Raw genomic sequence first — 57,671 nt, forward strand, 5'->3', positions numbered from 1 at the left:
GTACGCTTGCCTTTTTTCGCTGTCAGTTTTTCCATATAAGGTTGATGTTGGTGTCAACCTATTTCAGGACAGGACAAGTGCTCATATCAAAGCCAGCCGGTAACCCCGGCTGGCTTTTTTTGTTTGTCTTTACTTAAGATAAAGCACATTAGCACAAAGTCATTAAGTATGGATTGTAGCGTGTGCCTTATTAAAGCAACATAAATAAGAATGAATCATCAGAAACAGTACATAATAAGTCTCATATCCGGTTATGAGTAACCTCAGATCATGATCTGAGCAGATTTGAAGGTTTGGAGAGCGTAAAATTGTGACAAGTAAGCTGCAGCAACAACAGTATAGTGGCAGCTTCAAAGGCCAAAATTCACAAACACTTTAAACAGCTAATCATGGAAAAGAGCTATTATTTGAACAACACATTTAACAATGTAGTTTTCAAGAACCGGAACCAGGGATACGGCGCTTACCAATTGCGCCGTGTATATAATCACAACATTAAGTTTGCGGTAATATGTGCCACACTTTTATTTACCGCCGCCTTATTCGCACCACTTATCAGTACAAAGTTTTTTCCTGCCGCCATCAAACCAGATACCCCCCTTGTGAAAGACCATGGTACTGTTACTGTAATAGAAGTTATACCTGAAAAAGAAAAACCTAAACAGGAAGAGCAAGTTGCAGTAGCCCCTAAGGAAAAAGTAAAAACAGAAGTATACGCTGAAACCAAAGTAGTACCTGATAACGCAGCAGTAGAAGATAAAACAATCGCTAACCAAGAAGACCTACAAGGAGCAGCTTTTGGAACAGAGAAGGTGGAAGGAGAACCTCTACGAACTCCAGACGCGCAGTTGATTGATGAAGCGCCTATAGGCTTGGATACAGGTAATACAGCAGATGAAAATAATGGTGTATTTATTTATGTTGAAGAAATGCCGGAATTCAATGGGGGTGAAAAAGCCATGTTACAGTATATAGGTAAAAAGGTAAATTACCCAAGAGCGGCACAACGCGAAAACATTCAGGGGCTTGTTGTCGTTACTTTTGTTGTTGCGCCAACTGGTGAAATTCGTGATGCAGAAGTTGTAAAAGGGTTAGGGTACGGCACAGACGAAGAAGCGCTACGCGTAGTAAGAGGAATGCCTAAGTGGAAACCAGGAAAGCAAAATGGCAGGCCCGTAGCAGTAAGATACACGTTGCCAATCAGATTTAGCATAAGATAAAACTCAGTTATACCAGAAAGCAGGAGCATATATACTGAATTGTATACTTCTGCTTTCATTTTAAATCCACAACTGTTATTTTTAAGGGTTAAACAACAATCCGTTAGCTACAAATAATAATGCTAAGACCTCGACCAAAAAGACCATCTAATAATATGGCGCAGAAATTTGTGCGCATATTTGGCCTGCTGATGACATTACTGTATGTTGGCTTAGGTATATTTCTGATAGCTATTGATAAGGATCAGTTAAACCTGAATATCTCTGACGAAGTAAGATTAGTATTGGGTGGTATACTTATACTTTATGGTGCAGCTCGATTTATACGTGTTTATCAATTAAGCAAGAAGTCTAGAAATAACAGGGATGAAGAGTAGAATAATAAGTGCTTTTAGTGGATTAGCTTTAGTGGCAACTCTTTTTTCCTGTGGCGGTAACGACCCCAAAAAAGAACTTGACACCCCGACAACCGGCAGCATAAAAATTAGCGTTGACGAGTCTTTCCAGCCTATCATCGAAACACAGATCAGCACCTTTGAGGGAATATACAAGTATGCGAGCATAAGTGCATCGTATAAATCTGAAGGGCAGGTAGTACAAGATTTACTAAATGACAGCACAAGGGTAGCAGTACTATCCAGAGAATTAACCGAAGAAGAGAAAGCTGTATTTGAGAAGCGAAAATTAGTACCACGCTATACCAGAGTAGCCATTGATGCTGTAGCATTAATCGTTAACAGAAACAATAAAGACACTCTATTAACTGTTAATGAGTTGAGGAATATCTTTTCTGGCAAAACAAAGACCTGGAAAGAACTGGATGAAGAATCGAAATTAGGTGATATAACCATCGTATTCGATAACAATAACTCAAGCACGGCACGATACGTTAGAGATTCTCTGATAGCTGGCAATCCTTTGCCGCCAAACACGTTTGCATCGAACTCACATAAAGCTCTTATAGATTATGTGAACCAGAATGAAAACGCAATTGGTGTAATAGGTGTGAACTGGATAAGCGACTTCGATGACTCTGCTGTGGTAGGTTTTATGAACCAGATAAAAGTAGTAGGTATAAGCCGTGATCCGGCTCCGTTTACTACTGACAGTTATTTCCAACCATATCAGGCATACATTGCACAGGCCGAATACCCACTACGCCGTTATCTGTATATCATTAGTACTGAGGGACGTACAGGTCTTGGCACAGGATTTGCATCATATGTTGCAGGAGATAAAGGACAGCGCATTATACTTAAGTCAGGTCTTGTGCCTGCTACAATGCCGGTACGTGTTGTTGGATTAAGGAACTAAACGCTTGTCAACCTCTACAAACAAACATTTACAGAAACAACTAAACCTAAATTACAATGACTAAGAATTGGAAGTATATCGCTTTGATGGCGGCAGCCTTTCCTGCAACAGCAGCGTTCGCACAATCTGGAGATGCAGGACAGAAAGCCGTTGACCTAGAGCGCTATGAAGAAGCTAAAGCTTTCTATAAGTCTCAGCTAGGGTCAAAAAATGCTGATAAAGCATACTTTGCTATGGGAGACATTTATCTTAAAACTGAAAAAGCAGACTCAGCAGCCTATTATTTTAATCAGGCTCTTGCCAAAAACTCTAAATCATCTATAGCACATGTAGGTTTAGGTAAACTTGCTTTAGAGCAAGGAAATAAGGCAGGCGCAGAGGAGCACTTTAAAAACGCCCTTAAGCGAGGCAAAAAAGATTCTTATGTGCTAACTGAGATTGGTGAGGCCTACGTAAAAGCGCCTAACGCTACAGAGGCCGATATCAATAAAGGAGTTGAGTACCTGAAGCAGGCTTTGGAGCGCGATAGAAACAACGCGGAAGCTAACGTTATACTTGGTGATGCTTACCTGGCGCTTAAAAACGGTGGCGAGGCCATGACTAACTATGATAGAGCGATCCAACTTGATGACCGTAATGCGAAGGCTTATTTAAAGAGAGGCCAGCTTTACACCAGCTCACGTAACTACAACGAAGCAGAAGAAGCTTTCAAAAGAGCAATTGAGATCGACCCTAACTATGCACCGGCTTATCGTGACTTAGGCGAGTTATACTACTTTGCCGGACAGTACGATAGAGCATTGTCAACGTTCCAGAAGTACGTAGACATGGCAGAGAATACGCCAGAAACTCGTGCTAAATACGCTTCTTTCCTGTTCCTGACTAAAAACTACGACCAAACACTTAAGGAAGTAGAGCAGGTACTACAGAAAGATCCTACTAATACTGTAATGAACCGCTTAAGAGCTTACTCATACTTAGAGCTAGGCCAACCGGAGAAAGCATTAGAAGCCATGAACACCTACCTGCAGAAGGTAGACAAGTCTAAGCTAATTGCTAGTGACTATGAGTACTATGGTAAGATTCTGAGCAAAAACAACCAAAATAAGGAAGCTATTGATAACCTGAACAAGGCAATCGAAATGGATCCTTCTAAAGTTGATTTATACTATGAGCTTGCTACTTTATACAGTAAGGATAAGCAGTTTAACAAGGCTATCGAAACGTATGCAGTAAAGCAGGAAAAACACGGTGTATCTAATACCGACTATTTCCATATCGGTAATGCGTACATGATGGCTGAAGACTATAAGAAAGCTGATGAAGCGTACTCAAAAATCATTGAGAGCAACCCAACGTATGCTTATGCCTATATCTGGAAAGCCCGTGCTTTATACAACCAGGATCCTGAAACGGAGCAAGGTTTAGCTAAGCCAGCTTATGAAGAGTTCATCAAACTAGCAGGCGCTGATACTGAGAAGTATAAAAAAGAGCTAATAGAGGCTAATACTTACCTTGGGTACTACTATTACCTGAAAGGCGAGCGTGACAATGCTGTGAAACACTATTCTGTAGTGAAACAGCTAGATCCAACTAATACACAAGCTGAAACTGCTCTGAACGAGATCAACAAAACTGCTAAGAAAAAATAAGCAGCAGAACACATAGCAACAAAAAAGCCCGCTCTAATGAGCGGGCTTTTTTGTTGCTATCCTATTTTTACTTCACTACACAAAAGAAGTGTAAAGGCTACTCGGCATAAAGCTCCCACTTATCCAGCACGTGCTTAAAATCAGCAGGCAGTTCAGTATCAAATTGAATGAATTCTTTTGTAACAGGATGTATAAACCCTAAGGATTTGGCATGTAGTGCCTGCCTTGGCATCAATTTAAAAGCATTCTCCACAAAAGCCTTGAATGTACCGTTTGGCACACCAGCTAAAATCTTATCTCCTCCGTATGTTGCGTCAGAAAACAGCGGGTGCCCAATATACTTCATGTGCGCACGTATCTGGTGCGTGCGTCCGGTTTCCAGATTGCATTGCACTAGCGTAACATATTTAAACCTGCGCAGCACCTTATAATGCGTTACAGCATGTTTCCCATACTCGCCATCCGGATACACAGTCATCACTTTACGGTCTTTTGCGCTACGGCCTACGTGCCCTGTAATCGTACCACTATCTTCTTTAGGAGATCCCCATACTAAAGCATAGTATGTTCTTTCGATAGAGTGGTCATAAAACTGTTTGGCAAGGTAGGCCATACTATAATCTGTTTTGGCAATTACCAGTAGCCCTGAAGTATCCTTATCAATGCGGTGCACTAAACCGGGTCTCCCCTCCCCATTCTGCGTTGTAGGCAAGTTTTGCAGGTGGTAAACCAAGGCATTTACCAACGTACCGTTCCAGTTGTTGTATGCAGGGTGCACTACCATGCCAGCCGGCTTGTTTACCAGTAGCAATTCGCTGTCTTCGTATGGTATATCCAGCGGGATGTTCTCTGGGGAAATGTCTGTATCACGAGGAGGCTCCGCCAGCGTTACGGTAATTACATCACTTGGCTTTACCTTATAACTTACTTTTACAGGTTTCTGGTTAACCTGTACGGCCTCCGATTTAATGGCTCCCTGCAATTTATTACGTGTAACGTTGGGCAGGCGGTCCATTAAAAACTTATCAATACGCAGCAGGTTCTGCTTCTTGTCTACTACTATCCGATGATGCTCGTAAAGCTCATCGGAATCTTCTGCTGCTTCTTCCTGATCTAAATAATCAACCACGGATACTATTTGCTTAGGGCTGTAACAAAAAAGAAAGCCGAAGTATAAACAACGGCTTTCCTGAACTATAGAAGTAGGTATCTGCTAATTAGTTTTTCTTCTTTGCAGGAGATTTAGCAGGAGTTTTTGCTGGTGTAGTAGCTGGCTTAGCTGCAGCAGGCTCTGGCGTTTGCTGTGCCTTAGCTGGGTCAACACCTAATTTTCTTAATACAAGCGGAGAGATATCGCCATCTTCAGGGCCAGCAAGCAATGCCTGGTTGCTGATAACGTAAGTATAGCCATTCTCTTTCGCTACATCTTTAATAGCTTTGTCAATTTTAGCGATAACTGGATCAACTAAAGACTTTTCTTTTTGCTGTAAAGACATCTGCGCATTACGCTGAAACTCCTGGATAGAGTTGTTCAGGTTCATCAGCTCTTTCTCTTTGTCTTCGCGGATTGTCTTATCCATTGTAGAAGCACCTTTCTCATAAGCCTGAAGTTTACCTTCATACTCTGCGTACTTGCCTTTTAACTGGTTTTCCAGCTGCGTGCTGTGCGTCTTAAGATCAGATTCGATTTGCTTGCTTTCAGGCAACTGTAGCAGGATATATTCTACGTTTGTATAACCAATCTTAAGGGGCTGGTCGTTGCTTTGTGCGAAAGACGCAAAGCTGATCAGTAAGAACGCTACTACTAAGGTTTTGATTTTGTTCATCATTGGTTGGTTAATTAAAATAATATTCAGTTTTAGTTTTTAGACTTCTTCGTTGGTTTTGGTTTTGCATTGCTATTGTTCTGCGGCTCACTTTGCTGCTCTTCTGTTTCCGGCAAATTTCCCGGGTCATCAGCAGTATTTGCGGCAGGGCGACTACCTGGCGTGTTTTGTCTGTCTGATGCCAAACCTAGCTCCTCTAGTACATACTCCGTATAATCATGCACCGGATTCGTATAAATCATAACCAGATCGCCAGATTTATCAAACATGATCTGCAACCCTCTAGCCTTTGACACTTTCTCTACAGCTGTAAATACTTCATCCTGTATAGGCCGCATTAACTCCTGGCGGCGCTTAAACATCATGCCTTCGTAGCCAAACACTTTTCGCTGGTACTCCCGTGCTTCTGTTTCCTTTTTAGCAATCTCTGCCTGGCGCTTCTTCTTCATTTCTTCCGTCAGAAGCACTTCTTCGGCCTTGTAATCTTGTTTTAGTTTATCAACCTGCTGTTGTAAAACTTCTATTTCTTTCTGCCAGGCCTCAGCATATTTGTCCATCTCCTGCTGCACTTTGTTATAAGCAGGCATCTTACTCAAAATAAAATTTGAGTCAATATAGCCAAACTTCTGTGCTTGCGAAACATGTGCCAGCAAAAAGCCTGTTAAAAAGATGAACAAAAACTTTTTCATACTAATTCCTTGTCTAGCGTATCTGCTGACCGATTATGAAGTGGAACATACCACGTTTATCATTCTCTCCTCCTGGCAATGTATCTAGTCTCCAACCATAGTCAAAGCCCAGCATACCAAAAGCGGCCATAAATATTCTGGCACCAACACCAGTAGAGCGGTATAACTTAAACGGACTGAACCTTTCGTAAGAGCCAAAGTTATTACCTGCTTCCAGGAAGGCTAAGCCGTAGATTGTTGCTGCCGGGTTCGGAGAAATCAAGTATCGTGCCTCCAATACAAATTTATCGAAAGCAACACCGCCTGCATTTCGCAACGTTAAGTCATCATTGTTTACAACACGCTCATCATCATATCCACGCAAGCCAATATATTCTGTACCCACAAAGATATTACCGCCACCTAAACCTGAACCGCCAAGCTTAAAGCGCTCAAATGGCCCGATTTCTTCGTTAGAGCTATAAGTGCCCAGGAAGCCAAAGTGAGCTCTTGTGTTTAATACCAAATTCCCTGCCAAGTTTATAAAGTATGAGGCATCAAACATGAATTTGTTAAACTCGATAAACTCATACTGGTCTTTTCTGTCTGACAGCAGCGAGTATGGCGGTGTTAAGTTTACACTTAAAGAGATAGAAGAACCACGGCGCGGATAGGTAGGGTTATCTACACTACTACGCCCTATGGTGTTCACAAACGAGATACTGTTTGAGATACCATTATCAAAACCCTGGAACAGCGCATAGTTATTTAAGCTGTAGCGGTTATAAGATAGTGAGTGGTTCATGTAGAAGTAGTCATCAGGCCAGTTCAGGCGTCTGCCTAAGCTAATAGCACCACCATCTACATTCAGGCGCTGGTCTGCATCTCCTGGTATTCTTCTTACTGTTTTAAACAAGCTAACTGAGAATGAATTACGCTTACGGCCACCTAACCATGGCTCTGTGAATGAAAGCGCGTAAGACTGATAGTATTTACCGTTTGCCTGCACATTTAAAGACAGGCGCTGGCCATCTCCGCTAGGTATTGGTCTCCACTCCGACAGGTTAAACATTTTTCGGGTAGAGAAGTTGTTTAGTGTAAGTCCTACTGTACCAACAGCACCTATAGGGCCACCCCATCCACCAGATAAACTGATCTGGTCATTTGGCCTCTCCACTACACTATAGTTGATGTCCACGGTACCGTCTGCCTGGTTTGGAATAGGCACCATGCCTATCTGCTCAGGGTCAAAGTAACCAAGTCCTGCTAATTCGTTACGCGATCTGATCAAATCGTCGCGGCTATACTTTTGTCCCGGTATAGTGCGCAACTCTCGCAGAATTACATGGTCACTTGTTTTATCGTTACCTGTAACTGTAACCTTGTTTATAGTAGCCTGCGGTCCTTCAAAAACGCGCATCTCCAAATCAATTGAGTCACCTACAATAGCCACCTCTACCGGGTCTATGCTAGAGAATAAGTAACCGTCATTCTGGTAAAGCCCTGACACATCTATACCACCAGTTGGGTTATAGTTGATTCGCTTCTCCAGTTCCTGCTGGTTATATACATCTCCTTTTTCGATGCCAAGCACACGTGTTAGGTATGCATCATCGTAAAGGTAGTTGCCCTTCCAGGTAATATTACGGTAGTAATAGCGGTTGCCTTCGTCTACTGTAATGCGTATGCCTAGCCTGTCGTCGCTTATCCTGTAAACCGAATCAGAAACAATGGTAGCATCACGGTATCCCTCTGTACTGTAAAAATCCAGTAGAAGCTCTTTATCAGCTTCGTATTCTGACTTCTGATACTTAGATGAGGTAAATATTTTATAGAATTTCTTCTCTTTGGTCTTTTTAAGCTGCCGCTTTAGCTTTCGGTCAGTAAATGCTTCGTTTCCAACAATGTCTATTTCACCGATCTTTACTTTCTGGCCTTTATCTACCGTTATATCTAAAACCACGCTATTAGGAAGGGTAGTAGATGGACGTTGCACAATGTTAACCTGCGCGTTTAAGTAGCTTTTCTCGTTATAGTACTTGCGAATAGCATTACGGGTGCTGTTAAGTACAGCGTCTGTCACAATTTTACCCTTTTGCAGGGTTACTTTGCCTTTTAGCGCATCAGCCTGTGTTTTATTTATACCGATAAAAGTAAAGTCTGCTAAACGAGGGCGTTCTGTAAGGCTAAAGTTAAGCCAGATGCGGTCGCCTTCTGTTTTAGTTATAAAAACCTCTACGTCACCAAGTATACCCTGGTCCCATAGTTTTTGTATGGCACGGCTTATGTCCTCGCCGGGAACAGTAATTTCGTCGCCTACCTTAAGGCCTGTAATCGAAACCAGCGCAGAGGGTACCAGAAAGTTAGCACCAGTTACCGAAATATCAGCTATGATATATTGGCGAGGTTGGGTGTAATCAACAGGATTAGTTTGCGAAGGGTTGTTTAGAACTTGGGACGAAGCTGTGCCTGTTATTAACAGAAACACAAGTGCCCAGATGCATCTTGCCATTAATATTCTCACTTGGTTAGTTGTTCACTGGTTTTTCCGAACCTGCGCTCACGGCGCTGGTAAGAAATAATTGCTTCATATAAGTGCTCTTTCCTGAAATCAGGCCAAAGCAGCTCTGTAATATATAATTCGGTGTAAGCCATCTGCCAAAGCAGGAAGTTACTAATGCGCTGTTCGCCACTTGTTCTGATAAGTAGCTCCGGATCCGGCATACCTGCAGTAGATAAATGTGCTGCAACGGCAGACTCATCAATTTCTCCAGGCTTTATACTTCCCTGATCCACTTTTACTGACAGGCGTTGCATTGCCTGGGTTATGTCCCAGCGGCCACTATAACTTAACGCCAGCACCAACGTCATTCTGGTGTTTTGCTTCGTTAAATCTATAGCCTCCATCAGTTCTCTCTGACAAGAAGCTGGTAAGCTAGCAGTATTGCCTATCGTTTGTAAGCGGATGTTATTCTTGTTAAGTGTAGCAGTTTCCTTTCTGATAGTAGAAACCAGCAGTTGCATCAGCGCAGTTACTTCGGTGGCAGGCCTTTTCCAGTTTTCTGTAGAAAAAGCATAAAGCGTTAAATACTCAACTCCCAGTTCCGCTGCGCTTTCCACAGTTTCACGCACAGCCGTTATAGCACTCTGGTGGCCGAATATGCGCAACCCACCCCTCTGTTTTGCCCAGCGTCCATTTCCGTCCATTATAACGGCAATGTGCCTGGGTAAATTGTTCAAGTCAACTTTCTCTTTAAGATTCATTAAAGCACAATTTCCTTGCAAGTTACAAAATGCAAGGCAAATTTGTGAAAGATTAACTTTCTAATCTAATATTCCTGTCTTGTTTTTATACGGAGGAGGGCAATTAACGCGATAAATGGTATAAGAAAGGCTTATTCCGTTATAAAAATACCAGTCGTGGTCGTATGGGTTGGCCACACGTTTCCCGTCAATCTCCATAACGTTATCAAGGCGGTCCATAATTAGCTTACGTGCACCAAACTCAAGGCCAAGGTTCCAATGCTTGCTTAGCGCATACTTTACTCCCACACCAAATGGTATAGAAACAGCAACGTTTGTTTCAAAAGGCTTATTCAGAGTCTCCTCCAGATCTGGGTTTTCGGTACTTACCTTAATGTTATAGATAAGCCCAGCCACTCCCGCAAAAAAGTATGGCGATACTCTAGGCTTTTGGCGCAAATCGTAGTAATCAAGAAAGTTATACTCCCCTATCAGAGAAAGCTCTGCAAAGCTTATCCGTGCTTCTGCCTGGCGCCAGTTGTGGAGCGGTAAATCGTATGCTTCGTCGCTAAAGGTGTTGTCGTCTATGATGCGATGGCTTAACATCAGGCCGCCACGCGCGGTGATAGGACTCGAAATATCCCTGCGGTAGAAAAGTGAGATGGCGGGTTGATTATTAAGAAAGCGGTAATTAGGGGAAAGTTCTCCTTTGTAGTTTGCGCCTCCTATGCCAAACCCTATTTCGCTGGTTGTAACCGGCGTTTGCCCAAAAGCTGACTGACTAAAAAAAAGACTCCCTATTTGCAGCGTGGCGCAAATAAGGAGTGCTTGTTTGAATATCTTTAATATCATGAAAATCTATTACGGAGTTTAGAGAAGAACGATAATATGTTCTATCTATTATCTAAACTTCGGACTTCTAATACGAGGAGCAAGTATATAGTTAAGCGTAAGGTTTGTGTTAATGTACCAATCATCGTCAGCATCGTTACCTCTCCTGTTGTTGCTTATGTTACCGTAGCTAGGTCTGGTGCTGTTTGAGTTTAGGGTAGCGCTTCCGTAAGGAGTGCCACTAATATCCGGAACAACTTTAAACCCGCTTGCTGCGCTTCTATCAGAAAGTAATGCGGCTGCTTTAGGGTTGCTGCCTCCACCTGCTAAGATGTCTGCTTTGTTTGCGTAGCCGCCACTAGAGTCATCCAGGTAATCCGTAAATGTTTTTCTCCAGCCAACTTCCAGGCTCAGGTCCCAGTTTCTGTCTACTTTGTAACGCACACCTAAACCGAAAGGTATGGCAATACCAACACGCTTGTATGGGTCTGGATAATCTCCATTTGCATATTGGCCGGCTGTTCCAAGTGGCTGCAATTCATACCACCCTGTCGGAATATCATCTGCCGGATTTAATGTGCCTTGTCCAGGAGCATAGTATGTACCTCTTTCGTAATAAGCCTTAGGATTATGATGGAATACAGCTAGACCTACGAAACCATAAGGCACGAAGTCCGGACGACGACGGTAAGTCTGACGGTTTTCGAAAAGGTCAACTATAACTACGCCGCTAAGTTCTTTAATATCGTTTCTGAACGAAAGGTTACGGCCAAAGCGTCCGCTGTTCTCACCTTCTGTTTGTGAAGCACTCAGCATATCATCGCCTACGATGCGACCCCAGTTAAAAGCCCCTCTAAACGATATTCTTGGAAAATACCTATAGGTATAGCTTATACCAACACTTGGTCTTGTTGATTTAAAGCGTAAGCTTGTAAAATCCGGCTCAGGCACAATATCGCCGAAGTAATTTGTAGCACCAACGCTAAACCCAACTGACCCATACTTCTTTCTCTGCGTAAATCGCTGTGCATCAGCCTCTGTAGCCACCAAAGTTACCATAAAGATAAGCAGCAGTACAAGGGTACAAAATTTTCTCATAACAAAAGTATTTCTTACGGATGGAGATTCTTCGGACTAAACAATTACCCCAACTTATTATAGCAGAGACAAAAATAACGAATTAACCTTACTAAAGAAATGATATTTAAAATATTTAATATAATTTACTTTAGGAGTATATTACGTTTATCTAGTCCCCAGTTTAGTTTACTTCTAAGGGTAGATAAAAAATTAACATGGTTTAACTTAACCAAACGAGCAACAAAGTTCTCCCTTCTTACTGCCAGCTGCACCGCCATATCTACTGGAGTGGACCTTGAGTCAAGCGAGGCCAGGTAGCTGCTGCTTCTGCCTTCTACTTCAAAGGAAATTACGCTCCGATCAGAAACAATCATGGGGCGTACGTTAAGATTATGGGGGCATACGGGCGAAATAACAAAATTGTTGGTTTGCGGAAGCACTAAGGGCCCACCACAACTTAACGAGTAACCGGTTGATCCTGTCGGAGTGGCAACAACGAGTCCATCAGCCCAGTAAGAATTCAGATATTCACCATCTATATACGTATGTACCACTATCATAGACGAAGAATCGCGCTTTAATACACTAAACTCATTCAGGCCAAAATTGATGCCGTCAAAAACCTCCTGATCAGAGTCTACACGGATAAGGGCGCGATCGTCTAGCGTATAGTGCCCTTTGTATAAAGCATCTAAAGCAATGTTTATACTATCGTAAGGTATAGTTGCCAAAAACCCTAAACGGCCAGTATTGATTCCTAGTATAGGAATCTCCTGCGCACCCACATAAGTTACAGCATCAAGCAGGGTACCATCACCGCCTATGCTCAGCACGACATCCACATCCTCCAGTATATCGCCGCGCCTGAAGGTCTGAATGCCGGTTGGCAGATTTAATGTGTTCTGCAAGTATAACTGGAAATGCTCTACCAGAAAAAGCTCGGTCTTTCGCCTGCTCAATTCATCAAACAACATTTGAATGAACGGTGCAATGCTATCGCTGAACGGTTTTCCGAGTATCGCTATTCTCATATAGTATATTTTAAAATGGTATGCGTCCGCTAAAGTACAATCCTTTATCTCCTTCCCTGTTCAGGCTGTACTCCATTCGTAGTACTATGTCATAAAATGTAACCAGGTGCAGGCCCAGACCGCCTCCAGCCATGAAGTGGTTTGTAAGCGGGTTACCTTTTTCAAAAGTATCATCCACTACGTAACCTGCATCGGTAAAGGCATTTAAGTAAACTGCCAAAGGTATATTGTTAAACTTTGGGTTATCAACAAATTTAAGCTTTATACTTTTAATATCGAGTAGTTGCCGTGTTAGCCCCTGCTTAAAAAGTCCGTAATGCTGCCCCCCTACAACGTATAGTTCGTACCCTCTTACAAAGGATCGGTAACCTAATGCGATGTTATCGGCAAAGGCATGCTTGCCAGCCAACCGCAGCTGCCCCTCTGCGCCGGCCATGTAAGTGAATTTCTCCGAGAGCTTAACGTAGTGCACATACTTTGCGCGGGCAGTAGTAAATGGGCTACCACTATCCTTCAGGAAAAAAGTCTGTGCAAAGCCAGTTTCAAAGTAACTACCGGCTGTTGGGTAAACAAAGTTATTCCGCTTATTTATTACTTTATAAAGCTCTGCCCGCATGTACTGTCGCTCCTGCAGGGCATTACGGTAGTAGTCGGGGTTTAGCTGCGATACCGAGTCTGAAATTTGCTCGTGGTGGTAAGACAGCCTTACGCCCTGCTGCCGCTGCACGCTTTGCCGGTGTATGATGCCTGCCGCCACCGAGGTTCTTTTAATCGGCAGCACTTCCTTTTGCTCTAAAAACCGCTGTTTGTTATTTAAGTTAGTGTAGCTGGTTGTGCGGCTCCTGTAATCTGCTACAGCCACCTCAGCGCCAAGGTTGTACTTTCGTATAATGTAAGGCACCCGGTACGACAGCTCTAACCTTTTATTGAAGCCCTGCTGCACCCGCAGCCGCACATCCTCGTTACGCCCCCTAAAGTTGCGGCGCACCAGGCTAAGGCCATAGTCTATGCGGCTCCAATCTTTTTTTTCGAGCCAGGCATTAAAATTACGATCCGCAAAATCAAGTATGGGAATGGGATAAAGGTAAAAGCGCTCCTGCACCAGGTATGTTACCTGCACGCTATTAGCTGCACAAGTATAACTCATGTTCACGTAGTGAAACAAGCGCAGGTTAAAAAGGCGTCTTCGGTTCTCTTCCAGTAAAGGTTCCAGGTCGGCAGTAGCAATAGTGTCGCCGGGCGAAAAAGTCAGCTCAATGAGCATGACCTGGTCTTTAGTTACCTCGTTCCCGGTAAGTGTTATACTTTCGATTACGGCAAAGGGTGCATCACAAGGCGCAGCTTTTAGTGCAGCAGCAGAAAGGCATAAGCAAAGTATAAAAGCAAGCGCACGCACTATCATCTATGCGCTGCCTAAATATCCAGGTATTTAAAAAGCATATCCAGGCGGTCGCGGCCCAGGTCATTGTCAGAGGTGTCGTTAAACTGAGCCGTAATGCGGTACTCGAAACGCTCCAAGGTGGCTATTATGCGCGAAAGGTCGGTTGTGTTCAGCTTCAGCGTCAGCTTTATTTTGTAGGGGTCCAGCTCATCCGGAGACACATATGCACTCAGTATCTTGGTGTTTTCCTCCTCAATTAAACGGCTGATCTGGCTTAAGGAGTAATCGCGCTCAGGCATAGACAGCACCAGTATACTGCCCTGCCCCTGCAACGCCGACATCTGCCCGAAAGCTGCCAGCGTATCGTTTATCGTGATGATGCCCATGTAATCCTGGTCTTCATCGAGCACGGGCACTACTTGTATCTTGTTTTTGATGGCAGCCTCCATTACATCGTAAAAGTGCTGATGTTGCTGCACATGCACATCCTGGTACTCAAGCTCCAGCTCCTTTAACTGCAAGCTTCGGTTAGGCAAATCAACCAGAGTTAGTTCTGTTGCCAAACCTCGGTATTTTCGGTTGCTTACAACTGGCAACTCGTTCACGCGGAACTCATCCATCCAACGCAAAGCTTTCTCCACGGTGTCGTACAGCTTCAGCGGCGGAATCATTTGATTGATGAGTTCTTCTGCGATCATGTGGCTATGGTAGTTAAGGGCGTTTTAGCTAAAAATTTATCTAAGATACTGTTAAACTTCTCTGGATGTTCCATCATCGGGGCATGTCCGCACTTATCTATAAAGTATAAATCAGAATTCGGAATAAGCCTGTTAAACTCGTGTGCTACCATAGGCGGCGTAATTGTATCGTTCAGGCCCCAGATAAGTAACGTTGGCACTTTAATATTTGTGATGTCCTTGGCCATATTATGTCGCTGCGCTGATTTGGCTATAGCGATAATACGAAGGCATTTGGCATTGCTGTTGGTTATATCAAACACTTCGTCCACCAGTTCCTTGGTAGCGGTGTCAGGGCTGTAAAAAGTGTAACCCACACGCTCCTTCACGTATTCGTAATTACCGCGTTTCGGGAAAGACCCACCCATAGAATCCTCGAACAGGCCAGAACTGCCGGTAAGTACCAGGCGCTTTACTTTGCTTGCGTTGTTTAAAGTATAAACTAAGCCCACATGCCCTCCCAAGGAGTTGCCAAGCAAGGTAATGTCGTTCAGCTTCATGAGCTTTACGAAATCCTCCACAAAAGAAACCAGCCCCGGCACACCTGCCTTATGCAACGACATTTCGTAGATAGGCATAAGCGGAATAACAACGCGGTAGTTTTTAGAGAAGTGGTCTACTACACCGTGCCAGTTGCTTAGCGCACCAAACAAACCGTGCAATAACACCATTACCTCACCACTACCCTCATCTATAAACTTAAATCCGGCCTCTTCTCTGATCTGTAATTCCATTTAATTTATACTTTGTAAAAGAAACGTATTTCTAGGCTGTTATGGTTAATTAGTCTGCAATATTACTAATACTAACCCAATTTTGAAGCATTTGCAAACCATAAGTAGTTAGAGCCGCCTCCGGGTGAAACTGCAAGGCGTAAAGCGGCAGCGTTTTATGCTTAAACGCCATCAGCTCACCTTCGGTAGTATGCGCCAGCGGAGTTATACTTTCCGGGGTCTGGCGCAGCACCAGCGAGTGGTAACGCACAACATTGGTTTTAGGTGGTATACCTTTAAAAATTGGATCGGTTTCGCAAATTATCTCTGATACTTTACCATGCATGGGCTTGATGCCCTTTTCCAGGGTTGCCCCGAAAAACTCGCCCAGCGCCTGGTGCCCCAAGCATATTCCCAGCATCGGCACCTTCTCGTGGTAATAATGGATCACATCCATCAGGTTACCAGCTTTTGCAGGAGTGCCTGGTCCCGGCGACAGCACTACTGCTTTTACAGGTAACTGCTTTAGCTCCTCCAGGGGCACATCATTGCGCACCACCTTTGCCTCTACCCCTGCCCTGCCAAAATAATCCACCAGGTTGTAAGTGAAGGAGTCAAAATTATCGAGCAGCAAAAGCATAGTTGTTTAGCAGGCAGCGCCTTTAAATAATGCGTGTAAGATTGTACAAACTAAAGCTAGTTACATAAAAAATATAAGCCCTGATTGCACCTATAAATTTGTGATAACTCATACTCTTTTTAAAGTATGACTATCAAACTCCCCAACTCCTAAAAATGCTGTTTTAATGATGTGATCAGCGCCTTAACAAATGGCAGCACATAGCTAAGTACATCAAGGGCATATGGTGTTGTTTTCAGCACTACCGGGTATACCATAGAGGCATCAGCCGTATCTTTAGAAACACTTATGCCAGCCATATCAGAAACGTAAAGCAGCAGGCTTAAGGCTACACACCACTTAAGGGCACCAAGTATACTCCCAAGTACATTATCAAAGAGGCCAAAGGGCGTAAAATCGATTACTTTTTTTAGAAGGATGCCGCCCAGATGGATGAGCAGGATAATAGCAACGAAAACCACCAAAAAGGTAACGTAAGGCAGCAGGCCATGGGCATCGCCGATAAAGCCCTCCATAACAGGTAAAGCGGTATCCAGCAGTTTCAGGCCGCCAAGTATAGCCAGTACCAGCGCCACCAACGACACCAGCTCTAATAACAATCCTTTCCGGAAACCCTGGAATGCGCCCCAAAGTATAGGCAGCGCCAGGAAAAAATCAAACGTGCTCAAGGGTGAAAGTTTAAAGTACAAATGCCGCAGCGCTACAGTTTAAAGCTACAGTACTGCGGCATCTAATTTAGTTATTTACGGGCAAAAGCTGTAAAAATAATTTACTTTAAATTGGCCGGTACTGGTGTAACCTGCGGCAAATAACTTGAATACGACACAAGAATTATTTTCCACTTGCCGTCCACCTTCAGCAGCTCCCACGACTCTTTGCCCCAATTCTGTGGCTTCTCATCCACCCATAAACTATAGTCGAAAGTTACAGAGGCTATAAGCGGGTCATGCTCTATTTTAACGTCAAAGAATTTCTCCTCTACCTTACTTTTGCTGGAAACGACAAACTTTATGAACTCTTTGTAGGAAGATGGGTCTATTGCCTTTTTATCCGGGTAATGCTTCCGTACAAAAGCCATCGATTTCTCGTCTGTTATCCCAATCCAAGGAATGGAGTCATAGAGAAAGAGCTGTTTAAAGCTTACGCTGTCTTTGTTGATAATGCTTTTGCGGAAGGTCTCCACCACCTCCAGTAATTGCTGCTTATCTTGATCGGATTGGGTTTGTGCTAAGGCTGGCACCATTAGCAACAGGGGCATTACTGCCAGTAATATCTTTTTCATAGCATTTAGGTGTGTTAGAAGTCTTGCTACAAAATATAAGCAATACTGCGCTCTTTTAACACACCTAAACGCTATAAATCAACAATTTATACTTCTGCTATTAAAAATCTGTATTGTTAAGCAACTCACCTACAGCCGTAGATATAGCACGGCCATCAGCCTGGCCAGCCAGTTCTTTAGAAGCCACTCCCATAACCTTACCCAAGTCAGAAGGCCCTGTGGCACCTACCCGTTGGATAATCTCTACCAGGCGTACGCGCAGGTCGCCTTCGTCCAGCTGCTTTGGCAGGTATTGTTCAATTACGTTTAGCTCGGTAAGTTCAATTTCTTCCAGATCGGTGCGGCCTTGTTTGGCGTAAAGCTCAGCAGATTCGCGGCGTTGCTTTGCAGCTTTGGTCAGCAGTTTCATTTCGGTATCCTGGCTGATGCCCTCTGTTCCTCCCTTTTCTGTTTCGGCGAGCAAAATCAGCGATTTTATACTTCTTAGTGCCTGCAGGCGCGCTTTATCTTTAGCCAACATGGCCTCTTTAATATCGGTGTTGATGCGTTCTTTTAGTGACATAGTTCTTTATGTGTGTTATACTTATATACTCCTGAGTTACTGCTGCAAAAATGGATGTGTGTTGGTTATACGGCAAACCTATCAAAGGTATGGGCTAACATCTTTGCCAAATTTCCACTAATTTAGTCATTCCATATTGTTAAGACGATAAATGGCCCCGGAAGGCTGCAAAACTATTGCCATGACACAACTAAGTGTAAATATAAACAAAATAGCCACGCTTCGTAATGCACGCGGCGGCGACAGACCCAATGTAGTGCAGGCTGCTAAAGATTGCGAGCGCTTCGGTGCACAAGGCATTACCGTACACCCGCGCCCCGACGAGCGCCATATACGTTACCAGGACGTTTACGATCTAAAAGAAGTAGTAACCACAGAGTTTAACATCGAAGGCAACCCCACACCTGATTTCCTGAAACTGGTAAAAGAGACAAAACCTGCACAGGCCACCCTGGTACCTGATGCCCCTGATGCCATCACCTCCAACGCCGGCTGGAATACCATTAAGCATAAAAGCTTTTTAACAGACGTGATTCTGGAGTTGAAGGAGTTGGGCATTCGCACGTCCATTTTTGTTGATCCGGATGAGAAAATGATAGAAGGCGCTGCGCTGGTTGGCACCGACAGAGTAGAATTGTATACTGAGGACTACGCTAAAAACTACCATACCAACCGCGAGCAGGCAATAGCCCCATACTTGGCAGCGGCTAGAAAAGCACAAGAGTATGGTATTGGCTTAAATGCCGGCCACGACCTTGACCTTGACAACCTGAAATACCTGCACAACACCTTGCCTGGTTTGCTGGAGGTAAGCATAGGTCACGCCTTAATCTGTGATGCGTTGTACTTTGGCCTGGAGAACACCATCCAACTTTACCTGCGTCAGCTTAAGTAGTGGTGCAAAGTATAACTATAGAGGAATTCATCAGGCTATCAGAAAAATTGCCTGTGCTGGATGCACGCGCTCCTAAAGAGTTTGAGATTGGCCATATACCCGTAGCCCGGAGTTTCCCTATCTTTTCGGATGAGGAGCGTGCTAAAGTAGGAACGGCTTACAAACAGCAAGGCCACGACCCCGCCGTTTTGATTGGCCTTGATTTGTTCGGGCCAAAAATGTCGAAGTTTGTGAAGCAAGCCACTAAACTTGCTCCTGAAAAAGAAGTGCTCGTGCATTGCTGGCGTGGCGGTATGCGCAGCGGCGCTATGGCCTGGCTTCTCGATTTCTCAGGCTTCAAAGTATACTTGCTGCAAGGCGGCTACAAAGCTTACAGGCAACACATTCACCAGCAGTTCGAGAAACCACGCAAGCTGCTTATACTTAGCGGCTTTACCGGTAGCGGCAAAACAGACCTGCTGCCATACTTACAACAGCAACAGGTTATAGACCTGGAGGGGCTTGCCAACCACAAAGGCTCTGCCTTCGGAAGTATAGGCATGGACCCGCAACCAAGCACAGAGCATTTTGAGAACCTGCTAGGCACAGAACTGCTGAAACTTAATGACAGCAATGCCCCTATTTGGCTGGAAGACGAAAGTATAACCATTGGCAGAGCACAATTGCCAAAGTCACTTTTCGACCAGATGCAACATGCGCCCACCATCGTACTGCAAATACCACGACAGCTACGGGTACAAAAGTTAGCCGATGAGTACTGCCGCACCGATAAAACGTTGCTGGAAGCAGCCATACTTAAAATAAAGAAGCGTTTGGGCGGTTTGGCAACCAAAGAGGCGCTGGAAGCCATCGAAACTGATAACATGGAGAAGATGGTGGAGATTGCCCTCGCTTACTACGACAAAGCTTATACTTTTGAACTGGCCAAGAAACAGCACGTGCTGCAACTAGAGTTACAAAGTATAGATCCGGAAGAAAACGCTGCCAAAGTGCTAGCCTTTGCTAAACAACATCAACTGATATAAACTGCCATGGAAGATACATCAACTCAAAGTATAAAACTTACCCAATACAGCCACGGTGCTGGCTGCGGCTGCAAAATATCGCCTAAAGTGCTCGATGCTATCCTGCACTCAGATGTTACTTATCCGGAGGAGAAGCGCCTTCTGGTTGGCAACAGTTCCCGCGACGATGCTGCTGTTTACGATATCGGGAATAACCGTGCCGTTATCAGCACCACCGACTTTTTTATGCCCATTGTGGATGATGCCTACGACTTTGGCAGAATTGCCTCGGCTAATGCTATTTCGGATGTGTATGCCATGGGCGGCACTCCTATGATGGCGATAGCTGTGTTGGGTTGGCCAATCGATAAACTGGCACCAGAAGTAGCCAAGTTGGTAATAGAAGGTAGCCGCAGCATTTGCCACGAAGCAGGCATTCCGTTGGCAGGCGGCCACAGCATCGACAGCCCTGAGCCTATCTTTGGCCTGGCTGTAACCGGCATGCTTGATATCCCGAACCTGAAACGCAACGATACCGCCACCGCCGGCTGTGAGCTATACTTAACCAAACCGCTTGGCGTTGGCATACTTACTACGGCGCAAAAGAAAAGTATACTTAAGCCAGAGCACATGCATATTGCCCCTAGCCAGATGATGCAGCTGAATAAGATTGGAGCAGAGCTGGGCCAACTGCCACAGGTAAAAGCCATGACCGACGTAACCGGTTTCGGTTTGCTAGGCCACCTCTCTGAAATGTGCGAAGGCAGCAACTTAACTGCAGAAGTATACTTAGACAAAGTGCCTGTACTGCCGGAGGCGCTGGAGTACCTGGCACAGAAAGCCATACCTGGCGGCACACACCGCAACTTCGACAGCTACGGCCACAAAATTGCAGCGCTTACTCCAGACCAAAAACACCTGCTCTGCGACCCGCAAACAAGCGGCGGCTTATTGGTTGCCGTTGATCCTGCCGGCAGAGAAGAGGTGCTGCAGTTGTTCCGGAAGTATAACCTGGAGCTTCAGCCACTTGGCGTATTGAAAGAGCGAGGTAACTCAGAACACCTAATAAAGGTACTATAACAGATTACTCATCATCTTCTGAATAAAAATGAAATTACACTATAAAGAAATGGGCCACGGCCAGCCGCTGCTTATCTTGCACGGCTTGTTTGGCACATTAGATAACTGGGCAACGCTGGCAAAGCGATTAGCAGAGCATTACAACGTATTTCTGGTAGATCTGCGCAACCATGGCCGCTCGCCGCACTCCGAAGAGCATAACTATGATGCCATGGCCGACGATGTACTGCGCCTGGTGGATGAACTACAGATTGCCACACCTGCCATTATGGGGCACTCGATGGGTGGCAAAGTGGCCATGAAGTATGCACTAAAGTATCCGACCCGCCTCACCAAACTGATTGTAGTGGATATTGCCCCAAAAGCGTACCCACCGCACCACGACGAAATAATTGATGCGCTGCAGTCTGTAGACTTAAGCAAAGCAACCAGCCGTGGCGAGATAGACCAGCAGTTGGCTCAAAGTATAAAAGAAGAAGATGTTCGACTGTTCCTGATGAAGAACCTGTACCGCAAAGAGGATAATACTTTTGGCTGGCGGATGAACCTGGATGCTCTCGAAAAAAATTATGAACACATAGCTGCTGCGGTTACTTCAGAAGTGCCTTTTAAAAAGCATGCGTTATTCATCAAAGGGGGCAGGTCTCGTTACATTAAGCAGGAAGATATCTATAGCTGCATCGAGCATTTGTTTACCATGGTGGAGGTAGAAACTATACCAAACGCCGGCCATTGGGTACACGCCGAAGCCCCCGACGAAGTATACGACCTGGTAACAAGGTTCCTGGAAACCGACTGACAACAGGTTTAACAGATTTTGGGGAGCCACAAAGATCTTCTGAAGCATCAGCAAAAATTGCCAGTACACTCCTGGCTCCTTAAAACACTAAACTAAAGTATAAACTGCCACCGCTACTGAGGCTGTGGCAGTTTCAATTTACGGTACGCGTAAATCAACAATTGAACAATGTAGTTACCTTTGCCCCATGAAAAACACCGGCACTTTATACTTAATACCAACCATACTTGCAGAGGGGACTCAGGACCAGGTAATATCGCCGCAGGTAAAGGAAACAGTACAGCACCTGACATATTTTATAGTTGAAAACCTGCGCACGGCCCGCCGTTTTGTAAAAAGTATATGCCCGGAGCTTGTAATAGAACAGCTAAATTTTATTCAGGTTGATAAGGACGCTACACCGGCACAGGTACAAGCTTCGCTAAAGCCATTGCTGGAGAAAGGCTTAGATGCCGGTATTATTTCAGAGGCTGGCTGCCCGGGCATTGCCGACCCAGGTGCCGAGGTGGTAAAGTATGCGCACCAGAAAAGTATAAAAGTGGTGCCTTTCGCCGGCCCATCGGCTATACTTTTAAGCCTGATGGCCAGCGGCTTTAATGGCCAGCAGTTTGCCTTCCATGGGTACCTGCCCATCGAAAAAGGACCACGCCTTCAGGCGTTGCGGCAGCTGGAGAAGGAAATGCAGCAGCGCAACCAGACACAGATTTTCATGGAAACGCCCTACCGCAACAACAAACTGCTGGAGGACCTGCTTGCTACATTGCACCCGGAAACCAAGCTTTGCATTGCGGCCAACATCACCTCCCCGGAGCACGAGTTCATCCAAACTAAAACCATACAGCAATGGAAGGGCAAGCTGCCAGACATACACAAACAGCCAGCCGTGTTTTTGATCTACAGGTAATAGCATACAAAAAGAAAAACCACCGGAGCCCGGTGGTTCTTGCACAATGAAGAAGACTACTACCTAGTTTTCTTATCTATCATACCTTTTTAAGCTTTTAGGGTTTATCTCACATCCCAGAATAGCTTTGTAGAGCTTTCATCACCGCCAATTGCTGTAGCTGCAGCTGCCCGGTTGTTTGGATTCAGCGTTTGTTCGTTAACAGGATAAATTAATCTGGTTGGTACAGTCAAGCCATCTACCGGAGGTATAAGTGTTGGTGCATCCAATCTTCTCCATGTTAGCCACGCTTCATAACCACGGTTATAAAAAGCAATCCAGGCTTGTCTGCCTATCTTTTGCCGCCAATCTCCAGAGGCTGTTGCATAAGCTACTTCAGGTTGTGCTAAGTAATCTCTCGCTTCAGCGTCTGTTCCTCCCCAGTATAAAATCGAAGCTGTGACAGCTGCGTTGTAATGCTCCTCGGCAGGATCGGCAATAAAGCCTCTTTCTGCGGCTTCTGCCAACAGGAATTCAACTTCAGCATAGTCTAGCAACAATCCAGGGAAATCAGTTGCCGCTATTTTATCGCTTACCGTAGAGTTCTCTGCATAATCGTTGGAGAAGCCAACTCTGCCACCTATAAACTCTCCATCAACATCTGTAAAGTACTGTGGCCTCCGTGGGTCATTCAACTCATTCATCAAATCAACGAGTGTGCTAGCAGCAATAAAGTCTTCTCTACTTGTGAGGCTAGGATTAACGTTATCTGATATGGGGTTATTATTTGGCGTTGCACTAGCATATGGAAAGACTGCATTATCCGCATTGCTTGTGAATACGTTTGGTGCAGCTTCTCCTACAAGTGTTCTAGCTTTGGGTTCATCAACATCCGCTATTACCATGGCTAACCTCAGCTTCAAGGAGTTACCAAACTTTATCCATTGAGTCATATCCCCGCCATAAAGCACGTCTCCTGCTCCAAATCCTGTTTCTTCAGTCTTTATTAGGCCAAGTGCCGTGTCAAGGCGATTCAAGATGTCATTGTAAATCGTTTGAGCGTCATCATATACTGGCTGTGTATTAGCAGGATCAAGCGCCTCAGTATAGGGAACATCGCCAAAAGTAGTAACCAGAACAGACCAAGTATATACTTCCATGATCTCAATCTGCGCTAACTGGTTGTCCCTTAGTGTCGGGTCAATAGTCGCATCAGACAGTAATAACCTTTTAGATTCATTTAAGTCAGCCAGCACGTCACGGTAAAGAGCGTTCCAGAAGTTTTGAGGAATCAAGCGACCCGTCATGTTGTATCTAGGCTCCTCTACATATTGTGTTGTAGCCCAATGCTGCACATATAATCTGATGTTGTTCGTGTTAACGTTCGGAGTGGTTAACACATCTGTCAGGTTCAATAAAGCACTAGTGAACAAAGTAGCGGGTGGAGCGTTAGATGCTCTCTTTGTGTCAATATTATATTCGTCCAGATCGTCTACACACGATGTCACAAACACCAGCGTGAACAAGCAAATAAGAATTTTCTTCATCTCTTTATAATTTAGAAATTTAATCTAACATTAAATCCATATGTTCTGAAAGCAGGATAAGCACCAGATTGATAACCTCTTGATGCGTTGCCTGAACTCAGGCCTTCTTCCGGATCTGAGTACTCCATATTCTTATGGATGATCCACAGGTTACGACCAATAAGCTGTAAATCAACACCTTTAATAAAGCCAATGTTACCGATTAAAGACTGTGGTAAAGCATAAGAAAGAGCAACCTCTCTTAGCTTAACAAAGCTACCATCAAAAACATACATGGCTCTTGGAGCTTCTATTCCGCCAGCAGCATATCCGTAGGGAGTTCCTCCGTTGCCATCGGTGTTCTCGGCATAAATATCATTCGGAGAGCCATCTTCTTTAACACCTGGCAGTAATACGCCACCGCCTTCTGCAACAGGAAGGCGGGAAGGGTTGCCTTTATCATTCAAGCCTGCTGTGTGCTCGTACACACCAGTTGCCTCACCATACCATTGGTCAAGTGAAAATATATCGCCTCCATGGCGCACATCAACCAGGAAGCCTAACGAAACGCCTTTAAATGTTAAGGTATTGTTCACACCACCTGTCCAATCCGGGTTTGGGTCGCCGATAATATCAGCTGCGTTGCCAGAGTTCAGGTAATAGCCTTCAGAGTTAACGGTTTTTTCTCCGTTGGTGTAAACAAAGTTGGTGCCTCTGATAACGCCAAAAGGTTGCCCAACAGCAGCGTTAAGCGACACACCACCCTGAAAAGAAGCCAGAGGAATGTTCTGAACATCTTGGTATAGGCTTACAACCTCGTTTCTGTTACGGGCAAAATTTATGTTGATATTCCATGTGAAATCCCCTGTTTGTATAGGAGTAGCAAAAGCGGCAATTTCAAATCCTTTGTTTTCCACTTCACCGGCATTTACCCATTGTGCAGTATAGCCTGTGGCACCCGTTGTAGATACGTTAATGATTTGGTCTACTGTGCTTGATCGGTAATAGGTAAAGTCAAAACCGAACAGGCTGTTTAAAAAGTCTGCCTCTATACCAGCTTCAAAGCTCTTGGTTCTCTCCGGCTTCAGGCTCTCATTATTTTTAGTGTTCGGCAACGAGAAGATTGGTGCCCCATCTAAACCAGTTGGCTGTGTATAAACATCAAATATACTTAGTGGCTGGGCGCTATTACCTACCTCGGCATAGTTTACTCTAAGCTTACCTCCTGATAACCATGGCACTTTAATGAGGTTAGAGAAAACAACGTTACCAGCTATAGAAGGATAGAAATATGCGTTGTCTCCTTCTGGCAGTGTTGTGGATTTATCCCGGCGAGCAGAAAGCTCCAGGAAGTAAGTTTCTCTGAACCCAATGTTAGCATTAGCGAAAATGCCATCAACTCCTTCACGCTCATTGTTTTCGATGGGAGCAGTAATTGGGTTAACTGAGTTTGACAGCGCATATAGCCGTGGTACTATAAGTCCACCGTTCGTACTTGCTCTCACATCGCTCAAGCGGTTTCTGCGCAGGTTGGCTCCAATCAAACCATTCAGGCTAATATCCTCCGTAATATCCCTGTTAAAGTTCAAGAACAGGTCATAGTTGGTTTCGTTGAACTCCCTGTCAAAACGCTCATACTCACTTACATCTGCACTTCCTATGGCAATACGTTCTTCCTGCATATCGCTGGTTGTGTTAAATGTGACTCTACCCAATAAGTTTAACCAGTCTGTAAACTTATAAGTAGCAGATGCATAGCCATAGAAGTTGTCTCTGGAGTCGTTTGAGTAATTCTCGTATCTTGTCCAGTAGGGGTTATCAGAGTAGATAGGCCCGGTATTGGCAGCATTCCAGTTCCAGGTAATGTTCTGGCGGTTTCTGAAATAAGCATCTTTCTGCTCTTCGATATCTACGTTGGTCTGCCACCACTGCCTGAACTGCTGGTTAGGGTTGCGGCCTTGATAACCCGTGCCATACCTGCCAACACCTACTGTGCGTGCATAGTTAGCAGAAGCACTTACTGATATCCTTTCAGTTGCCTCGTAAGTGCCAGTAAAGTTAAACTGGTCTTTATCAAGCGTAGCATTAGGCAAGTTGCCCTTTATGTCGTTTCGGGTATAACCTACTTTAAAGGTTGTTTTATCACCCCCACCACTAACCATTATACTTTGGTTAGAGTTAACACCTGTATCATAGAAAGTGCTTGGATCGTTCTCAGCAGCTACCCATGGTCTTGTTTCGCCAAAGTTCGGGTGAAATGGGTCAATAGCATCCCATTGGTAAACCTGCAAGTTCGGGTCAAATCTTGGACCGTAAGAAGCATCATCCTGGAATCGCACTACAGGAGCAACTCCGCTACCTAGATCAGCAGGCGTACGAAATACCTGAGCATAGCCTGCACCATACTCCTTCTGGTATTTAATAAAAGTGCTCTTGTCCATTGTGCTCCAGGTAACGCCACTATTAACAGTTATGTTAAGGCTGTTTTTAGCACCTTTTTTAGTGGTGATCATGATAACACCATTGGCTGCACGCGAGCCGTAAAGTGCAGTAGCAGCGGCTCCCTTCAGTACGTTCACAGACTCAATGTTGTCTGGGTTCAAGTCTGCGGCGGCATTACCAAAGTCAGCTCCCGCCCTGCCAGACTGTTGGTCGGCAGTATTGGTGTTAGCATTACTTACTGGCACACCGTCTATTACGAATAGTGCCTGGTTATTACCCGTAATAGACTTGTTGCCACGGATGATTACGTTCGTAGATCCACCCATAGTGTTATTAGAACGAATATCGAGGCCTGCTACTTTACCTGAAAGCGTATTAACAAAGTCGGTACTTCTCGTGCGGGTAATTTGTTCACCGCTAACTGACTGAGCAGAATAAGCTAGTTCATTCTTGTTTCTTTCGATACCAAGTGCTGTTACCACAACTTCATCCAGCTGCTGTGTGTTTAAAGGTAGCGCCACATTGATAGTTGCAGCATTTCCAATGGCTCGTTCTATTGTGGTGTAGCCAATAAAGCTAAACTGTAAGGTTCTACCTGTTTCAGGAACACTTAGTGTGTAACTACCGTCTCCCGATGTGGCTGTACCTACCGTGGTGCCTTTAACCAAGACCGTAACGCCAGGAAGCGGCTGATTTGTTGTGGCATCGGTTACTCTTCCGGTAACTTCCCTCACCTGGGCCATCGCCTGCTGAAGCAGAGTAAATGTCAGGATCAAAAGCAAAAGTAAGTTTCTTTTCATTGTGCTTATGGTTTAAGTTAGTAATCTCATAAATCATGCTTCCGCACCTCCACACATTCTGTTTTAGCATTAATCAAATGAAGGAGGATGGGGTGTATACTTGCCACGCCTAAGAGTAAAGCATAGCAAACGGAATCTTACGGCGAAACATATGAGCCACAAAAGCCTGTTAGATTTTGCACAAAGGGCAAGTGCGTAAGAGATTCGGTGAAATAAGCGGGGACTATTCCTACAACTAAAAAAAGCTGTAGCTTATAACAGGGGGAGGGTAACCACTAAAATAATCTACTAAAGTGGCATGAAATAAATAGGGGGTGCAACCGTACTGGAGCAACCCTTATAATAGATAAGCTGGCTGGCAACTTAACCACTATAGAATATAAATGGAGGTATAGCTTGTTTTAGTGTACCTTCTAGTCATACATCTAACTTGAGATGTATAACATATTTACAAGTATAAATTAAAGTAATCACATATTAGTAAAAAGCCATTTTATCTCTGCTGATCCCTTAGCAAGTAAAAAGCTGACCATTACACCTCTGTATTATACTTTACATTGGTATTAACATCATACTTCCAGAGTAAAGCTATACCGAAATCAAGCAGCACCTTAAAGTGAAAGCAACTATATATAGTTAAGTAATTTGCTGCGTTTCTTATATACGTATAATAAATTATAAAAATATAAAAAGTAACACTAAAATAATTCAAGTCTTACTTTCCTTTGCCTATAAAAAGAAAAAACCACCGGAAGCCGGTGGTTTTTACCAATGAAGAAGACTACTACCTAGTTTTCTTATCTATCTACTTTAAACTTAAGTTGCAAGCAACTTGTAGAGTTAAATGCCATCTGTATTTATAGAAGCATTGATTTTCTTATCTCTCTCTCAAGAATACATAGTTCTCAGTAACAGTCCATCTGCCAGCTGTCCATTTAATGTAGATCGAACGATCTGCTTCATTGAATTTACCTTCAACATTAGTAAACACTCTAGTTCCGTCATTGAAGTCAGTAACAGAAACCAAGTTGCCTGTAGCTGGATCAAAAGTATAGATTGGTCTGATACCTGAGTTTGCCGCACCACCTGTCGCAATAGAGTTTACAATCAGGTTGTTATAAGCATAGCTCTCATCATAATAAACTACAGAGTTAGCTGTTCTGGTAGACAATGAAATGTCTCTTGGATAATCATCAGTATACAAACCGTTTGCATCTACTATTGAGCTAGTCTCAGGGTTAATTCTGTAAACAGCATCATATGCATTTTTTGCGCCTATTGTAACCAATAAGTTATCAAAGTTACCGCTGATCGTGTAACCAGATTTATCAACGCTTTCAATCGTGAAACCAAGCGCATACGTTGTTGAAGGATCTAGGTCAACTGGATTCATCGCCAACTTAAGAACACCGGTTCTGCTTCCTTTTGGTATTGTCACACTTAAGCCAGATCCTTGTAGTTCATAAAGAGACGAAGGGTATTCAACTAGTTCTGCTTCTTCAGCCTCGTTATAGGCATCAATAATTGCCTGGCTACTAGCTAAACTTAGCTTTACAGTTATATCCTCTGCAGCAACTTGTTCTGCAGCAAGTCTTACTGTAACAAAATCTAATACAGTTTCTTTATCCTCGTAAGCCAAGGCAAAAGTGGATGTATGGCTTGAGTTTGCAGGTAACTCTATTATTCTTTTAGCATTTAAGTCTATCATGCCATACTTCTGATCCTCAATCTCCTTATCCTGAAGACAAGAAGTTAAGCCTAATGCAAGTAGAGCAATAGCGTATATTTTATTTAAAGCTTTCATTTATAATTATTATTATAAAGTTAACAGATTATTTATCCCAGAATACCGTAGTTGACTGAGCATCAATTGCCCCTTCAGCTGCTACGTTTGCAGCATTGTAGCTGTATTCGTTCTGTGGATATAAAAGACGCTTAGGGATAACGTTTGAACCTCTGCTTGGAGATAAAGATAGCGGAAGGTCTGCTGGAACTCCTAGTCTTCTATAGTCAATCCAAGCCTCGAAGTTATTAATTCCAACCAATGCAAGGTATTTCTGCATCACGATAAAATTAACCTTATTACCTGCGGCATCATAATTTGTTAGAGCATCGCTCTGAGCTAAATAGGCATCAGCTGTAGCAACAGCATTTGTTACACCTAACCAACGAAACGACTCTCTTACAGCCTCGGTAACAGCAACTTTACCATCTCCAGGCAACCATCCTCTTTGAATAGCCTCAGCCTGTAAGAACATGCTCTCTACAGAAGTAAACACCCATTGTGCTTGCGTAGGAGTCTTTGCCAATCCAGGACCAGCTACGTCTGATGAGTTAGCAGCCTTTGGGTCAGAGTTTGGTATTACCTCGCCAAAGTTGTAGCCATAGTACAGGTTACCATTTAGCGGAGTAATTGCTTTACTGAAGTAATACTGGTAACGTATATCATTGCTTCCTCTCAATTTGCCTAGCACATAGTTGTTTGCTCTGTTATAGTTGTCAACAATTGCACCAGTATAAGTGGTTTTATAAGCATCCCAGAATGGATTTTGCTTACCGTTATCAACTGTATAGCCAGGCTGTACACTTGCAGTCTCACCGCTCATCAGGAAACCTGCTCCGTTCGCTGTAATTTTAGCAATCTCTGCTGTAGCATTGAAGCCAGAAACCTGAGACTGACGAACAATCAGTTTTAAACGTTGTGTGTTTGCTAACTTTCTCCACATACCAGCATTACCATTGAACATGATATCTGCTTGTGCAATACCTGGATTAGCGCTTGCTTCAGCAGCAGCAAATAACTTATCTGCTTCATCTAGTTGCACTAAAAGATCTGCATAAATATCTTCGCCTTTATCATAAGTTGGTAAGATATTGTTTGTCAAATCAAAAGCATTAGAGTAAGGTACGTTGTTGTACTGGTCTACTAAATACATAAAGCCAATAGACTTTATTACTTTAGCGATGCCCTGGTAAAACTTCTGATCAGCCGCCTCAGCTTTTTTCTCCATCAGGTTTACATCATTAAGAATGTCATACCAGCCTGACCACTCATCTGATTGATAAGATGTAGTAATCTCATAGTTCTCCTGAGGATTGCTTGGGCCATATGTACCTGAACGCGCCCAATATCCTGTCCAATGCGCAGCAAAGTCATAAGAGGTAGCCATACGGGAACCTGTTGCGTGCAACGCTCTTGGCAAGATCAACTCGGGTGTTATCGACTCATCTGTAGGGGCGTTCGGGTTTTTATTTATATCGAAGAATTCATCTTTACAGCCTGTTGCAGAAATAAGCATCAGCAGGGTAAAAGCAGAATATATGATTCTTTTCATATTATTTGATTTTTATGCTAATAAATTAATTAGAATTTCAGAGTAATGTTACCACCAAACGTTCTAGTTGGAGGATTAATCTGAGAGCTTGCAATACCAGATGTGTTAGTATCATTGAAGCTGTTAAAGTCTGGATCAGAGAACTCGTTTGTCTCAGGTAACCAAAGCACAAGGTTACGACCTGTAAGAGCTACAGAAACACCTTTTACAACTTTAAGCCTAGATACTATGCTTGCTGGCAGATCATATCCTAAAGATACTTCACGTAGTCTCCAAGTAGCTGCACTAGTGATAAAGTTAGAAGATACGCTTCTGAATACACCTGTGTAGAAATCATTTACATTGCTAACAGTTACGTTAGTGTTCTCGATGTACTGACCTGGGTTTTCTGGATCTGCAATAGATGAGTTCGGGAACACGAAACGCTCGCGGTTGTTTCTTGCTGTAGCAGCAGATACACCTGTCCACGCCATCGCGCTACCAATGCTATGGTATGCATAGTGACCACCTTTGTATTCAGCTAAAGCTGACAAAGTAAGACCTTTCCAGCTTGCAGAGGGGTTCAAGCCAACAATCCACTTCGGCAATGTACGACCGAATACTTTATTATTAGGATCTGCAGAAGGATAACCTGTTTCAGCGTCAACAATAACACGTCCCTGATCATCTCTTAAATAATCAGTAGCCTTGATAACGAAGGCTGGCTGACCTACAATTGCATAGTTAGCAGCTGCAACATAACCACCAATCGCAAGCTCATCTAAATCACCGTAGATGCTTTTGATTTCGCTATCGCTGTATGTAGCGTTTGCTCTAAACTCAACTTTAACATCACCAAGGTTAACAAGTGGAGTTAATCTTAAGTCTAATTCTACACCTTTGTTCACAAATGATGCAGCGTTCACGTTAGCAGAAGTATAACCAGTAGCGTCAGAAACCCTGATAGGTACAATTTGGTTGTCGTTGTTCTGGTAATAGTATGTACCTTCTAAGTTGATGCGGCCACCCATAAATCCAGACTCAAAACCAAATTCTTTACTTTCGATAAACTCTGGTTCAAGAGCAGCATCATAAGTAGCATTGTTAGCAGTATAACCAGGAAGTGAGCCGTAAGGGAAACCACTTGCCTGAGAGAAAGTAGCTGCTAAAGAGTACGCAGATATATCAGCGTTACCTGTTTTACTCCATGAGCCTCTTAGCTTTAAGTAAGAAAGCACATCGCTATTTTGTAAACCTGAGATGGCATCAGTTAAAACTAATGAACCACTTACACCAGGATAGAAGAATGAGTTATTACCAATAGCAAGAACAGAAGTCCAGTCGTTACGGCCTGTAACCTCAACGTTAGCCCAACCTCTGTAGCTTAAACCAGCACTTGCGTAAAGCGAGAACAATCTAGTCTTACTGAAAGGAGAAGATCCACCAAGTTCACCTGTACGGTTAGCTACGTTAAACAATTCTGGAACAACAAGGTTTGCTGCACCTACCCTAGTGTCGCGAGCATCTGTCTGTCTAACATAAGTACCGGCAACACCTGTAATTTTAAAGTTTTCGTTAATCTCCTTGTTTACATTAGCGAAAGCCTCAGATGATAAACGAGTGCTCTTGTAAGCTCTCTCTGTGATAGCGCCAGGGATTAATGCAAAACCTCTTTCATTAATACCATATTCTGTCGGAACCTCACCTTTAGATGAGAATCTTTCAGCTATAGACTGCGATGTTAAAGCAGCTCTATATGTAAGGCTTAACCAATTTGTAGCTTTGTAGCTAAAGTCAAGGTTTGTTAAAAGGTCTTCTCTTCTACCTTCTTTGCGCCAGTTATCAAGAGCAAAGTATGGGTTTAAGCCGTAGTCGTTGAAGTAGTTGTTGTATTCCGCAAATTTGTTATTCTTGAAATCTTTGTAAGAAGTAAGCGGAATATGAGCAGGCGTGTTGAAGATAAGGTTTAATAGACCACCATTCAAACCAACGTTATTCGCAGTATGATAATCTTCCATAGCCACATCATCGAACACATTGTAGTTCTGCTGAATGTAGTTTGTGTTGAAGCCAACTCTGAATTTACCAAACTCTTTACCAGTGTTCAATCTCACACCAGTTCTACGGTTTTCATCATCAGGCACAATACCTTTTATAAGTGCATCCTGTACACTTACATAAAAGTCTTTGGCAGCAAGAGAGATGTCGTTTTGAGTAGTTACACCTGTATTAAAGAATTTCTTTCTCTCATCAGTTGGGCTATAAGGTACAGTTTGTACAGTACCATCTTCAAGTACATGTCCAATTTCTACAGTTGAGCCATCAAATGCCGGGCCCCACGACCAGTTTTCATAAGGAGTATATTCACCGTAGCCACCGCTACCAAATTGCTTCTGGAATTTAGGGAAGAATGAGATTTGAGATAGCTGTGTTGAATTACTTACAGTAATTACTGGTTTGTCATCAATAGAGCCTTTTTTAGTTGTAACTACAATCACACCGTTTCTTGCATCAGGTCCGTAGATTGCCGCTGCAGAAGCACCCTTTAATATAGTAGTGCTTTCAATGTCATTAGGGTTTAGTGAAGATAGGTAGCTAAGTGCAGCTGGCACACCATCTAACAGTAATAGCGGGTTGTTATTACCAGTTAAAGAGCGGATACCACGAAGGTTGATTCTTACGTTTTCGAATACACCGTTGTTAACAGAAGTAATGTTCAAACCTGATACTTTACCCTGCAAACCATTTGCAACGTTAACTGGGTTAGCACGAGTGATTACCTTATCAGTTACTGTTGTAGTTGCGTAGCCTACTTCCTTTTTTTGTCTTTCAACACCAAGGGCTGTTACAACAACTTCCTGTAATTGTTTTGAATCTATTGGTAGGCTAACATTGATATTAGCAGCGTTACCAATGGCGCGCTCAATTGTTTGATAACCTATAAAGCTGAATACTAATGTATTGCCACCCTCAGGCACATTGAGTGTATAATTACCATCAGCTGATGTTGCAGTACCAGCTCCGGTTCCTTTTACCACTACTGTTACGCCTGGTAGAGGCTGATTATTAGAAGCGTCTGTCACCTTACCGGTGATAGTCCTACTCTGTGCCATTGCATCAGGCAACAGAGCAGATAACAGAAATAGACATAGAAGTACTATTTTTTTCATTATTCTGTTTGGTTTTAAGGTTAATTGATTGATTGTAAAGAATCTTTTGGTCCAGGCTATAACAAGCATGGGAGTAGTTAGTATCTTATGGGTCATTCCTGTCTATTCCTACACGCGCAACGCACACGTAAATTTAATTAGTTACGAAGTAACTATGAGGCACCATAAGAACTGCTTATCGTGAAGTAACTGTTTTCTACTACACCAGCGATTAATCTAGTGCACAAAATACAGTCTGCTTAAAGTTGGTTGATCAATGGAAAAACCAAGCTTGGTGAGAAGTTATAGAAAATTGAAGGCGGTTTTCTTTATCCGGCAAGTTGATGAGGTAACCTGTAGGACAAGAAGGATAAGTTATAAAGGTTAGGTTAGTAGATATATACCATATATTGGTTTAAGGTTTAACATATTACACAGCTTTGAAGATAACAATATATTATAAAGTTATCATATATATTTGTTTACTAAAGTATGGATTTTGTTAGTATATACCAAATTTGCTGTCAAAACATTTATTGATATAACCTTTATACAGATTTAATATATCTGAAGTAAATATATACATATTTACTATTATGCAATTCAAAAATCTGATATACAGCATGTTGTATATTAATATTTACTCATGTTTCAGCGGGCCTTTGGATTAGACTAACATATTCATCTTAAAATAATATTTTAGAATGAATATGTTAGAAAGGGAGAATCATAATCTTATAGCAGCTAATATTATGAATTTAAGGTGCTAGCTCCTGAAGTTAAATGGGATCCTCTGAATCAAATTCAATATATTTAGGCACATGTCTAACTTATGTCATCTGTTACAACAGAAATAATTCACCCCCATAAGCAAAGAAGCCCGATGATAAGTCGGGCTTCTTTGCTTATGGGGGAACTAGCGTCTTACTATAAAACTGAGGCTAGCTAAAAATCTGATATGTAATAAATGCCATCACATAGGCCAGGCCGCTCATGTAGATTAACTGGGCTAAAGGCCACATCCAGCTTTTAGTCTCCCGGCGAACAATGGCTAGCGTACTTACGCACTGCATAGCAAACAGATAGAAGATCATAAGGGAAAAAGAGCGGGCAGGCGTAAAGAAAGGATCACCGTTTTCATCTTTTTCAGCCATTAACTTATTTTTAATTGTGGACACGTTTTCTTCTTCGCCTATACTGTAAATCGTAGACATTGTACCCACAAACACCTCGCGGGCGGCAAAAGAGGTAAGTAAAGCTATCCCAATTTTCCAGTCGTAGCCCAGCGGCCTGATAACGGGCTCTATGGCACGGCCGACTATACCAGCGTAAGAAGACTCCAACTGATGAGAGGCTATCAGGTTTTCTGTTTGGATCTCGCTTAGGTTTGCCTGCTTTGCCTCAGTTAATGCTTTTTGCTCGGCAATCTCAAAATTATCTCCGGGACCATAGGAGGCCAGCACCCAAAGTATAATAGAGATGGCTACAATCACTTTACCGGCTTCCAGCACAAACGTTTTAGACTTCTCTACTATTGTGAGGCCTACATTTTTCCAGCGCGGCATTTTATACACCGGAAACTCCATTATAAAGTAGCTGCGCTCGCGGGCTTTAAGTATAACCTTTAGCAGCATTGCCGAGAAAATTGCAGCCAGGAAGCCGATCAGGTACAAGCCCATTAATACGAGCCCCTGCAGGTTAAGGAAGCCAAGGTAGTATTTATCAGGAACAACCAGCGCAATAAGCACAGTATATACCGGTATTCTGGCCGAACAGCTCATCAACGGCGTAACGAAAATGGTGATCATGCGATCTTTCCAGTTTTCGATGGTTCTGGCAGACATGATAGCAGGCACAGCACAGGCTACACCTGATATGAGCGGCACAACGCTTTTGCCGTTAAGCCCGAACTTACGCATGATCTTGTCCATCATAAAGGTAACACGGGCCATATAGCCTGTTTCCTCAAGTATGGCTATAAAAGCAAAGAGAATCGCAATCTGCGGCACAAATATGAGCACGCCACCTAAGCCGGCAATCACACCTTCGGTAAGCAGGTTAACCAGCGGGCCCGAAAAATTGCTTTGGATCAATTCATTTAAGCCGGCTATGCCTTCGTCTATCAGGTCCATGGGGTAACTTGCCCAAGCGAAGATGGCCTGAAAAATAAGGAAGAGAATGACAAAGAATATCAGGTAGCCAAAAACCTTATGCGTTAGCACCTGGTCTATTCTGTTGCTAAACTTCTCGTCTTTTGTAGCTTTCTCTATCCGCACCACATCAAGCAAAAGCTCGTTTATGCGTGTGTAGCGTTCTATTGTTTCGCTTGCCTGTAGTACATTCGATTTAAAACCGTTTTCCTCCAGGGCAGTATCTAACCAGGCTACATCGGCCTCAGAAAGAAAGCGCAGGTTCTTGTACTGGTGCGCGTAGTGCAGCGCCAGGTAATCGTTGGTAAGCGAAAAGCGCTCTTTTATACTTTGCAGCAGCGGAATCAACTCCACCGGAATCTCAAAGAAAGAGGCTTTGGTTGGCTCCAGTTGCTGCGTCATTACTATTTTAAGTGCAGCTACACCTATGCCTTTGCGGGCATTCATCGGGATAATGGGCACACCTAACTCACGGTGCAGGGCAGGTATATCAATTTTAACACCTTCCTTCTCTGCCACATCCACCATGTTAAGCGCAAGTACTGCCGGTATCTTAAGGTCTGCCAGTTGTGTAAACAGCAGCAGGTTACGCTTAAGGTTAGAAGCGTCGGCAGTAACAACGATAAGGTCTGGGTAGTGTTTAGAAGCCGGATCGTAGAGCAGGTCGATAATCACCCGCTCATCCAGTGACTTCGGGTACAGGCTATAAGTGCCTGGTAAATCTATTATTTCGGCACGTAGGCTGGGTGTAAGCTGGCTATGACCTGTTTTCTTATCAACTGTAACCCCCGGAAAGTTACCTACTTTTTGGTTTAAACCTGTAAGTTGGTTAAATAAAGATGTTTTACCTGAGTTAGGATTGCCAATCAGGGCAATCTTGGCCATAGCCTTAGGCTTGAGGGCTTGTTCAGGTTTTTTTAGTTCAGGTTGGGTAATTACAGGCATGCAGGTATTACTACTTTAGCAAAATGGTCTCGGCTTCGTCTAATCGCAGGGAAAGTGTGTAGTCGTTCACAATTATTGTAATCGGATCGCCTAGTGGAGCGCGGCTGTTCATTTTAACTTCTGTACCGGGTATGCAACCCATTTCGAGTAGCTTTAATCCCATTTCAGGGTCCTGAAGGCAACAAATCACCCCACTATCCCCGATTTTCATGTCGCGCACAGATCTGCGGCCCTTATGCTCTTCTGCTGTATGTTGCACCTCTTACCTCTCTTTATTTAGACTGTTTATAAACAACTGCAAGTTACAAGGTGTTCAACTTTAAACCAAAAGATTTAGCTTATTGGTTGCCCATTGAAGTTTTTAAACCAACAAACAATTGATTACCTGCTTTTTAGCAAACCTCAACATCATAGTATGATGGCTATTTTTAACCCCACAAACATACCATTTATAGTGTTAATGCTGTAAATTATCTTAACAGAAGCTGCTGCATAGGTGAACCCGCACTAGCCGATAAGCCCAGTACATCTCTAGCTACGATACAAATAACAGTTTACTCTGAGTAAAACACACGCTTTACCCGCGTACTTACATTTGTAAGCAACTCGTACGGAATAGTGCCGATACGCTCCGCCAGTTCTACCAGCGTTACCTGTGGTCCAAAAAGTATAACTTCGTCTCCGGCCTTTACATTTTGCCCTGTAACATCTACCATGCACATATCCATGCACACATTGCCGATGATAGGACAGCGCTTCCCGTTTACCAGCACAACGCCTGCCCCGTTGCTAAATCGGCGGTCATAGCCATCGGCATACCCAATGGCTATAGTGGCAGTTTGCTTATCGGTAGCAGCTATGCCTTTGCGGCTGTAGCCAACGGTATCGCCTTGCTTTATACTTTTAACCTGCGACACGGTAGTCTTTAATGTACTTACTGATCGCAGCGCATCTTGCTCCGAGCCTGTGGCCTCAACCCCATACAAGCCTATACCTAGCCTGGCCATCTCCAGTTGGTGCTCCGGAAAGCGCACAATACCTGCCGAGTTTAGGATGTGCTTTATCACCGGATAACCTAAAAATGCCTCTACCGCTGCGGCCATACTCCTAAAGGTTGTAATCTGCTGCTGCGAGAAATCATTGTGCATCGCCTCGTCGGCACCGGCAAGGTGGCTGAAAGTGCTGACCACCTGCACCTGCGGGTGCTGTTGCAGTAAGTTGAAAAGAGCATCAAAATCTTCTTCCACAAAACCAAGGCGGTGCATGCCTGTATCCAGCTTAAGGTGTACTTTATACTTGGTTCCTGCATCTGCTTCACCTAGAAACGCTTGCAGTAGCTCCAGGGAATATATTTCTGGCTCCAGGTTATACTGTTTCATTTTGGCGAAGCTGCCCGGCGAAGGATTCATCACCATAATGGGTAAGGTAATTCCGTGCTCCCGCAGCATCACGCCTTCATCAGCATAAGCAACAGCCAGGTAATCAACTCTGTGGAACTGCAGCAAACTAGCTACCTCAAAGCTGCCGCTGCCGTAGGCAAAGGCCTTTACCATTACCATCAGTTTGGTGCCCGGCTGCAGTTTAGAGCGGTAGTAGTTCAGGTTATGCACCAGCGCATCCAGGTTTACCTCCAGCACCGTGCCGTGTACTTTCTGCTGAAAAGCATGCACTATCTTCTCGAACTCGAACACGCGCGCGCCCTTCACCAGGATTACTTCGTTCCGGAACCTGTCTGCTGTAAACTGCTGCGTAAAATCAGAAGTGGAAGTATAAAACTCAGCAGGCAGGTTAAACAAATCTTTATACTTGCTGATGATAGGGCCGATGGCAATAAGCCGCTCTACCCCGTGCGCCTGCACCAGCTCTGCCACTTTGCTGTAAAGCTTACCCTCTGCCAAACCCGATTCCAACAAGTCGGAAAGTATAACGGTATGCTTGCCTCGTTGGGGCTGGTTGGCCAGCAGGTCCAGGGCTATTGCCAAGCCTGCCAGGTCGTTGTTGTACGTGTCGTCTATCAGGTAGCAGCCGTTAATGGCCTCTTTCATTTCGAGGCGCATGGCTACTGCGTGCAGTTTATCCAACCGGTCCTGGATATTTGCCAGAGGCACGTTCCGGTAAAGCAGAAAAGCCAGGCAATGCAGCGCGTTTTCTACAGAGGCATCGTCGGTGAAGGGGATGGAGAGCCGTTGTTTCTCGCCTTTGTAAGTATAAACTACAATGGTTTTGTGCCCGGCCGGCGTTGCCGCATTTATGTATAAGTCGGCTTGTTTATACTGCTGGCTCCAGGTAAATGATTTTATACTTTGCCTCTGAGCGGCTTCGTGTATCTGCTTGTGATCGGAACAGTAAAAGAGCAACTCGACACCCGAGAACAGTTTAAGCTTTTCTTCTACCTTCTGCTCTATCGTGCTAAACCCCTCGTTGTGCGCGCTGCCAATGTTAGTAAAGATGCCCAGGGTAGGCTGTATTACCTGTTGCAGCTTTTGCATTTCGCCGGTTTGTGAGATGCCTGCCTCAAAAATGGCAAGGGTATGGTTAGGCTCCAGTTGCCACACACTTAGCGGCACACCTAGTTGCGAGTTGTAGCTTCGTGGACTTTTAACCACCAGCTCGTCGGGGCTCAGCAGCTGCGCCAGCCACTCTTTAACAATGGTTTTACCGTTGCTGCCAGTAATACCCACTACCGGCACTTTAAATTGTTTGCGATGCCAAGCAGCTAGCTGCTGCAGCGCCTCCAGTCCATTACCTACCCGCAGAATATTTGCTTCTGGGTAGTGTTGCTCAACATCGCCTGCCTCGCCATGCTCTATTACAAATTGCCTTACCCCCTGCGCATACAGCTGCTGCAGGTACTGGTGCCCGTCGTTATACTTGCCTTTTATGGCAAAAAACAACGTACCTGCCGGCTGCGACAGTTTTCGGCTATCGGTGAGCAGGTGCACCACAGGCAAGGGCTGCGCAAACTGCACAACTGTACCATTTGTTATTGTAGCAAGCTGTTCGAAACTAAGCATTAGATGAGGTTTATACTTGCACCAAAGATAGCTGTAGGAGCTAAGAGTTAAAAGCTATGCGCCATGACTAAAGTTAACAGATACTCAGGTTCTGAGCCACTACACTTGTGTTTGAACATCATTTACGAATAAATGTTGATGCTCACCGCCATACAGCTTGCAGATTTTATACCTTTGCGCACTTTTTTACATGAGCTATACTTTGAATACGATAGACAAAAAACCTTATTACGCTGCTGGCCTAGCAGCTTTTATTATCTGGGGCTTTATACCGTTCCCGCTAAAGGCGCTCGCCGCATACCCCAGCGGTCAGATTTTATACTTCAGGGTGGCGCTGTCGGTGGTGCTGCTGTTGCTCATTTGCCTGGTGTTCCGGAAAAAGCAGGTAAAATCTACGTTAGCTTCGGTTAAAAGCAGCCAGCCAAAAGACAGGCGCAAGTTTATACTTTATACGTTTCTGGGTGGCGCGCTGCTCACCGTAAACTGGCTGTCGTTTATCTACGTCATCAACCACATCAACATACAGACAGGCTCTTTTTCGTACCTGCTTTGCCCCATTATAACTGCCGTACTTGGTTTCTTGTTACTGAAAGAGGAGTTGCGCCTAAACCAATGGATTGCTATTGCGCTAAGTGCCATCAGCTGCGCGCTGATAGGGTCGGGAGAGATAACAAGCCTTTTGTTTAGTTTGCTGATTGCCCTGAGCTATGCTTTTTACCTGATCACGCAGCGTATCCTTAAAGATTATGACAAGATTGTGCTGCTAACGCTGCAGTTGCTATTGTCTTTTGCCTTTATAGGGCCGTTTTACTCTTACTTTAGCGCAGGCGCCACTACAGCACTTGGCCCGGACTTTTACCTGAACATTGGTTTGTTAAGCGCTGCATTTACGGTGCTGCCGCTTTTCCTTAACCTGTTTGCCTTAAAAGAACTAACCTCCGGCACTATTGGCATCCTGATGTACATTAACCCGATCCTTAACTTTATCATGGCCTTTTTATACTTCGGCGAAGAAACCACAACGCTTAAGGTGCTGGCTTACCTGATTATTTTTATCTCTGTGATCATCTACAACCTGAACCTGAAAGGCCGCAAAAAGAGAGGCGATGGTTTAGTTATTCCGCCTGTAGGAACTACCGCTGTCGGCAAATAATGCAAAGTATAGGCGCTGCTGCGTTTCACTTAAAAGTATAAAGCAAGAGCCCCGGCAGTTTGTATACTACCGGGGCTCTTGCTTTATACTTGCTTATTGATTCTGCTGCTTTTGCTGCTGTTTCTTTTCGTCCAGTTTCTGCATTGCTCTGGCGGCTGTATCCTGATTCGGATTCATCTCTCCAAAGCGGTTGGCCTGCTCAGCTGTTTCCGAAGTATCGCCGATGGGGGCAGGACGTGGGTTGCTCAGGTTTGCAGCCGATGAGTCGCCTTCAACGATTGCTTCGGCGGTGCCGGTACTTTCATCAATGGTAGTGTCTTGCTGGCCGCAGCCAAAACCAACGGCCGCTGCAAATGCTACGGCTACCCCTGTTGTAAATATATTTGTGATCTTTTTCATGTCCGTTTTAAGTTACGTATTTGCTCTTTTTTAACGGACACAGCACTAATTGGTTATCCAAAGCCTTTACACCTGCGCTCCCAGATTTGCTGTTTTAGAACCCGACGCCAATCATAATGCCCGTTCTGGCTTTGTTGCCTTCCTGGAACGAGGTGACAAAATCTACGCGTATCACTTTAAAGATGTGTTCAATGCCCAGGCCCAGCTCCAAGTAGTTTTTAGACTCCCTGGTGTTCAGGTAATTTAAACTGATAACTTCCTGCCATTTCAGCTTTCGGAACAGCGGCACTTTGTTAAACAAAAATCCATTGAAGTGATGTTCAAAATGCCCTTCCAGGTAGCTGTTGTTGGTGCTGTAGCGGTAATAGTCCAGCAGCTGAAAACCATTGTACACGCCGGCAAATAAGGTGCGGTTGCCATTAAAGTGCTTGTAATCCATCAGGCGCATGTCTTCTTTGCCCCAGAACGTGCCGGTGGTTAAGGTATATTCGCTGGCACCGAATAATCCCAGACTAATATTATCATTTATAGTCAGGTTGGCCATATTGTACTGCACATCGCTGCCCAGTGCTTTTATACTTCCGCGGTAACTCAGCGTAAACCGTGGGTATTTAGAGCCAAGGTTAATCTTATCGTCGGGTCGGGTAATGTACTTCATACCCGGCTTAAAACTAAGCGCGGCCGTAATTGTAAGTGCTTCATGAGCTGTAAAATCGGTATCTCCTAACTCTGCATTTACAGGCGTGTTAGGTGTAAACCTGCTGCCTTCCTCCCCGCTCCTGCTCCTGAAAGTATAATCCGTAGTATTTTGCAGCGGCATGCGGTGAGCGTAATTAATGTTCGTGTTCAGGTTAACCCCGTTCAGTAGCTCCGTCCGGAACGATACCTGGCCAAAGTCCCGCTGGTACAGCTTCATGTAGTTTTTCTCCAGCGCCAACGTATAAAGCGTGTTAACAAAAGGAGATATAGGCTCCAGGTTATTAATCTGGTAAATGTAGCGCCCGCCCTCAATACCTACATGGCTGTTCTTAAACGGGTTGTAGCTGTAGCCAAGGCGCAGTTTTGCGTTCAGCTTATCGTTGGCAAAGCCATACCTGATGGTTGGCTCAATGGCGTAGGCGCGGCGGTCTTCGAAGCTCCTGTTATAGGTCATGCGCACATTGGCTGCCACGCCCTCTACGGTATTGTACTGCAGTATACTTGCGCCGCCAGTCAGGCCAACAATCGGGTCGAAGCTAAGGCGGGTGCGCTTGTAGCTGTTGCTGTAAGTATAGCCTCCAAACAAGAAGTTTCCGATGGAGGGTTTGTTACGGATGTGGTCGATAGAGTCTTTGTAAGCCTGGGAGTTTTTGATCACTTCCATGCTGTCCTTTTTAGTGTAATCCTTTACCTCCTCCTGCGTTAGCGGCACCGGCCTTACCGATGCCCAGTAGGCTGAGTCGCGGGTGTTGGCTTCCTTCTCTATCGCCAGCACTTCCTTTTTAGTAAACAGTTTCTCGTCTACCGCAGGCCTTTGCTCTGCTGGTGTTGCCTCCTGTGGTTTTACCAGTCTTACTTTTGCCTTTCTTGGAGATTTAGCCTGGGCGATGGCTTCTTTCTCGGATGCAGGCTCCACCTCCTCCAGCACCGGAGGCTTGCTGTAAGCAGGCTGCACTTTATACTTAGAATACACACCCGTTACATAGCCGCCACCCTTAAAGCCGAAGCCGGCTGCCTCAAAGTTATACTTCTGCGATACTGGCAGCCATACCCCTTCGGCCACAGGCGCGTATACCTGCCGTACCCGTATCCAATCCACAAACTCAATTCCTGCGTTCTTCGTCAGTTTCAGGTCGGTGCTGTGTATGCGCCAACTGCCATCCACGATGTACATGAAGCCCGAAAACACCGGGTCGTTTTTGCGCTTGGGTATAACTTTTATTTTGTTGATGGTGCGGCCATTCTCCTGAAAAGTGCCCAGGTACTCGTAGCGGTAAAAGAACAAGGCATTGTTTGCCAGTGGCGATACAAAACCACGCTCGCTCAGCCCCTGCACTTTTAGCAGGTTATCGTAAAAGCTGATGTTCATTTCGGATGCCTGGTTAAAGCTGAAGCCCTTCTTCTGACCGCTTACTTTACTAGAGATCATCCGCTCGTGTATCTTATTGGGCTTTTTAAAGCTAAGAACCGAAACAGACTCGGACAAGTAAACGATGCCTGTATCCACATCCACCACTTTTATACCCAACACTTTAGACGGCACTTTATCCATGCGGGCCACGCCTTTCATGTATACTTGTGTGCTCCAGGCATTTACTTCGTTCTGGTGGTATTTGCGCAGCCTGATGGCATTGCGCATAATGGCATAGGCGGGGTCTTCGTCGGCGGCGCGCACAACCACTTCTTTCAGGTTTAGCACCTCCGGCAGTAACTGCACGTTCAGTTCCTGGGTGCCATCGGCAATAGTTACCTTCTCGGTGCGGGCGCGGTAGCCAACATACTTAAACTCTAACGTATAGGTACCGGCATCGAGCTGCACCTGGTAAAACCCCTGGTCGTTAGAGGCGGTGCCGCTGGCAGTTTCGTTTATGTAGATACTGGCGAATGGCAGCGGCTGTCCGTTTTCGTCGGTAATGCGGCCACGCAACGTGCCAGCCTGGCTAACTATTGGTATTAATAACAGAAACAGCAGGTAAAAAGGGCGCATGCATTAAGTGTTTAAGATTCAGAAAGCCGGGGAGCTATACCGTACGTTAGCTAGTATAACCTGGATAGTACTACGAAGTAGATGCAGAAACCGGTTAATCAGTTGCCTGCAACGTATAAAAAGGCTGCACTTATGGTGCAATTTATACTTCTACTGCTTAACGTTGCAGCACATCGTTATATTTTATCCAAATTTAAGCCCATCACGAAACCACCTGCCTCACCTGCTTTCTGCTGCAAGGGCCTCTTTTTTGGTAAGGCGGTTTTTATAGCTCACGTTTAGCACAACCCCAACAAGCACCAGCGCCATACCGGCATACGACCACACGCTGAATGTTTCATCGAAAAATATAAACCCAAAGAACAGGGCGTAGATAATGCCAATGTAGTTAAGGGTGGCCACTTTGGAGAGCTCTTCTGTTTGGTAGGCCATGGTCATGTAGTACTGCGCCAGCTGCGTGAGCACACCAACCAGTATAAGTATGCCCCAGTCCCAACCTTCTGGTTGCACCCAGTTAAAAGCTGAGTATAAACCTGTAACAGGCAGCGCCACCAACGGAAAGTAAAAAACGATTACCAGCGGATGCTCCCGGGTGTTAAGCTTCCGGATCATGTTATAGGCGATGCCGGCAAACAATGCACTTGCCACTCCCAAGCCCAGGTACAGCGGTGATATGCGTACATCCACCCCCTCAATTACCAAAATACCCACAAACGAGATCAGGAAGAAAACCCACTGCCACGGCTTTACTTTCTCCTTCACAATGAAAACGCCAAGTATGGTGGTAAAAATAGGCGACAGGTATTGTATGGTTACGGCTGTAGCCAAAGGAATATGCTGTAGTGTTGTAAAGAAAAGTATAAGCGCTGCTGCCCCGGCCACGCCACGCGTTATCAGCAAACCGTGATGCGTACCGATCACACTTACGTTCTGCCGCTTCAGCATAGCCCAACTCATAACAAGCGAAACGCCGGAGCGGAAAAGTATAACCTCCACCGCCGGTATATGCGACACTTCCTTCACACAAACGTTCATCAAAGCGAAGAAGAACGTAGACAGCATCATGTGCCGTACTCCTTTAGATAACATAGGTACCACTACAAAAGAAATCAGACGAGGGGCGAAAAATCCCGAGGTAAAGTATAACCCCGAGAAAGTTGTTTGCTGTACTTCAGGGTGCTTTTACCCTTCGCTGCCTGTAAATTGTTTTCACTACAAATGTCTGCTTTTATACTTTCGGAAAGAAGCTTTTTGGGCAGAAGTATAAAGTGCAGATACAGAACTCTGCTTTACGTCAACTTGTTTATATTTGAGTAACCAACCACACTATTTTGGATCGCCAGAAGAAACAGAAAACATATACTCCCAAAGAGGCCCTGATAAAAGCCGCCGCCTATTGTGCTTACCAGGACCGTACCCAACAGGAAGTACGGGAAAAGCTGTATACTTACGGTCTTGAGCCTGACGATGTAGAGGAACTGATTATACGCCTGAGCCAGGAGAAACTGATTGACGAGGAACGCTATGCCCAAAGCTATGTGCGCGGAAAGTATGGCCTGAAGAAGTGGGGCCGGCGCAAAATTATGCAGGGCTTGAAGAGCAAAGGCATCTCGGACTATTGCATAAAGCAGGGCCTGAAAGAGATAGACCCCGAAGTATACGAGCAAAACCTGCTGCAGCTGCTGGAGAAGAAAAACGCCTCCGAGAAAGAAAAGAACCCTTTTACCCGCCGCCAAAAGCTGATCTATTTTCTTATGAGCAAAGGCTATGAAGGAGACTTAGTGCAGGACGCGATCAAGAGCTTGGAAGCATAAGCTTGCAAGAATATCGGTTATCAAAGCGTTTCTGTATATTAGCTAAAACTTATTTTACCAAATAGCAGAAACACTTTCACATATAATGCAGATAAACGTCATGATGACGTTTATACAGTAGTTGTGGGTAAGACACAAGATGAATTGCCAACAAATATGACAAAGTAATGTATATTTGGTAAAGGAAAAACTAATGCCAAATTTATACATCATATCGGGTTGTAACGGTGCTGGAAAAACAACAGCTTCCTTCACCGTCCTTCCTGAAATGCTAGGCTGCCGTGAATTTGTTAATGCAGATGAGATTGCACGCGGACTCTCTCCTTTTCAACCAGAAAAGGTGGCCGTAGAAGCAGGCAGAATAATGCTTCAACGAATTGACGAGCTACTAAGAAAGAAGGAAGAGTTTGCCCTTGAAACAACACTCGCTACAAGAAGCTACGCGCAGACAATCAAGAAAGCCAGGGAAAGTGGGTATAATGTTACCCTCGTTTATTTCTGGTTAGCATCTCCTGAGCTAGCCATAACAACGTGTAAAGAACCGAGTAGCGGAAGATGGTCACCATATCCCCGAAGATGTAATCCGTAGAAGATATAAAAAGGGAGTTAAAAACCTCTTTGAGTTATTCATCCCTATTTGTGATTATTGGATAGTTATTGATAATTCACAAACACCATACAATATAGTGGCAGAAGGCCAGGAAGACCAAGAGTTGAAAATACAGAATCAAACTATTTGGGATAAGTTAAGAACATTAAGCCATGAATAAGAATAAAATAGATACAGTTGATTTGCGGAACAAGATTTTAAAAGGTATAGACCTTGCAGTTGAGAAGCTTATCCGCAAAAAACAAAAAGAAGACGGAGAGCTTGTCTTCTCAAGAAATGGAAAAGTGGTGATAGTAAAGGCTAAAGATTTATCGGCTGAGTAAAAAGCCCACCTCACAACATAGTGCAGCTTTAACCCTTGCTACGCAACGGGCTTCGGCTGCACGAGCACGTTAAATCTTATCATCAATCAACGCTTCGGCGGCAGCTGCGGGTTTTCGATTCTGCGCTGCTGCACCAGCACTACACGGCGGCCGGTTATTTCCTCCAGCATTGGCTTTAGAATCTTTTCGGCGTTTTGCTGCGTCTGGCGGAGTATACCGGAGTTCAGGGCTGCTTTTTTCACGTTTTGCTCGGCATACTTATAGCTTTCTTCTACCAGGGCGGCATCCTGAAAGTATGTATTCTCTTTGCTGAACACTTTAGACTTGCTGTGGTCCACTTTGTAGTAGCATATTTCAGGCTCAGGTAAACCCACCTGCACCACAGAGTCGCCTTCAAACACAATGTCTGCAGCAGTAATTTTTGTAAAGTCTACGCAGCCAACGGCCTCTCCAGAAACTATCAACACTACTTTAGAGTTTGGCACCCACCGCGACACATTCTTCTCATACTCCACAACATCCTTAAAATTGTAGCGCACCAGCTCCATCTTCCCCAAATCCTCCACAGATGTTAACACGCTGTTATGGGTTACAACAACTTTAGGTTCTTTATCCGCTGCATCCTCGCTAAAAAAGCCTTTTGCAAAACGCCAGAACATGAAGCCGGCCACAAGAACAACAATCCAGGGTATAAGTTTAATTACAAGTCGGAGTAAGGGCATGGGTGCGGCGATAATCTTAAAAATTTATGTTGTTTGATGACTACAGAACTGCAATCATAAACCAATAGTTGCAATAATTGTTCCTAAGCCAATTTTATACTTCTATGCCTAGCCGCTCTTTAAAGCCTGCGTTACCCTGCAGCCCTCCGGTGTGTACTGCTACAATGGTAGTGCCTCTCTCAAAATAACCTTTTTGTATAAGATCGAACAAGCCATACATCATTTTGCCCGTATAAACTGGCTCTAAGGGTATGGCGTGCTGCTCCTGAAATTGCTTCATAAAGCTAAGTAGTTCGGGCTTTACCTTGGCGTAACCACCAAAGTGGTAATCTGTAATTAACTGCCAGTTGCTATATTTATGCCCGCTGTAGTTCTGCACCAGTTCCTCAATCTCCTGCTGCAGAAACTCGCCTCCTTTTAAAGCCGGGAAGCCCAGTACTTTTTTCTCTCCTGCCAGGCCTGCAATTATACCTGCTATAGTACCACCCGTGCCTGAAGCACAGCATAGGTAATCATACTCTATGGCGATGTCCTCGATAATTTCGGTACAGCCTTTAACAGCCAGGTTGTTTGTGCCACCTTCCGGGATGATGCAGGGATTGTTGAACTGCGTTGCCAGTTCCTGCAAAAAATTACTGTCGTGCTTTAGTTTATACTTTTCGCGGGAGATGTAGTGCAGCGCCATGCCGCAGGAACTGGCAAAGCTTAAAGTTGGATTTAAGGGCAGGTGCTCCTCTCCTCTGATGATACCGATGGTCTTAAAGCCATACTCTTTACCGGCTGCTGCCGTAGCAGCTATGTGGTTGGAGTAGGCACCGCCAAATGTAAGTAATGTGCTTTTTTGCTGCTCCTGGGCCGCCTGCAGGTTATACTTTAGCTTGCGCCACTTATTGCCAGAAATGTGCGGGTGCAGCAGGTCTTCGCGCTTTATCCACAACGTAATGCCATGTTCCTCCAACAGCGGGTCTTGCAGCTTTTGCAGCGGTGCTTCCATACGCAAGGGTATATACTAATTTCAAGTGCTTAGATGTCATTCCGAGTTACGCGGGAAACCTGAAATATTGCGGGGCTACGAAATGCTCCAGATTTCTCACTAGCGTCCGAAACGACAGTTACTGCTCTTACACTACAAAAAGAAGCCCCAGCATTAACTGAGGCTCCCATTATACTTTATACTTCAAACACTTAATTTTTAACTATCTCCTCGCGCTGCTTTTTCTTAACCCCGTAAGCAATAGCGCCAAGTATAACCACTATCAGAATAATAGAAGAAATAAGCGAGATGGTATTGCCCAGGAAGTATGCCTTTGGCGCAAACTTAAACTCAATGGTATGTTTGCCGGCTGGCACCTGCATGGCACGCAGAATATAATTGGCACGGAAGTGGTCAACTGGTTTTCCATCTAAGTAAGCCTGCCAGCCATCAGCATAGTATACTTCCGAGAACACGACCAAACCATCCTGAGCTGCCTGATATTCATACTTCAGGTTGTTAGGATCGTAAGCCACCAGTTCTATGTTTGCGTTTTCGGCAGAGAATTCCTGCTTTTGCACCGGAAACTTATTTACGTCTATTACGGCTGTGGTACCGGCATCAAACATGGTAAGGGCTTCCAGTTCTTCGTCCGGAGACTGCACCGGCTTTACCTGCTCCACGAACCAGGCGTTGCCAAGCGCACCTGGCACACGCTGCACCGGCTGCTGCGGGTTGCCTGTAATGGCATAGCGGGTGTTCAGCATGCGGTAAACCTCCATGTTGTTTTGAGAGATGTGGCGATCTATCACATCCTGGTAGCGGCGCAGTTTAGCCCCATGGTATCCACCAATAGATTTATGGAAATACGAGGTACGGGCATCGTTAAATGGATTAGGCAAATTGATCACGCGGTAGCTCAGGTCCTTGTCTTGAAGTATGAGCTGGTCGGCCTGTGTTGGCTGGAAGTAGTTGGCCACCACCTGGCGCTGAAAATCATCGTTGTTCAGGTAGCGCTTGTCTACTGACCAGAGATCAACAAGTATAAGTATACCTACTCCGGCTATAGCGACGGTGGCAGACAGTTTATTTTTAACATAGAAGTATAAAACACCGCCTGCCAAAAGTATAAACACTAGTGAGCGTAACGCGTCAGAGCGCATCATACTTTCACGGTCGGCACGAATGGCATCTATCGGAAACTGCGCCTGTATTAACTGCTGATCGGCACCAGACACAAAGCTGGCAGAGCCGGCAAAAAGCCACACCAATAAGCAAAGCCCTCCTGTTATACCACCTGATATCAACAGTTTTTTATCGAGGTCTTTAATCTGCGCATACTCTTTAAACAACCTCCACAAGGCCAACATTGCCAGCAATGGTATGGCAACCTGTGCAATTACCAGCGCCGACGATACTGCCCTGAACTTGTTATACAGCGGGAAGTAATCGAACATGAAGTAGTTAAACGCTTCAAAATTCTTACCCCAGGCCAACACAATAGAAAGCACCGTACCGGCCACCAGCCAACTGGTCCAGCGGCGATCTACTATAAAGAGGCCCAGTATAAACAGGAACACGATAACAGCTCCCACATAAACCGGCCCACTCGTCATGGGCTGAGGGCCCCAGTACATAGGCAATCCTTGCTTTACAATTTGCTCGGCCTGCACAGGTGGTGCACCTAGCTTTAGCAGGGCATTATAGGTTTCAGAGTCGGTATCTAGCGAAGAGCTGCTGCTACCGCCGTAAAAATCAGGAATCAATAAAGTGATGGTTTCGCCTACGCCGTAGCTCCAGTTAAAGGCATACTCGCGGTCAAGGCCGCTGCCTATATTTTCGCCGCTGTTTGGTTGCGTAAGCTCCGACTTGCCGCGTATGCTGTGGGCGCTATACTCTGCGGTAGTATAAAGCCTTCCAAAATTCACGCCTACAGCAAGTATAGCAGCTATCGCCAATACCGCACCTCTTTTAAGCAAGTCTGCGATGGTACCGTGTTTAATTGCATAAAATACCTCAACAATACCAAAAACAACTACCAGCAGCAGCATGTAATAAGTCATCTGCAGGTGGTTAAAATGCAGGTTAAGTGTTAAGCCAAGTGCAAACAGGGCAGCACCCAGCCACAGGTTGCGGCGCAGCGTCACAATTAAACCAGCCAAAACCATTGGGATATAAGCAATCGTAAGCGACTTGGTATTATGCCCTGCCTCTAGTATGATGATGTTGTAGGAGGTAAACGCCAATGCAATAGCGCCTATGATGGCAAGCCAGGAACTCATGCCCATCGCTACAAACAAAATATAGCCACAAAGCAGCGTGATAAAGATATTACCCGCCAGCGCAGGCATATCGAAGGTAAGTATGGTGTGAATCGCTCCTGACCAATCGCCGGGGTAGCGGGTGTTGATAAGGTAAGACGGCATACCGCTGAACATGGAATTTGTCCAGAGGGCTTCTTCGCCGGTTGCCTCACGGTAATCCTGTATCTCTTTGGCGCCGCCTTTAAACTGCAGGATGTCGTGCTGTGAAAGGCCTTTGTCTTCGAATAGAACAGGCGCAAAGTATACCGCCGTCAGAAGTAAAAAAACTGCTACAGCAATAATATGCGGAAGCACATCACGCTTGAAGTTGAAGGGAGTTGTCATATCTTTCAAAAACCTGAAAATAGGAGTTGAAAGATACTAGTTTTATTTTACTTCTTCATAATCGACATACTGCCCGCCATCGAAATCCTTGCGGTCTTTCTGCTCTGGTATGTAGTCTATTTTTACACCGCCTTTGGTTTTTTCTTTGTTCTGCCCATTGTTCCTATGGAAGTCCTGGTAAGCCTGTTGCTGTTGCTTCATGTTGCTATAGAAGAACGTGCCGTTGCGCAGGCTCTTTTTCAGGAATAGGCCGATCAGGAACCTGAATAAGAAGGGTGCCACTAACCGGATAAAGAAGATGATAAGTAGGGTAACGAATATGAATTTGATCATGATAATGCTTTCTTGCTTAACGGATATACTGCAAAAACAGTACCTTTTCTGTTATACAAACCTCTTGCCAATACTTTTGTTTCTGACGTTTTGGCGGTAGCGCTGCAAAGATAAGAAGTATACTTGGTTAATGCTTGGGAGTTTAGCTTAGTTCCGTGGTTGTTTGTGGTATTGATTTATACTTTAGTTGTTGCTGTAATTTTCTGCCTTTCTATCTAGCTGATATTAATCCCCAGCCTTACTTGCCTACCGTTTAACCTTTGGCTTTGGTGCGCTCAAGGCCGCGTGGCCTCGCCTTTGGGCATCGCGCTGTCTATTGAAAGCTGCCTCCGCGCTGCTCCGGCTGCCGCTCACGCGGCACCGCAACAATAGAAGGCGCTCAACCCAAAGACTGGGATTGACACTTCTTCGCCTGGGGCTGTTGCGACAGGGAACAGGTTCCCCTTCCCGGAGGGGGCTGGGGTGGGGTGGGTTCATAGTAGCTTCTGCCCGACCTCCCTGCTACCAAGATCCTTTCAGGATGACAAAGTGAACAAAGCGTTACTATTACAATGACAGCAGAAGCAGTAACCAAAAACTCACCGTCTTACACAAAGTGGGCAGGGGTGGTTGGACCCGGCATTGCAAAAAGTTAAGTATGGAAACTTGTACCACCTCTACTATGGGCTAAATAACCGCGCTATAAGTAAACTTCTTCCTAGCTTAAGGGGAAGCCCTCCGGCAAAAAATCCCTTACCTCCTGCTCCCGCCACCGAAGCTGGCCTGCAGGCCGATTGATGGAATAAAGGTCATGCCGGAAAAACTATGCGTCGCGTTATTTAACAACTTGTAATCGCCGTAATTCTGGTAGTAAACTGTAAGCGCAGGCAGAATGTAGATGTACTTGAAACCAAACTTTGCATTTACGAAAAAGCCGTACGAGCCAAAGCTGTTCTTCTCCATCAGCGGGTTTACTTTGTCTACCTCGCCTCCGGCTTTCTTAAACAGGTCGCCGGGGTCAAAGCCATACTTTATAAACGTGTGGTTGTAAACAGCACCAAAGGCTATACTTCCTGTCTCCTCCTCGGGCCCAAACGATTTACTGAAGATGATGGGAACTGTGATATCCTTACGCTTGGCCGTGAACTGCAGTACCGGCTGTAGCTTATCCAGGAACAGGTTGTCTATCCAATCAGAGCTTTGCCCCGCGTATTGCAGGCCTATGCTGCCGTACCAATCACCAACGCCCGGGTTTTCTGGTGTGCCGGTTGGGCCCATAAACTGGTATTGCGTATCAAACACATGCACCCCAGAGGCAAATTTATACCCAACATCCACGCGTGGCGCTAAGCCGTAGCGCAGGTAAAAATCAAAGGTAGGGCCTACCGGATCCAGGGCATAGGCCAGTAACGCTTTAGTTGCTGTCTCTATCTCGTTGTCGTAATAAACCGAGTCTTTTTTAGAGATGGCGTCCACGGTTGCCTTTGCAATATCATCTAACTGGCCAATAGGCTCTGTGGCAACATTGCCGCCAAAATTTATACCTGCTTTAAACTGGCCGGGAGCCGTTACTTTACCTGAGTTTATGACAGCGCGTGGAGCTGTACAGCCGGCTGCAAGTACCAGCAGCAGCAAAAAGCCCCAAATACTTTTACTCTTTACAAGTATATTCTTCTTCATATTATAAGTTTTTAAGATCAGCGGGAAGTAACAAATTGCTCTACGGCAAAAGCTTTGCGCAGGCTTTCGAAAACATGTCAATTATCCGGCCATATTTGGTTTTAAAGCCACTCCCGCCCATACTTTTTATTTAAATCTCCTGAATAGCATCCCCTTAAAGCTGCAAACAACAATACATCTCCCGGGGATGTACCGAAGCTACTCGCATGGCTATAAAGAAGAAGCCCTTTCCTGAGTTCAGGAAAGGGCTTCTTCTTTATAGCTAGTAATACTATTTACTTAAGTATAGATTACGCTCTGAGTATACTTTGGTAAAGTAATCATCCTGCAGGTCATCAATAAAGTATATAGCCTCACCCGTTGATTTCATCTCTGGGCCAAGCTCCTTGTTTACTTCCGGGAACTTGTTGTAAGAGAATACCGGCACCTTAATCGCATAACCACTCTTGTAAGGACTAAAGTTAAAGTCTTTCACTTTTGCATGCCCAAGCATGATTTTAGTAGCGTAGTTGATGTATGGCTCACGGTACGCTTTGGCAATGAACGGGAATGTACGCGATGCACGAGGATTTGCCTCAATAATGTATACTATCTCATCTTTGATGGCGAACTGTATGTTGATCACACCAACTGTGTTCAGGGCAACCGCTATTTTCTTAGTGTGCTCTTCGATCTGGCGCATTACGTTTTCGCTCAAGTCGAATGGAGGCAACACGGCGTAAGAATCTCCGGAGTGGATACCGGCCGGCTCAATGTGCTCCATGATACCGCAGATATAAACATCCTCTCCGTCGCAAATGGCGTCTGCTTCAGCTTCTATGGCATTATCCAGGAAGTGGTCGAGTAGCACCTTATTACCCGGATGGTCTTTCAGCAGGTCGATTACGTGGGCCTCCAGCTCCTTATTGTTGATCACGATCTTCATGTTCTGCCCACCAAGTACATAGCTCGGGCGCACAAGCAGCGGGAACTTCAATTCCTTGCTCAGCTCCAGCGCCTCCTCGGCTGTCTCGATCACGGCAAACGGTGGATAAGGTATACCCAAATCGCGCAGCAACGATGAGAACGAACCGCGGTCCTCGGCAAGATCAAGTGCCTGGTAGCTTGTACCCATCACTTTTATGCCGTAACGGTCTAGTTTTTCGGCCAGCTTCAGGGCTGTTTGGCCACCCAGCTGCACAATTACACCTTCCGGCTTCTCATGAAGTATGATTTCGTAGATGTGCTCCCAGAATACCGGCTCAAAGTATAGTTTATCCGAAATATCGAAGTCTGTACTTACAGTTTCAGGGTTGCAGTTGATCATGATGGTTTCGTAGCCGCACTCTTTTGCAGCCAACACACCATGTACGCAGCTGTAGTCGAACTCAATACCCTGCCCGATCCTGTTTGGACCAGAACCTAGTACAACTACTTTTTTCTTATCTGAAACAATGCTCTCGTTTTCGCCCTCGTAGGTGCTGTAATAGTATGGCGTGCTGGCTTCGAACTCTGCCGCGCAGGTATCCACCATCTTGTACACGCGGTTTATACCTTTTTCTTTGCGCAGGTTAAACACTTCGCTTTCTCTGCAGCGCAGCAGGTGTGCAATCTGGCGGTCAGCGTAGCCTTTCACTTTTGCCTCGCGCAGCAGCTCAGTTGGTATGGTAGTCAGGTTGTACTTTTCAATTTCCTTCTCCATCATGTCCAGCTCCTCAATCTGCGCCAGGAACCAAGGGTCTATCTTGGTCAGGTTTTGGATGGTATTGGTTGGGATACCAATGCGCATGGCATCTTTTATACTGAACAAGCGGTTCCAGCTTGGGTTCTTCAGGCTATCGATCAGGTAATTGTAATCTGTTTTTTCTTTGCCGTCAGCGCCAATACCGTTTCGCTTGATCTCTAAGCTCTGGCAAGCCTTCTGCAGCGCCTCCTGGAAGGTACGGCCAATGCCCATTACCTCACCCACCGACTTCATCTGTAAACCCAATCTGCGATCTACACCCGGGAACTTATCGAAGTTCCAGCGCGGGATCTTCACGATCACATAATCCAGAGCCGGCTCAAAGTATGCCGATGTAGTTTTGGTGATGGCGTTTTTCAGCTCGTCCAGGTTATAACCTATGGCCAGTTTGGCAGCGATTTTTGCAATTGGGTAACCTGTTGCCTTGGAGGCCAGGGCTGATGAGCGGGAAACACGCGGATTGATTTCGATGGCGATGATCGTGTCATCTTCAGGGCTAACCGAGAACTGCACGTTACAGCCACCTGCAAACTGCCCGATGCCATTCATCATCTTGATGGCCAGGTCGCGCATTTTCTGGTACACGGTGTCTGGCAGCGTCATGGCAGGAGCCACGGTAATAGAGTCGCCGGTATGGATGCCCATCGGATCAAAGTTCTCGATAGAGCAGATGATGATCACGTTGCCCAGGTTGTCGCGAAGCAGCTCCAGTTCATACTCTTTCCAGCCAAGTATACTTTGCTCGATAAGCACTTCGTGTGTTGGTGATGCGTGCAGGCCACGTGTAAGGGCAGCGTCGAACTCATCAGGCGTATTTACAAAACCGCCACCTGTACCGCCTAGTGTAAACGAGGGGCGAATTACCAGCGGGAAACCGATTTCCTGAGCAATCTCCTTGCCCTGCAGAAACGATGTGGCTGTCTCGCCTTTACAAACGTTCACGTCCAGCTCCAGCATTTTCAGGCGGAACTGCTCACGGTCTTCTGTTGTCTCAATGGCTTTGATGTCAACGCCTATAATGCGTACGCCGTATTTCTGCCAAATACCTGCTTTATCGCACTCAATGGCCAGGTTAAGAGCGGTTTGCCCACCCATTGTTGGTAGTACTGCATCAATCTTATGCTTTTCTAAGATCTCTACAATGTACTTCTTCTCCAAAGGCTTCAGGTATACATTGTCCGCTGTTACCGGGTCCGTCATGATAGTGGCCGGGTTGGAGTTGATCAAGGTAACCTCGATGCCCTCTTCTCTTAAGGAGCGGGCAGCCTGAGAGCCTGAATAGTCGAATTCGCAAGCCTGACCAATTACAATAGGCCCAGAGCCTATGATCAGTACAGATTTAATGGAGGTGTCTTTAGGCATGGTATGGTATGTATAAATTGCCCAAAGTTAGCCTAAAATGTTGGGGCTCGCAAAAGGAAAGCCGCTAAACATGATTTTTTTTCAAATCGGGCAATCTCCCTTCCCCTTCGTTAAAATCATGCTCCCGGCTAATCGCCCTCCTCCAGTATAAAAAGCTCGTTTACGGTAATACCAAAGTATGCCGACATTTTAAGCGACAGTAGCGTGGAGGGCAGGTATTTATTTTTCTCGATGGCGTTGATGGTTTGGCGCGTAACCCCCAGCACCTCGGCAAGCTGCTCCTGTGTGATGTCTTTTTTGGCCCGCTCTACTTTAATATTATTCCTCATCTGCTTCCAGGGCCTTGCGGGTTCGGTATAGGTTGTATTTAAAAGATAGGTAGGTATAGAGCAAAAGTAAAAACAGCGCTCCGAGCATGCCGCCTGCATCGGGCATTCCTATACTTTTTCCTCTTATTAAAGCCATTATACTACCAAAGACTGGCAACCACAGTATAGCCATGATCAGGAAAAAGACACCACTTACAAAAGCTTTGTAGCGCAGGTTCTGCACCATTTCGTCTTCCTGCTTCTCTTCCGAAAAAACAAGTAATGCCATCCCGATTATGATAGGGTAATACACCATCGCATCATTCCATTTATCAAAAAAAGATATGGAATTTGTGATCAAGCCTGTAGTTTTTAATAAATAAACTATACCTGCTACTACAGGCAAACCTGCTATCAGCACCCATTTGCCTGTTTGCTTGTATTTGTAAGGCAGCAATCTTACATGATAAAGCTGGTCTTCCATAAATGTTCGGTTTGTATAGTTAACGTTACCAAATGTAAAATATATTATACACAAAGAAAGTTATTATTTACATAAAGTAAAAATTTTAGTGCTGCAAGTATAAAAATATTGCTTGCAATTAAACTTACATGTACAAACAATGCCGCAACATTGAGAGTAGACTAAGTATAACTTAAGCAATTACTAAAATGGAAAATCCACAAGATGATATCATCACAAACGCTGCTGAAGGCAAACGCTTACCAGATGAGAACCCAGAGCCTTTGGAGGGGGTGAAGAAAGACGAGGTAGAA

48 protein-coding genes (1 of these 48 running past the window's edge) are annotated in these 57,671 nt (G+C 44.8%); 14 read left to right on the top strand and 34 right to left on the bottom strand.

Annotation, left to right across the window (positions count from 1 at the left end; translation table 11 throughout):
* The first annotated feature begins 389 nt into the window (after nt 1–389).
* The 4 genes from Q1A23_RS17335 (at nt 390) to Q1A23_RS17350 (ending at nt 4,186) form a co-directional block, all read left to right on the top strand.
* Nucleotides 390–1,220, top strand: a complete 831-nt coding sequence (locus Q1A23_RS17335) for an energy transducer TonB (protein ID WP_299825745.1) — start codon at nt 390–392, stop codon at nt 1,218–1,220.
* Between the two features lie 155 nt (nt 1,221–1,375).
* Nucleotides 1,376–1,597 (top strand): hypothetical protein, encoded by a 222-nt coding sequence (locus Q1A23_RS17340; protein WP_299825748.1) that lies wholly within the window; start codon nt 1,376–1,378, stop codon nt 1,595–1,597.
* Complete coding sequence (locus Q1A23_RS17345; RefSeq protein ID WP_299825750.1) at nt 1,587–2,534, top strand: substrate-binding domain-containing protein; 948 nt, start codon at nt 1,587–1,589, stop codon at nt 2,532–2,534. The genes Q1A23_RS17340 and Q1A23_RS17345 overlap by 11 nt, the downstream gene beginning before the upstream one ends.
* 56 nt (nt 2,535–2,590) lie before the next feature.
* Nucleotides 2,591–4,186, top strand: a complete 1,596-nt coding sequence (locus tag Q1A23_RS17350) for a tetratricopeptide repeat protein (protein ID WP_299825753.1) — start codon at nt 2,591–2,593, stop codon at nt 4,184–4,186.
* Nucleotides 4,187–4,283: 97 nt separating this feature from the next.
* Here Q1A23_RS17350 and Q1A23_RS17355 read toward each other — a convergent pair whose 3' ends face one another.
* The 15 genes from Q1A23_RS17355 to Q1A23_RS17425 form a co-directional block, all read right to left on the bottom strand.
* Nucleotides 4,284–5,315: an RluA family pseudouridine synthase gene (locus Q1A23_RS17355; protein WP_299825756.1), complete on the bottom strand. Its 1,032-nt coding sequence runs from the start codon at nt 5,313–5,315 to the stop codon at nt 4,284–4,286.
* An 88-nt stretch (nt 5,316–5,403) separates the two neighbouring features.
* Nucleotides 5,404–6,015 carry an OmpH family outer membrane protein gene (locus Q1A23_RS17360; RefSeq protein ID WP_299825758.1) on the bottom strand — a complete coding sequence of 204 codons (612 nt, stop codon included), beginning with the start codon at nt 6,013–6,015 and terminating at the stop codon, nt 5,404–5,406.
* A 29-nt stretch (nt 6,016–6,044) separates the two neighbouring features.
* Nucleotides 6,045–6,701, bottom strand: a complete 657-nt coding sequence (locus Q1A23_RS17365; protein WP_299825761.1) for an OmpH family outer membrane protein — start codon at nt 6,699–6,701, stop codon at nt 6,045–6,047.
* Between the two features lie 13 nt (nt 6,702–6,714).
* The gene (bamA, locus tag Q1A23_RS17370) at nt 6,715–9,192 is read right to left on the bottom strand and encodes an outer membrane protein assembly factor BamA (protein WP_299825764.1); all 2,478 of its coding nucleotides are present in this window, start codon (nt 9,190–9,192) and stop codon (nt 6,715–6,717) included.
* An 8-nt stretch (nt 9,193–9,200) separates the two neighbouring features.
* Nucleotides 9,201–9,944: an isoprenyl transferase gene (locus Q1A23_RS17375; RefSeq protein ID WP_299825767.1), complete on the bottom strand. Its 744-nt coding sequence runs from the start codon at nt 9,942–9,944 to the stop codon at nt 9,201–9,203.
* Between the two features lie 60 nt (nt 9,945–10,004).
* Nucleotides 10,005–10,775: a DUF6089 family protein gene (locus Q1A23_RS17380; RefSeq protein ID WP_299825770.1), complete on the bottom strand. Its 771-nt coding sequence runs from the start codon at nt 10,773–10,775 to the stop codon at nt 10,005–10,007.
* Nucleotides 10,776–10,823: 48 nt separating this feature from the next.
* Nucleotides 10,824–11,852 (bottom strand): DUF6089 family protein, encoded by a 1,029-nt coding sequence (locus tag Q1A23_RS17385; protein ID WP_299825772.1) that lies wholly within the window; start codon nt 11,850–11,852, stop codon nt 10,824–10,826.
* 125 nt (nt 11,853–11,977) lie between these two features.
* The gene (locus tag Q1A23_RS17390; protein WP_299825774.1) at nt 11,978–12,865 is read right to left on the bottom strand and encodes an NAD kinase; all 888 of its coding nucleotides are present in this window, start codon (nt 12,863–12,865) and stop codon (nt 11,978–11,980) included.
* Nucleotides 12,866–12,875: 10 nt separating this feature from the next.
* Nucleotides 12,876–14,267: a BamA/TamA family outer membrane protein gene (locus tag Q1A23_RS17395; protein WP_299825777.1), complete on the bottom strand. Its 1,392-nt coding sequence runs from the start codon at nt 14,265–14,267 to the stop codon at nt 12,876–12,878.
* 11 nt (nt 14,268–14,278) lie between these two features.
* A complete protein-coding gene (locus Q1A23_RS17400; protein WP_299825780.1) occupies nt 14,279–14,944 on the bottom strand; it encodes a CBS domain-containing protein in 666 nt (221 codons plus the stop codon).
* Nucleotides 14,941–15,717 (bottom strand): alpha/beta hydrolase, encoded by a 777-nt coding sequence (locus Q1A23_RS17405; protein ID WP_299825783.1) that lies wholly within the window; start codon nt 15,715–15,717, stop codon nt 14,941–14,943. The genes Q1A23_RS17400 and Q1A23_RS17405 overlap by 4 nt, the downstream gene beginning before the upstream one ends.
* A gap of 49 nt (nt 15,718–15,766) precedes the next feature.
* Complete coding sequence (locus tag Q1A23_RS17410) at nt 15,767–16,336, bottom strand: aminodeoxychorismate/anthranilate synthase component II (protein WP_299825786.1); 570 nt, start codon at nt 16,334–16,336, stop codon at nt 15,767–15,769.
* Nucleotides 16,337–16,485: 149 nt separating this feature from the next.
* Nucleotides 16,486–17,004 carry a CvpA family protein gene (locus Q1A23_RS17415; protein WP_299825789.1) on the bottom strand — a complete coding sequence of 173 codons (519 nt, stop codon included), beginning with the start codon at nt 17,002–17,004 and terminating at the stop codon, nt 16,486–16,488.
* Between the two features lie 101 nt (nt 17,005–17,105).
* Complete coding sequence (locus Q1A23_RS17420) at nt 17,106–17,618, bottom strand: hypothetical protein (protein WP_299825792.1); 513 nt, start codon at nt 17,616–17,618, stop codon at nt 17,106–17,108.
* A gap of 100 nt (nt 17,619–17,718) precedes the next feature.
* Nucleotides 17,719–18,180: a GatB/YqeY domain-containing protein gene (locus tag Q1A23_RS17425; protein ID WP_299825795.1), complete on the bottom strand. Its 462-nt coding sequence runs from the start codon at nt 18,178–18,180 to the stop codon at nt 17,719–17,721.
* A gap of 181 nt (nt 18,181–18,361) precedes the next feature.
* On the opposite strand from Q1A23_RS17425, the gene Q1A23_RS17430 reads away from it, so the two are divergent.
* The 5 genes from Q1A23_RS17430 to Q1A23_RS17450 all read left to right on the top strand — a co-directional run bounded on the left by Q1A23_RS17430 (nt 18,362) and on the right by Q1A23_RS17450 (nt 22,862).
* Nucleotides 18,362–19,075, top strand: a complete 714-nt coding sequence (locus tag Q1A23_RS17430; protein WP_299825798.1) for a pyridoxine 5'-phosphate synthase — start codon at nt 18,362–18,364, stop codon at nt 19,073–19,075.
* Entirely contained in the window at nt 19,075–20,100 is a 1,026-nt protein-coding gene (gene mnmH / locus Q1A23_RS17435) for a tRNA 2-selenouridine(34) synthase MnmH (protein ID WP_299825800.1), read from the top strand. Before Q1A23_RS17430 ends, mnmH begins: the two co-directional genes overlap by 1 nt.
* Nucleotides 20,101–20,106: 6 nt before the next feature.
* Nucleotides 20,107–21,159 carry a selenide, water dikinase SelD gene (gene selD, locus Q1A23_RS17440; protein WP_299825803.1) on the top strand — a complete coding sequence of 351 codons (1,053 nt, stop codon included), beginning with the start codon at nt 20,107–20,109 and terminating at the stop codon, nt 21,157–21,159.
* 28 nt (nt 21,160–21,187) lie between these two features.
* Complete coding sequence (locus tag Q1A23_RS17445; RefSeq protein WP_299825806.1) at nt 21,188–21,958, top strand: alpha/beta fold hydrolase; 771 nt, start codon at nt 21,188–21,190, stop codon at nt 21,956–21,958.
* Nucleotides 21,959–22,145: 187 nt separating this feature from the next.
* The gene (locus Q1A23_RS17450) at nt 22,146–22,862 is read left to right on the top strand and encodes an SAM-dependent methyltransferase (RefSeq protein WP_299825809.1); all 717 of its coding nucleotides are present in this window, start codon (nt 22,146–22,148) and stop codon (nt 22,860–22,862) included.
* A 104-nt stretch (nt 22,863–22,966) separates the two neighbouring features.
* Here the strand turns inward: Q1A23_RS17450 and Q1A23_RS17455 are convergent, their stop codons facing one another.
* The 8 genes from Q1A23_RS17455 to Q1A23_RS17490 all read right to left on the bottom strand — a co-directional run bounded on the left by Q1A23_RS17455 (nt 22,967) and on the right by Q1A23_RS17490 (nt 40,181).
* Nucleotides 22,967–24,388 carry a SusD/RagB family nutrient-binding outer membrane lipoprotein gene (locus Q1A23_RS17455; RefSeq protein WP_299825812.1) on the bottom strand — a complete coding sequence of 474 codons (1,422 nt, stop codon included), beginning with the start codon at nt 24,386–24,388 and terminating at the stop codon, nt 22,967–22,969.
* Between the two features lie 11 nt (nt 24,389–24,399).
* Nucleotides 24,400–27,609: a SusC/RagA family TonB-linked outer membrane protein gene (locus Q1A23_RS17460; RefSeq protein WP_299825815.1), complete on the bottom strand. Its 3,210-nt coding sequence runs from the start codon at nt 27,607–27,609 to the stop codon at nt 24,400–24,402.
* Nucleotides 27,610–28,486: 877 nt separating this feature from the next.
* Entirely contained in the window at nt 28,487–29,413 is a 927-nt protein-coding gene (locus Q1A23_RS17465) for a DUF1735 domain-containing protein (protein WP_299825818.1), read from the bottom strand.
* Nucleotides 29,414–29,441: 28 nt separating this feature from the next.
* Entirely contained in the window at nt 29,442–30,944 is a 1,503-nt protein-coding gene (locus Q1A23_RS17470) for a SusD/RagB family nutrient-binding outer membrane lipoprotein (protein WP_299825821.1), read from the bottom strand.
* A gap of 29 nt (nt 30,945–30,973) precedes the next feature.
* A complete protein-coding gene (locus Q1A23_RS17475) occupies nt 30,974–34,093 on the bottom strand; it encodes a SusC/RagA family TonB-linked outer membrane protein (RefSeq protein WP_299825824.1) in 3,120 nt (1,039 codons plus the stop codon).
* 920 nt (nt 34,094–35,013) lie between these two features.
* Nucleotides 35,014–37,107 carry a ferrous iron transport protein B gene (gene feoB / locus Q1A23_RS17480; RefSeq protein ID WP_299825827.1) on the bottom strand — a complete coding sequence of 698 codons (2,094 nt, stop codon included), beginning with the start codon at nt 37,105–37,107 and terminating at the stop codon, nt 35,014–35,016.
* 70 nt (nt 37,108–37,177) lie between these two features.
* A complete protein-coding gene (locus tag Q1A23_RS17485) occupies nt 37,178–37,426 on the bottom strand; it encodes a FeoA family protein (RefSeq protein ID WP_299825829.1) in 249 nt (82 codons plus the stop codon).
* A 295-nt stretch (nt 37,427–37,721) separates the two neighbouring features.
* Entirely contained in the window at nt 37,722–40,181 is a 2,460-nt protein-coding gene (locus Q1A23_RS17490) for a bifunctional UDP-N-acetylmuramoyl-tripeptide:D-alanyl-D-alanine ligase/alanine racemase (RefSeq protein ID WP_299825832.1), read from the bottom strand.
* Between the two features lie 202 nt (nt 40,182–40,383).
* Between Q1A23_RS17490 and Q1A23_RS17495 the strand changes: the two genes are divergently transcribed.
* Nucleotides 40,384–41,334: an EamA family transporter gene (locus tag Q1A23_RS17495; protein WP_299825833.1), complete on the top strand. Its 951-nt coding sequence runs from the start codon at nt 40,384–40,386 to the stop codon at nt 41,332–41,334.
* Nucleotides 41,335–41,427: 93 nt separating this feature from the next.
* Here Q1A23_RS17495 and Q1A23_RS17500 read toward each other — a convergent pair whose 3' ends face one another.
* From Q1A23_RS17500 to Q1A23_RS17510, 3 genes are all read right to left on the bottom strand, one after another.
* The gene (locus Q1A23_RS17500) at nt 41,428–41,733 is read right to left on the bottom strand and encodes a hypothetical protein (protein WP_299825835.1); all 306 of its coding nucleotides are present in this window, start codon (nt 41,731–41,733) and stop codon (nt 41,428–41,430) included.
* A 94-nt stretch (nt 41,734–41,827) separates the two neighbouring features.
* Nucleotides 41,828–44,419 (bottom strand): DUF5686 family protein, encoded by a 2,592-nt coding sequence (locus Q1A23_RS17505; protein WP_299825838.1) that lies wholly within the window; start codon nt 44,417–44,419, stop codon nt 41,828–41,830.
* Nucleotides 44,420–44,638: 219 nt separating this feature from the next.
* Nucleotides 44,639–45,508 carry a DMT family transporter gene (locus tag Q1A23_RS17510; protein WP_299825840.1) on the bottom strand — a complete coding sequence of 290 codons (870 nt, stop codon included), beginning with the start codon at nt 45,506–45,508 and terminating at the stop codon, nt 44,639–44,641.
* 242 nt (nt 45,509–45,750) lie between these two features.
* Here Q1A23_RS17510 and Q1A23_RS17515 point away from each other — a divergent pair, with 242 nt between their 5' ends.
* From Q1A23_RS17515 to Q1A23_RS17525, 3 genes are all read left to right on the top strand, one after another.
* The gene (locus Q1A23_RS17515; protein ID WP_299825843.1) at nt 45,751–46,233 is read left to right on the top strand and encodes a regulatory protein RecX; all 483 of its coding nucleotides are present in this window, start codon (nt 45,751–45,753) and stop codon (nt 46,231–46,233) included.
* Between the two features lie 175 nt (nt 46,234–46,408).
* A complete protein-coding gene (locus Q1A23_RS17520; protein ID WP_299825846.1) occupies nt 46,409–46,822 on the top strand; it encodes a zeta toxin family protein in 414 nt (137 codons plus the stop codon).
* A 173-nt stretch (nt 46,823–46,995) separates the two neighbouring features.
* Nucleotides 46,996–47,166 carry a hypothetical protein gene (locus tag Q1A23_RS17525; RefSeq protein ID WP_299825849.1) on the top strand — a complete coding sequence of 57 codons (171 nt, stop codon included), beginning with the start codon at nt 46,996–46,998 and terminating at the stop codon, nt 47,164–47,166.
* An 86-nt stretch (nt 47,167–47,252) separates the two neighbouring features.
* Here the strand turns inward: Q1A23_RS17525 and Q1A23_RS17530 are convergent, their stop codons facing one another.
* The 8 genes from Q1A23_RS17530 to Q1A23_RS17565 form a co-directional block, all read right to left on the bottom strand.
* Nucleotides 47,253–47,888 (bottom strand): DUF4230 domain-containing protein, encoded by a 636-nt coding sequence (locus Q1A23_RS17530; RefSeq protein ID WP_299825851.1) that lies wholly within the window; start codon nt 47,886–47,888, stop codon nt 47,253–47,255.
* A 94-nt stretch (nt 47,889–47,982) separates the two neighbouring features.
* Nucleotides 47,983–48,882 carry a pyridoxal-phosphate dependent enzyme gene (locus Q1A23_RS17535; RefSeq protein ID WP_299825852.1) on the bottom strand — a complete coding sequence of 300 codons (900 nt, stop codon included), beginning with the start codon at nt 48,880–48,882 and terminating at the stop codon, nt 47,983–47,985.
* Between the two features lie 191 nt (nt 48,883–49,073).
* A complete protein-coding gene (locus Q1A23_RS17540) occupies nt 49,074–51,509 on the bottom strand; it encodes a YfhO family protein (protein WP_299825941.1) in 2,436 nt (811 codons plus the stop codon).
* Between the two features lie 42 nt (nt 51,510–51,551).
* Nucleotides 51,552–51,842, bottom strand: coding sequence for a DUF4834 family protein (locus tag Q1A23_RS17545; protein ID WP_299825854.1), 291 nt, complete (start codon nt 51,840–51,842; stop codon nt 51,552–51,554).
* Nucleotides 51,843–52,574: 732 nt separating this feature from the next.
* The gene (locus Q1A23_RS17550; protein WP_299825857.1) at nt 52,575–53,501 is read right to left on the bottom strand and encodes a hypothetical protein; all 927 of its coding nucleotides are present in this window, start codon (nt 53,499–53,501) and stop codon (nt 52,575–52,577) included.
* A 271-nt stretch (nt 53,502–53,772) separates the two neighbouring features.
* A complete protein-coding gene (carB, locus tag Q1A23_RS17555) occupies nt 53,773–56,586 on the bottom strand; it encodes a carbamoyl-phosphate synthase large subunit (protein ID WP_299825859.1) in 2,814 nt (937 codons plus the stop codon).
* Between the two features lie 128 nt (nt 56,587–56,714).
* The gene (locus Q1A23_RS17560) at nt 56,715–56,915 is read right to left on the bottom strand and encodes a helix-turn-helix transcriptional regulator (RefSeq protein ID WP_299825862.1); all 201 of its coding nucleotides are present in this window, start codon (nt 56,913–56,915) and stop codon (nt 56,715–56,717) included.
* The gene (locus tag Q1A23_RS17565; protein WP_299825865.1) at nt 56,905–57,378 is read right to left on the bottom strand and encodes a hypothetical protein; all 474 of its coding nucleotides are present in this window, start codon (nt 57,376–57,378) and stop codon (nt 56,905–56,907) included. Before Q1A23_RS17565 ends, Q1A23_RS17560 begins: the two co-directional genes overlap by 11 nt.
* 188 nt (nt 57,379–57,566) lie before the next feature.
* Here Q1A23_RS17565 and Q1A23_RS17570 point away from each other — a divergent pair, with 188 nt between their 5' ends.
* A protein-coding gene (locus tag Q1A23_RS17570) for a hypothetical protein (RefSeq protein WP_299825867.1) crosses the window boundary here: on the top strand, nt 57,567–57,671 show its beginning. The gene runs 129 nt beyond the window's last position; the window shows 105 of its 234 coding nt (coding positions 1–105); its start codon is at nt 57,567–57,569; its stop codon lies beyond the right edge, outside the window.

The organism is uncultured Pontibacter sp. (assembly GCF_947492645.1).
Lineage (GTDB): Bacteria > Bacteroidota > Bacteroidia > Cytophagales > Hymenobacteraceae > Pontibacter.

Excerpts from the sequence above, each read along its gene's own strand:
- Q1A23_RS17335 (WP_299825745.1), top strand. The coding sequence starts at position 390 with ATGGAAAAGAGCTATTATTTGAACAACACATTTAACAATGTAGTTTTC.
- Q1A23_RS17340 (WP_299825748.1), top strand. The coding sequence starts at position 1,376 with ATGGCGCAGAAATTTGTGCGCATATTTGGCCTGCTGATGACATTACTG.
- Q1A23_RS17345 (WP_299825750.1), top strand. The coding sequence starts at position 1,587 with ATGAAGAGTAGAATAATAAGTGCTTTTAGTGGATTAGCTTTAGTGGCA.
- Q1A23_RS17350 (WP_299825753.1), top strand. The coding sequence starts at position 2,591 with ATGACTAAGAATTGGAAGTATATCGCTTTGATGGCGGCAGCCTTTCCT.
- Q1A23_RS17360 (WP_299825758.1), bottom strand. The coding sequence starts at position 6,015 with ATGATGAACAAAATCAAAACCTTAGTAGTAGCGTTCTTACTGATCAGC.
- Q1A23_RS17365 (WP_299825761.1), bottom strand. The coding sequence starts at position 6,701 with ATGAAAAAGTTTTTGTTCATCTTTTTAACAGGCTTTTTGCTGGCACAT.
- bamA (WP_299825764.1), bottom strand. The coding sequence starts at position 9,192 with ATGGCAAGATGCATCTGGGCACTTGTGTTTCTGTTAATAACAGGCACA.
- Q1A23_RS17375 (WP_299825767.1), bottom strand. The coding sequence starts at position 9,944 with ATGAATCTTAAAGAGAAAGTTGACTTGAACAATTTACCCAGGCACATT.
- Q1A23_RS17380 (WP_299825770.1), bottom strand. The coding sequence starts at position 10,775 with ATGATATTAAAGATATTCAAACAAGCACTCCTTATTTGCGCCACGCTG.
- Q1A23_RS17385 (WP_299825772.1), bottom strand. The coding sequence starts at position 11,852 with ATGAGAAAATTTTGTACCCTTGTACTGCTGCTTATCTTTATGGTAACT.
- Q1A23_RS17390 (WP_299825774.1), bottom strand. The coding sequence starts at position 12,865 with ATGAGAATAGCGATACTCGGAAAACCGTTCAGCGATAGCATTGCACCG.
- Q1A23_RS17395 (WP_299825777.1), bottom strand. The coding sequence starts at position 14,267 with ATGATAGTGCGTGCGCTTGCTTTTATACTTTGCTTATGCCTTTCTGCT.
- Q1A23_RS17400 (WP_299825780.1), bottom strand. The coding sequence starts at position 14,944 with ATGATCGCAGAAGAACTCATCAATCAAATGATTCCGCCGCTGAAGCTG.
- Q1A23_RS17405 (WP_299825783.1), bottom strand. The coding sequence starts at position 15,717 with ATGGAATTACAGATCAGAGAAGAGGCCGGATTTAAGTTTATAGATGAG.
- Q1A23_RS17410 (WP_299825786.1), bottom strand. The coding sequence starts at position 16,336 with ATGCTTTTGCTGCTCGATAATTTTGACTCCTTCACTTACAACCTGGTG.
- Q1A23_RS17420 (WP_299825792.1), bottom strand. The coding sequence starts at position 17,618 with ATGAAAAAGATATTACTGGCAGTAATGCCCCTGTTGCTAATGGTGCCA.
- Q1A23_RS17425 (WP_299825795.1), bottom strand. The coding sequence starts at position 18,180 with ATGTCACTAAAAGAACGCATCAACACCGATATTAAAGAGGCCATGTTG.
- Q1A23_RS17430 (WP_299825798.1), top strand. The coding sequence starts at position 18,362 with ATGACACAACTAAGTGTAAATATAAACAAAATAGCCACGCTTCGTAAT.
- selD (WP_299825803.1), top strand. The coding sequence starts at position 20,107 with ATGGAAGATACATCAACTCAAAGTATAAAACTTACCCAATACAGCCAC.
- Q1A23_RS17445 (WP_299825806.1), top strand. The coding sequence starts at position 21,188 with ATGAAATTACACTATAAAGAAATGGGCCACGGCCAGCCGCTGCTTATC.
- Q1A23_RS17450 (WP_299825809.1), top strand. The coding sequence starts at position 22,146 with ATGAAAAACACCGGCACTTTATACTTAATACCAACCATACTTGCAGAG.
- Q1A23_RS17455 (WP_299825812.1), bottom strand. The coding sequence starts at position 24,388 with ATGAAGAAAATTCTTATTTGCTTGTTCACGCTGGTGTTTGTGACATCG.
- Q1A23_RS17460 (WP_299825815.1), bottom strand. The coding sequence starts at position 27,609 with ATGAAAAGAAACTTACTTTTGCTTTTGATCCTGACATTTACTCTGCTT.
- Q1A23_RS17465 (WP_299825818.1), bottom strand. The coding sequence starts at position 29,413 with ATGAAAGCTTTAAATAAAATATACGCTATTGCTCTACTTGCATTAGGC.
- Q1A23_RS17470 (WP_299825821.1), bottom strand. The coding sequence starts at position 30,944 with ATGAAAAGAATCATATATTCTGCTTTTACCCTGCTGATGCTTATTTCT.
- Q1A23_RS17475 (WP_299825824.1), bottom strand. The coding sequence starts at position 34,093 with ATGAAAAAAATAGTACTTCTATGTCTATTTCTGTTATCTGCTCTGTTG.
- feoB (WP_299825827.1), bottom strand. The coding sequence starts at position 37,107 with ATGGCCAAGATTGCCCTGATTGGCAATCCTAACTCAGGTAAAACATCT.
- Q1A23_RS17490 (WP_299825832.1), bottom strand. The coding sequence starts at position 40,181 with ATGCTTAGTTTCGAACAGCTTGCTACAATAACAAATGGTACAGTTGTG.
- Q1A23_RS17500 (WP_299825835.1), bottom strand. The coding sequence starts at position 41,733 with ATGAAAAAGATCACAAATATATTTACAACAGGGGTAGCCGTAGCATTT.
- Q1A23_RS17505 (WP_299825838.1), bottom strand. The coding sequence starts at position 44,419 with ATGCGCCCTTTTTACCTGCTGTTTCTGTTATTAATACCAATAGTTAGC.
- Q1A23_RS17510 (WP_299825840.1), bottom strand. The coding sequence starts at position 45,508 with ATGTTATCTAAAGGAGTACGGCACATGATGCTGTCTACGTTCTTCTTC.
- Q1A23_RS17525 (WP_299825849.1), top strand. The coding sequence starts at position 46,996 with ATGAATAAGAATAAAATAGATACAGTTGATTTGCGGAACAAGATTTTA.
- Q1A23_RS17530 (WP_299825851.1), bottom strand. The coding sequence starts at position 47,888 with ATGCCCTTACTCCGACTTGTAATTAAACTTATACCCTGGATTGTTGTT.
- Q1A23_RS17535 (WP_299825852.1), bottom strand. The coding sequence starts at position 48,882 with ATGGAAGCACCGCTGCAAAAGCTGCAAGACCCGCTGTTGGAGGAACAT.
- Q1A23_RS17540 (WP_299825941.1), bottom strand. The coding sequence starts at position 51,509 with ATGACAACTCCCTTCAACTTCAAGCGTGATGTGCTTCCGCATATTATT.
- Q1A23_RS17545 (WP_299825854.1), bottom strand. The coding sequence starts at position 51,842 with ATGATCAAATTCATATTCGTTACCCTACTTATCATCTTCTTTATCCGG.
- Q1A23_RS17550 (WP_299825857.1), bottom strand. The coding sequence starts at position 53,501 with ATGAAGAAGAATATACTTGTAAAGAGTAAAAGTATTTGGGGCTTTTTG.
- carB (WP_299825859.1), bottom strand. The coding sequence starts at position 56,586 with ATGCCTAAAGACACCTCCATTAAATCTGTACTGATCATAGGCTCTGGG.
- Q1A23_RS17560 (WP_299825862.1), bottom strand. The coding sequence starts at position 56,915 with ATGAGGAATAATATTAAAGTAGAGCGGGCCAAAAAAGACATCACACAG.
- Q1A23_RS17565 (WP_299825865.1), bottom strand. The coding sequence starts at position 57,378 with ATGGAAGACCAGCTTTATCATGTAAGATTGCTGCCTTACAAATACAAG.